This window comes from Rossellomorea vietnamensis (assembly GCF_025398035.1).
GTDB classification, from domain to species: domain Bacteria; phylum Bacillota; class Bacilli; order Bacillales; family Bacillaceae_B; genus Rossellomorea; species Rossellomorea vietnamensis_B.
This window is the reverse complement of sequence record NZ_CP104558.1, coordinates 114,899-172,066: the sequence shown is the minus strand read 5'-3', so window position 1 is coordinate 172,066 and position 57,168 is coordinate 114,899. Positions and strand designations below refer to the sequence as shown.

The 57,168-nt window shown below is 43.4% G+C and carries 68 protein-coding genes and 1 riboswitch (1 of these 69 running past the window's edge); of the genes, 7 read left to right on the top strand and 61 right to left on the bottom strand.

What is annotated here, in order from left to right:
- Both dapB and N5C46_RS00925 read right to left on the bottom strand, forming a co-directional pair.
- Positions 1-294: the 5' end (the start) of a 4-hydroxy-tetrahydrodipicolinate reductase gene (dapB, locus tag N5C46_RS00930; RefSeq protein ID WP_261750535.1), read on the bottom strand. It extends 477 nt beyond the left edge of the window; the window shows 294 of its 771 coding nt (coding positions 1-294); its start codon is at positions 292-294; the stop codon falls past the left edge of the window.
- The gene (locus N5C46_RS00925) at positions 281-694 is read right to left on the bottom strand and encodes a nucleotide pyrophosphohydrolase (RefSeq protein ID WP_261750534.1); all 414 of its coding nucleotides are present in this window, start codon (positions 692-694) and stop codon (positions 281-283) included. The genes dapB and N5C46_RS00925 overlap by 14 nt, the downstream gene beginning before the upstream one ends.
- Before the next feature lie 100 nt (positions 695-794).
- On the opposite strand from N5C46_RS00925, the gene N5C46_RS00920 reads away from it, so the two are divergent.
- Positions 795-1,664, top strand: coding sequence for a YitT family protein (locus N5C46_RS00920; protein ID WP_261750533.1), 870 nt, complete (start codon positions 795-797; stop codon positions 1,662-1,664).
- A gap of 57 nt (positions 1,665-1,721) precedes the next feature.
- On the opposite strand, the gene N5C46_RS00915 is transcribed toward N5C46_RS00920, so the two are convergent.
- From N5C46_RS00915 to N5C46_RS00760, 32 genes are all read right to left on the bottom strand, one after another.
- Positions 1,722-2,402, bottom strand: coding sequence for a zinc metallopeptidase (locus tag N5C46_RS00915; protein WP_034758397.1), 681 nt, complete (start codon positions 2,400-2,402; stop codon positions 1,722-1,724).
- Positions 2,403-2,462: 60 nt separating this feature from the next.
- The gene (gene ypjB, locus N5C46_RS00910; RefSeq protein WP_261750532.1) at positions 2,463-3,254 is read right to left on the bottom strand and encodes a sporulation protein YpjB; all 792 of its coding nucleotides are present in this window, start codon (positions 3,252-3,254) and stop codon (positions 2,463-2,465) included.
- 62 nt (positions 3,255-3,316) lie between these two features.
- Entirely contained in the window at positions 3,317-3,916 is a 600-nt protein-coding gene (locus N5C46_RS00905; protein WP_261750531.1) for a lipoprotein heptaprenylglyceryl N-acetyltransferase LhaT, read from the bottom strand.
- A 60-nt stretch (positions 3,917-3,976) separates the two neighbouring features.
- Complete coding sequence (locus N5C46_RS00900) at positions 3,977-4,747, bottom strand: menaquinol-cytochrome c reductase cytochrome b/c subunit (protein WP_034758391.1); 771 nt, start codon at positions 4,745-4,747, stop codon at positions 3,977-3,979.
- 44 nt (positions 4,748-4,791) lie between these two features.
- Positions 4,792-5,466 (bottom strand): menaquinol-cytochrome c reductase cytochrome b subunit, encoded by a 675-nt coding sequence (gene qcrB / locus N5C46_RS00895; protein WP_032087896.1) that lies wholly within the window; start codon positions 5,464-5,466, stop codon positions 4,792-4,794.
- 13 nt (positions 5,467-5,479) lie between these two features.
- Positions 5,480-5,989 carry a QcrA and Rieske domain-containing protein gene (locus N5C46_RS00890; RefSeq protein WP_034758386.1) on the bottom strand — a complete coding sequence of 170 codons (510 nt, stop codon included), beginning with the start codon at positions 5,987-5,989 and terminating at the stop codon, positions 5,480-5,482.
- Positions 5,990-6,129: 140 nt separating this feature from the next.
- Positions 6,130-6,594, bottom strand: coding sequence for a YpiF family protein (locus N5C46_RS00885; RefSeq protein ID WP_261750530.1), 465 nt, complete (start codon positions 6,592-6,594; stop codon positions 6,130-6,132).
- A gap of 274 nt (positions 6,595-6,868) precedes the next feature.
- Positions 6,869-7,408, bottom strand: a complete 540-nt coding sequence (locus N5C46_RS00880; protein ID WP_098440025.1) for a ReoY family proteolytic degradation factor — start codon at positions 7,406-7,408, stop codon at positions 6,869-6,871.
- A gap of 132 nt (positions 7,409-7,540) precedes the next feature.
- Positions 7,541-8,800 (bottom strand): tetratricopeptide repeat protein, encoded by a 1,260-nt coding sequence (locus tag N5C46_RS00875; protein ID WP_261750529.1) that lies wholly within the window; start codon positions 8,798-8,800, stop codon positions 7,541-7,543.
- 35 nt (positions 8,801-8,835) lie between these two features.
- Positions 8,836-9,735, bottom strand: coding sequence for a hypothetical protein (locus N5C46_RS00870; protein ID WP_261750528.1), 900 nt, complete (start codon positions 9,733-9,735; stop codon positions 8,836-8,838).
- 123 nt (positions 9,736-9,858) lie between these two features.
- The gene (gene aroA / locus N5C46_RS00865) at positions 9,859-11,151 is read right to left on the bottom strand and encodes a 3-phosphoshikimate 1-carboxyvinyltransferase (protein ID WP_261750527.1); all 1,293 of its coding nucleotides are present in this window, start codon (positions 11,149-11,151) and stop codon (positions 9,859-9,861) included.
- Between the two features lie 12 nt (positions 11,152-11,163).
- Complete coding sequence (locus N5C46_RS00860) at positions 11,164-12,267, bottom strand: prephenate dehydrogenase (protein WP_261750526.1); 1,104 nt, start codon at positions 12,265-12,267, stop codon at positions 11,164-11,166.
- Between the two features lie 64 nt (positions 12,268-12,331).
- On the bottom strand, positions 12,332-13,432 hold the full coding sequence (gene hisC, locus N5C46_RS00855; RefSeq protein ID WP_261750525.1) for a histidinol-phosphate transaminase: 1,101 nt from the start codon (positions 13,430-13,432) through the stop codon (positions 12,332-12,334).
- 40 nt (positions 13,433-13,472) lie between these two features.
- On the bottom strand, positions 13,473-13,835 hold the full coding sequence (gene aroH / locus N5C46_RS00850; protein WP_261750524.1) for a chorismate mutase: 363 nt from the start codon (positions 13,833-13,835) through the stop codon (positions 13,473-13,475).
- 46 nt (positions 13,836-13,881) lie between these two features.
- A complete protein-coding gene (aroB, locus tag N5C46_RS00845; protein ID WP_261750523.1) occupies positions 13,882-14,964 on the bottom strand; it encodes a 3-dehydroquinate synthase in 1,083 nt (360 codons plus the stop codon).
- Positions 14,965-14,968: 4 nt separating this feature from the next.
- A complete protein-coding gene (aroC, locus tag N5C46_RS00840) occupies positions 14,969-16,141 on the bottom strand; it encodes a chorismate synthase (RefSeq protein ID WP_261750522.1) in 1,173 nt (390 codons plus the stop codon).
- 214 nt (positions 16,142-16,355) lie between these two features.
- Entirely contained in the window at positions 16,356-17,129 is a 774-nt protein-coding gene (locus N5C46_RS00835; protein WP_261750521.1) for a CheR family methyltransferase, read from the bottom strand.
- A 141-nt stretch (positions 17,130-17,270) separates the two neighbouring features.
- The gene (gene ndk, locus N5C46_RS00830; protein WP_034758349.1) at positions 17,271-17,717 is read right to left on the bottom strand and encodes a nucleoside-diphosphate kinase; all 447 of its coding nucleotides are present in this window, start codon (positions 17,715-17,717) and stop codon (positions 17,271-17,273) included.
- 101 nt (positions 17,718-17,818) lie between these two features.
- The gene (hepT, locus tag N5C46_RS00825; protein WP_261750520.1) at positions 17,819-18,781 is read right to left on the bottom strand and encodes a heptaprenyl diphosphate synthase component II; all 963 of its coding nucleotides are present in this window, start codon (positions 18,779-18,781) and stop codon (positions 17,819-17,821) included.
- 27 nt (positions 18,782-18,808) lie between these two features.
- The gene (locus tag N5C46_RS00820) at positions 18,809-19,510 is read right to left on the bottom strand and encodes a demethylmenaquinone methyltransferase (protein WP_261750519.1); all 702 of its coding nucleotides are present in this window, start codon (positions 19,508-19,510) and stop codon (positions 18,809-18,811) included.
- A gap of 6 nt (positions 19,511-19,516) precedes the next feature.
- Positions 19,517-20,350: a heptaprenyl diphosphate synthase component 1 gene (locus N5C46_RS00815; RefSeq protein WP_261750518.1), complete on the bottom strand. Its 834-nt coding sequence runs from the start codon at positions 20,348-20,350 to the stop codon at positions 19,517-19,519.
- Between the two features lie 199 nt (positions 20,351-20,549).
- Positions 20,550-20,771: a trp RNA-binding attenuation protein MtrB gene (gene mtrB, locus N5C46_RS00810; protein ID WP_034758340.1), complete on the bottom strand. Its 222-nt coding sequence runs from the start codon at positions 20,769-20,771 to the stop codon at positions 20,550-20,552.
- 12 nt (positions 20,772-20,783) lie between these two features.
- The gene (folE, locus tag N5C46_RS00805; RefSeq protein WP_034758338.1) at positions 20,784-21,350 is read right to left on the bottom strand and encodes a GTP cyclohydrolase I FolE; all 567 of its coding nucleotides are present in this window, start codon (positions 21,348-21,350) and stop codon (positions 20,784-20,786) included.
- Positions 21,351-21,578: 228 nt separating this feature from the next.
- Positions 21,579-21,851, bottom strand: coding sequence for an HU family DNA-binding protein (locus N5C46_RS00800; RefSeq protein WP_034758336.1), 273 nt, complete (start codon positions 21,849-21,851; stop codon positions 21,579-21,581).
- Positions 21,852-22,448: 597 nt separating this feature from the next.
- A complete protein-coding gene (gene spoIVA / locus N5C46_RS00795) occupies positions 22,449-23,927 on the bottom strand; it encodes a stage IV sporulation protein A (protein ID WP_034758333.1) in 1,479 nt (492 codons plus the stop codon).
- Between the two features lie 253 nt (positions 23,928-24,180).
- On the bottom strand, positions 24,181-24,891 hold the full coding sequence (locus tag N5C46_RS00790; protein ID WP_261750517.1) for a YphF family lipoprotein: 711 nt from the start codon (positions 24,889-24,891) through the stop codon (positions 24,181-24,183).
- Positions 24,892-24,919: 28 nt separating this feature from the next.
- Positions 24,920-25,108, bottom strand: coding sequence for a DUF2768 domain-containing protein (locus N5C46_RS00785; protein ID WP_079533131.1), 189 nt, complete (start codon positions 25,106-25,108; stop codon positions 24,920-24,922).
- Positions 25,109-25,449: 341 nt separating this feature from the next.
- Positions 25,450-26,496 carry an NAD(P)H-dependent glycerol-3-phosphate dehydrogenase gene (locus N5C46_RS00780; RefSeq protein ID WP_261750516.1) on the bottom strand — a complete coding sequence of 349 codons (1,047 nt, stop codon included), beginning with the start codon at positions 26,494-26,496 and terminating at the stop codon, positions 25,450-25,452.
- 16 nt (positions 26,497-26,512) lie between these two features.
- The gene (der, locus tag N5C46_RS00775) at positions 26,513-27,823 is read right to left on the bottom strand and encodes a ribosome biogenesis GTPase Der (RefSeq protein WP_261750515.1); all 1,311 of its coding nucleotides are present in this window, start codon (positions 27,821-27,823) and stop codon (positions 26,513-26,515) included.
- A 172-nt stretch (positions 27,824-27,995) separates the two neighbouring features.
- Positions 27,996-28,187, bottom strand: a complete 192-nt coding sequence (locus tag N5C46_RS00770) for a capping complex subunit for YIEGIA (protein WP_034758320.1) — start codon at positions 28,185-28,187, stop codon at positions 27,996-27,998.
- Positions 28,184-29,080, bottom strand: a complete 897-nt coding sequence (locus N5C46_RS00765; RefSeq protein WP_261750514.1) for a YIEGIA family protein — start codon at positions 29,078-29,080, stop codon at positions 28,184-28,186. The genes N5C46_RS00770 and N5C46_RS00765 overlap by 4 nt, the downstream gene beginning before the upstream one ends.
- A complete protein-coding gene (locus N5C46_RS00760) occupies positions 29,077-29,631 on the bottom strand; it encodes a YphA family membrane protein (RefSeq protein WP_420720446.1) in 555 nt (184 codons plus the stop codon). The genes N5C46_RS00765 and N5C46_RS00760 overlap by 4 nt, the downstream gene beginning before the upstream one ends.
- Before the next feature lie 167 nt (positions 29,632-29,798).
- Here N5C46_RS00760 and N5C46_RS00755 point away from each other — a divergent pair, with 167 nt between their 5' ends.
- Positions 29,799-29,921, top strand: a complete 123-nt coding sequence (locus N5C46_RS00755) for a YpzI family protein (RefSeq protein WP_261750512.1) — start codon at positions 29,799-29,801, stop codon at positions 29,919-29,921.
- Positions 29,922-30,203: 282 nt separating this feature from the next.
- Here N5C46_RS00755 and fni read toward each other — a convergent pair whose 3' ends face one another.
- From fni to sleB, 8 genes are all read right to left on the bottom strand, one after another.
- Positions 30,204-31,256 carry a type 2 isopentenyl-diphosphate Delta-isomerase gene (fni, locus tag N5C46_RS00750; RefSeq protein WP_261750511.1) on the bottom strand — a complete coding sequence of 351 codons (1,053 nt, stop codon included), beginning with the start codon at positions 31,254-31,256 and terminating at the stop codon, positions 30,204-30,206.
- 12 nt (positions 31,257-31,268) lie between these two features.
- Positions 31,269-32,402, bottom strand: a complete 1,134-nt coding sequence (gene rpsA / locus N5C46_RS00745) for a 30S ribosomal protein S1 (RefSeq protein WP_261752244.1) — start codon at positions 32,400-32,402, stop codon at positions 31,269-31,271.
- A gap of 119 nt (positions 32,403-32,521) precedes the next feature.
- Complete coding sequence (locus N5C46_RS00740; RefSeq protein ID WP_261750510.1) at positions 32,522-33,103, bottom strand: lysophospholipid acyltransferase family protein; 582 nt, start codon at positions 33,101-33,103, stop codon at positions 32,522-32,524.
- Between the two features lies 1 nt (position 33,104).
- Positions 33,105-33,773 (bottom strand): (d)CMP kinase, encoded by a 669-nt coding sequence (gene cmk, locus N5C46_RS00735; RefSeq protein ID WP_406686834.1) that lies wholly within the window; start codon positions 33,771-33,773, stop codon positions 33,105-33,107.
- Between the two features lie 125 nt (positions 33,774-33,898).
- Positions 33,899-34,075 (bottom strand): YpfB family protein, encoded by a 177-nt coding sequence (locus tag N5C46_RS00730; RefSeq protein ID WP_159362177.1) that lies wholly within the window; start codon positions 34,073-34,075, stop codon positions 33,899-33,901.
- A 52-nt stretch (positions 34,076-34,127) separates the two neighbouring features.
- Positions 34,128-34,775 (bottom strand): flagellar brake protein, encoded by a 648-nt coding sequence (locus tag N5C46_RS00725; RefSeq protein ID WP_261750508.1) that lies wholly within the window; start codon positions 34,773-34,775, stop codon positions 34,128-34,130.
- Between the two features lie 147 nt (positions 34,776-34,922).
- The gene (gene ypeB / locus N5C46_RS00720) at positions 34,923-36,269 is read right to left on the bottom strand and encodes a germination protein YpeB (protein ID WP_261750507.1); all 1,347 of its coding nucleotides are present in this window, start codon (positions 36,267-36,269) and stop codon (positions 34,923-34,925) included.
- Between the two features lie 14 nt (positions 36,270-36,283).
- Positions 36,284-37,084, bottom strand: coding sequence for a spore cortex-lytic enzyme (gene sleB, locus N5C46_RS00715; protein WP_371928763.1), 801 nt, complete (start codon positions 37,082-37,084; stop codon positions 36,284-36,286).
- Between the two features lie 258 nt (positions 37,085-37,342).
- Between sleB and N5C46_RS00710 the strand changes: the two genes are divergently transcribed.
- Positions 37,343-37,687, top strand: coding sequence for a hypothetical protein (locus N5C46_RS00710; protein ID WP_034758298.1), 345 nt, complete (start codon positions 37,343-37,345; stop codon positions 37,685-37,687).
- A 56-nt stretch (positions 37,688-37,743) separates the two neighbouring features.
- Here the strand turns inward: N5C46_RS00710 and prsW are convergent, their stop codons facing one another.
- On the bottom strand, positions 37,744-38,427 hold the full coding sequence (gene prsW, locus N5C46_RS00705; RefSeq protein WP_261750506.1) for a glutamic-type intramembrane protease PrsW: 684 nt from the start codon (positions 38,425-38,427) through the stop codon (positions 37,744-37,746).
- Between the two features lie 86 nt (positions 38,428-38,513).
- Between prsW and N5C46_RS00700 the strand changes: the two genes are divergently transcribed.
- Entirely contained in the window at positions 38,514-39,491 is a 978-nt protein-coding gene (locus N5C46_RS00700; RefSeq protein WP_406686831.1) for an asparaginase, read from the top strand.
- 61 nt (positions 39,492-39,552) lie between these two features.
- Here the strand turns inward: N5C46_RS00700 and N5C46_RS00695 are convergent, their stop codons facing one another.
- The 7 genes from N5C46_RS00695 to N5C46_RS00665 form a co-directional block, all read right to left on the bottom strand.
- Positions 39,553-40,518, bottom strand: a complete 966-nt coding sequence (locus N5C46_RS00695; RefSeq protein WP_261750504.1) for a YpdA family putative bacillithiol disulfide reductase — start codon at positions 40,516-40,518, stop codon at positions 39,553-39,555.
- Positions 40,519-40,739: 221 nt separating this feature from the next.
- Positions 40,740-42,017: a Glu/Leu/Phe/Val family dehydrogenase gene (locus N5C46_RS00690; protein WP_034758292.1), complete on the bottom strand. Its 1,278-nt coding sequence runs from the start codon at positions 42,015-42,017 to the stop codon at positions 40,740-40,742.
- A gap of 260 nt (positions 42,018-42,277) precedes the next feature.
- Entirely contained in the window at positions 42,278-42,862 is a 585-nt protein-coding gene (locus tag N5C46_RS00685) for an adaptor protein MecA (RefSeq protein ID WP_261750503.1), read from the bottom strand.
- Between the two features lie 68 nt (positions 42,863-42,930).
- Entirely contained in the window at positions 42,931-43,842 is a 912-nt protein-coding gene (locus N5C46_RS00680; protein WP_261750502.1) for a MerR family transcriptional regulator, read from the bottom strand.
- A 97-nt stretch (positions 43,843-43,939) separates the two neighbouring features.
- Complete coding sequence (locus tag N5C46_RS00675) at positions 43,940-44,704, bottom strand: metallophosphoesterase (RefSeq protein ID WP_261750501.1); 765 nt, start codon at positions 44,702-44,704, stop codon at positions 43,940-43,942.
- Positions 44,697-45,080: a hypothetical protein gene (locus tag N5C46_RS00670; protein ID WP_261750500.1), complete on the bottom strand. Its 384-nt coding sequence runs from the start codon at positions 45,078-45,080 to the stop codon at positions 44,697-44,699. Before N5C46_RS00670 ends, N5C46_RS00675 begins: the two co-directional genes overlap by 8 nt.
- 59 nt (positions 45,081-45,139) lie before the next feature.
- A complete protein-coding gene (locus N5C46_RS00665; protein ID WP_261750499.1) occupies positions 45,140-45,775 on the bottom strand; it encodes a CBS domain-containing protein in 636 nt (211 codons plus the stop codon).
- A gap of 151 nt (positions 45,776-45,926) precedes the next feature.
- Here N5C46_RS00665 and N5C46_RS00660 point away from each other — a divergent pair, with 151 nt between their 5' ends.
- Both N5C46_RS00660 and N5C46_RS00655 read left to right on the top strand, forming a co-directional pair.
- Complete coding sequence (locus N5C46_RS00660) at positions 45,927-46,148, top strand: spore coat associated protein CotJA (RefSeq protein WP_224519606.1); 222 nt, start codon at positions 45,927-45,929, stop codon at positions 46,146-46,148.
- Between the two features lie 6 nt (positions 46,149-46,154).
- Positions 46,155-46,415: a spore coat protein CotJB gene (locus tag N5C46_RS00655; RefSeq protein ID WP_261750498.1), complete on the top strand. Its 261-nt coding sequence runs from the start codon at positions 46,155-46,157 to the stop codon at positions 46,413-46,415.
- A gap of 56 nt (positions 46,416-46,471) precedes the next feature.
- On the opposite strand, the gene N5C46_RS00650 is transcribed toward N5C46_RS00655, so the two are convergent.
- The 7 genes from N5C46_RS00650 to N5C46_RS00620 form a co-directional block, all read right to left on the bottom strand.
- Positions 46,472-46,927 carry a YpbF family protein gene (locus tag N5C46_RS00650; protein WP_261750497.1) on the bottom strand — a complete coding sequence of 152 codons (456 nt, stop codon included), beginning with the start codon at positions 46,925-46,927 and terminating at the stop codon, positions 46,472-46,474.
- Positions 46,928-47,028: 101 nt separating this feature from the next.
- Positions 47,029-48,174, bottom strand: coding sequence for a glycosyltransferase family 4 protein (locus N5C46_RS00645; protein WP_261750496.1), 1,146 nt, complete (start codon positions 48,172-48,174; stop codon positions 47,029-47,031).
- A 52-nt stretch (positions 48,175-48,226) separates the two neighbouring features.
- Positions 48,227-48,748, bottom strand: a complete 522-nt coding sequence (locus N5C46_RS00640; RefSeq protein ID WP_261750495.1) for a phosphatase PAP2 family protein — start codon at positions 48,746-48,748, stop codon at positions 48,227-48,229.
- Positions 48,749-48,904: 156 nt separating this feature from the next.
- Positions 48,905-49,609, bottom strand: a complete 705-nt coding sequence (locus tag N5C46_RS00635) for a LysM peptidoglycan-binding domain-containing protein (RefSeq protein WP_261750494.1) — start codon at positions 49,607-49,609, stop codon at positions 48,905-48,907.
- Positions 49,602-50,201, bottom strand: a complete 600-nt coding sequence (locus N5C46_RS00630; RefSeq protein WP_261750493.1) for a CPBP family intramembrane glutamic endopeptidase — start codon at positions 50,199-50,201, stop codon at positions 49,602-49,604. Before N5C46_RS00630 ends, N5C46_RS00635 begins: the two co-directional genes overlap by 8 nt.
- 9 nt (positions 50,202-50,210) lie before the next feature.
- The gene (locus tag N5C46_RS00625) at positions 50,211-51,683 is read right to left on the bottom strand and encodes a RecQ family ATP-dependent DNA helicase (protein ID WP_261750492.1); all 1,473 of its coding nucleotides are present in this window, start codon (positions 51,681-51,683) and stop codon (positions 50,211-50,213) included.
- A complete protein-coding gene (locus tag N5C46_RS00620; protein WP_261750491.1) occupies positions 51,661-52,725 on the bottom strand; it encodes a YpbB family protein in 1,065 nt (354 codons plus the stop codon). The genes N5C46_RS00625 and N5C46_RS00620 overlap by 23 nt, the downstream gene beginning before the upstream one ends.
- A 223-nt stretch (positions 52,726-52,948) precedes the next feature.
- On the opposite strand from N5C46_RS00620, the gene N5C46_RS00615 reads away from it, so the two are divergent.
- Positions 52,949-53,197, top strand: a complete 249-nt coding sequence (locus N5C46_RS00615) for a ferredoxin (RefSeq protein WP_034758261.1) — start codon at positions 52,949-52,951, stop codon at positions 53,195-53,197.
- 104 nt (positions 53,198-53,301) lie between these two features.
- Here the strand turns inward: N5C46_RS00615 and N5C46_RS00610 are convergent, their stop codons facing one another.
- The 4 genes from N5C46_RS00610 to sigX all read right to left on the bottom strand — a co-directional run bounded on the left by N5C46_RS00610 (position 53,302) and on the right by sigX (position 57,138).
- Positions 53,302-53,871, bottom strand: coding sequence for an ECF transporter S component (locus N5C46_RS00610; RefSeq protein ID WP_034758259.1), 570 nt, complete (start codon positions 53,869-53,871; stop codon positions 53,302-53,304).
- A gap of 157 nt (positions 53,872-54,028) precedes the next feature.
- Positions 54,029-54,163, bottom strand: a riboswitch (FMN riboswitch).
- Between the two features lie 113 nt (positions 54,164-54,276).
- Positions 54,277-55,176 carry a peptidoglycan DD-metalloendopeptidase family protein gene (locus N5C46_RS00605; protein WP_261750490.1) on the bottom strand — a complete coding sequence of 300 codons (900 nt, stop codon included), beginning with the start codon at positions 55,174-55,176 and terminating at the stop codon, positions 54,277-54,279.
- Between the two features lie 218 nt (positions 55,177-55,394).
- On the bottom strand, positions 55,395-56,612 hold the full coding sequence (locus N5C46_RS00600; RefSeq protein WP_261750489.1) for a hypothetical protein: 1,218 nt from the start codon (positions 56,610-56,612) through the stop codon (positions 55,395-55,397).
- The gene (gene sigX, locus N5C46_RS00595; RefSeq protein WP_261750488.1) at positions 56,584-57,138 is read right to left on the bottom strand and encodes an RNA polymerase sigma factor SigX; all 555 of its coding nucleotides are present in this window, start codon (positions 57,136-57,138) and stop codon (positions 56,584-56,586) included. The genes N5C46_RS00600 and sigX overlap by 29 nt, the downstream gene beginning before the upstream one ends.
- Positions 57,139-57,168 lie beyond the last annotated feature (30 nt).

The window sequence follows — 57,168 nt, the reverse complement described above, 5'->3', positions numbered from 1 at the left end:
CAGTTCATCCCGAGAAAAACCCGTTGTCCCGACAACCGGTCTGACCCCATACTCAAGGGCCGTTTTCGTATGATGATACCCGACTTCAGGCGTCGTCAAGTCAATCAACACATGTGGCGCTTCATCTTGAAAGCATTCCTCTATATCTGTATACACCGGTACATCCAGTTCGGCTTCCTTTTTATGATCGATTACGCTGATAAGAGTAAAATGCTCGGTGTCCTTCACCAATTGAACCGCTTCCTTGCCCATTCTTCCTCTTGGTCCTGCAATCGTGATGTTAATTTGCTCCATCTTCATCCCCACTTTCGATTCTGGTCCAACGATCTTTATCTCTAGTATTAAACTTATGCATCACCGTATTATGGGCTTCTTCAAGGCTGATATCCAGGGAGTTGGCCAAACAGATGACGACAAACAACAGATCCCCCAGCTCTTCTTCAATCGTGTTTTCTTTTTCTGTATGTTTCTTTGGTTTTTCGCCATGGTAATGATTCACTTCTCTCGCTAATTCACCAAGCTCCTCGGTCAAACGTGCTACCATCGCCAATGGACTGAAATAACCCTCTTTGAATTGACTTATGTATTGGTCCACTTCTTTTTGCAATTGATTCATTGTTTTATTTTTATCCATAAGAAGCCTCACTCCTTCATTATCTCCTATCATGTTAGCTAAATCCTCCCCGTTTGACAAATATTACGTTTGATTTCGCAAGTCTTCGTTGCCAGTTTGTTTTTCTTCTTATATAATGTCTCTGTCAACGGGATAATACTATAAAAGGAGGGAAACACAGATGATGGGATTGCGCATTAAAAATATTTTGTTCATCTTATTAGGATCGGCTATATTTGCATTTGGACTTGTACATTTTAATATCCAAAATAAACTGGCTGAAGGTGGATTCACGGGAATAACGCTCATTCTTTATTTCTTATTTGATATTGATCCGTCGTACTCCAACCTAGCCTTAAATATACCCCTATTCTTTCTGGGATGGAAGCTCCTCGGGAAGAAAGCTTTCTATTATACTGTGATAGGGACTGTCGCTCTATCCGTATTTCTATGGATTTTCCAACGGTATCAAATGACCATTAACCTGGAAGGGGATCTTTTTCTCGCAGCCTTATTTGCAGGTGTTTTCATTGGAATTGGACTGGGGATCATCTTCAGATACGGAGGTACGACAGGCGGGGTGGATATCATCGCACGGCTTGCCCATAAGTACATAGGCTGGAGCATGGGAAAGACGATGTTCATGTTTGATGCCGTCGTCATCGGCATCTCTCTCATTACGTATTTGGAATACCGGGAAGCGATGTACACGCTGGTGGCTGTATTCGTTGCTGCAAGGGTCATCGATTTCATGCAGGAAGGTGCTTATTCTGCCAGGGGCGCCATGATCATTTCAGAAAGCCATGAAGAAATCGCCAATGTCATCAATGAGAAAATGGACCGGGGAGTGACCGTATTAAGAGGCCACGGCTCATTTACAAAACAAGAACGGGAAGTGCTTTACTGTGTAGTCGGGAAAAATGAAATCGTGAGACTGAAAAACATCATCACAAGCGTCGATCCTCACGCCTTTGTATCCGTTACTGTGGTCCATGACGTTCTCGGCGAAGGATTCACACTTGATGCAGATAAAAACCCTATACTGGACTAGAGGGAAACAAAAAGCAGCCGGACTCAAATCATGAGTCCGGCTGCTTTTATCATATTTTTAATCGTCACCATTCATCCCGGTGAAAATAAGTACCAGTCTTAACAGTTCAATGATTGCGACTGCTGCAGCGGCTACATATGTCATTGCTGCTGCGTTCAGCACTTTTCTGGCATGACGCTCTTCTTCATTGCGGATCAGCCCAAGGGAGACGATTTGATTCATCGCCCTGGAGGAAGCATTGAACTCAACAGGAAGTGTGATCAATTGGAACACAACCCCTGCCGCCATTAAAATGATCCCGAGCAGGAACATACCCGATAATTGAGTAAAAATACCGATCATCAAGAAAATCCAGGACATATTTGAACCGATATTCGCGACCGGTACGAGAGCATGGCGGAAACGGAGAAACGCATAGCTTTCAGCGTCCTGTATGGCGTGGCCTACTTCATGGGCAGCCACTGCGGCCCCGGCTACGGAGTGCCCGTGGTAGTTATCAGGTGATAACGCGACCGTCTTGGTCATAGGGTTGTAGTGATCACTCAGGAATCCCCTGCCTTCCACTACCTTCACATTGTGCAAACCATTTTCGTCCAGAATCCTTCTTGCCATTTCCCTTCCGGTCATACCCGAAGTGGTGGCCACTCTTGAATATTTCTTAAACGTACTCTTTACACGCATCTGTGCCCCAATTGGAATAAGAGCAATCAGTAAAAAGTAAATCAAAAATCCTGCCATTTTCGCAAAAACCTCCAGATGTATAGATTACCTAAATTTTATAGCGCCATCATCTCACTGTCAATTTTTTTGCCGTTCGGACTTTTTCATTTCACCCTGTCCCTTATATTTTCTCCAACCTACATAAGATAATGTAGAAACAATGATACTTCCCGTGGATATAATGACCCACCAAAGAGAAGGATCTGCTTCATCCTCTGTCATGTTCTCGAATAGTTTTTGGAGATCCGTTTCCAAAGCGGTAAGCTCGCTCATCGTTTGCTCCCCTTCCAGCACGTCCTGTCGATAATGATCCAAGTAGGTGATCCGCGCATCCAGGGATTGAGCCCGTTCAACTGGAACATCTAATTTAATACTCGGCTGTATGATATTATATTTTGATAAAAATACATTCAATGTCGTTTGGTATTCATCAACGTTTCCACTTTCCGCCGCAACCTTGACACCATTAAAGGCCTCCATGATCGGGTCCTCCATTTCAACCCATAAAGGCTGATGCTGACTGTTTAATGCATCCATCACCAGGCGGAACTTCGTAACGGCATTCACCTTTTGCTCAAGGGCCAGGGAGGTTTGGTTGATACTTTCCAATGCAAGATTATGTGAAATGGTAAGGATTCTAAGCTCATCCATCGAGAAGGACTGCTGGGCACTCAAAGAGGCAAATTCCTCGGAGAAATAAACCAATAGATGCTTGGCTTCTTCATATCGGCCGGCCTTTGTCATCTGTAAAGCCTGATCCGATAGATCATCAAGCTCGTTGATTGGAGACGGAGATTCTACAGCGATTAATGGGTGAGGTACTAAAATGAGAAATAAGAAAAGCGTGATAAAAAATTGGATTAATTTCATACTTGTCCCCCCTAAAACTACTAATAAAGTGTATGAAGGGGTGGACAAGAGTAGACCATAAATCAGTCAAACTTATAGTCGAGGGAGAGACGATTTGTTTTCTGAGTGAAATAATAGGCAATGGCGATGGAGATGATGCTTAGCCAGAAAGTGAAATATCCAATATCCTGAATATACATATAGAGTCTTGAGTATACAGGAAACTGCATGAAAACATAATCGATGATGTCATTATGAATGGTCCAGACGGCCCCTGCGACAATATGCCACAACTTCACCCGGTAAAACGACGAATATAGGATACCCTGCACGGCCATTGCACCGTGTGAAGCCATCAGCATATATCCTTCCCAAGGCAAATCACCTGATACCATGAGGGTCAACAGATTCATGACCACTGCCCAAACCCCGTATTTAAACAGGGTGATGATGGCCAGCACTTCGAAAATCGGCCAATTCCGATTCAGTATAAATGCGATCAATACGAAACAAAAAAACAGACTGGCTGTCGGACTATCCGGGACAAATAGTAAAAACTGTGGAGGAGTATTTCGGAGTTGTGGAATATACCATATGTATCCATAAATGGTACCGAAAACATTCACTATCAGCAGAAACCATAAAAATGTTTTATTTCTTAAGATCGTCATGAGCCAAAGCATGTTTGCACCTCACTTTCAAGTAGAAAAAAGGCCGACATAAGCCGGCCTTTTTTATTAAAACTATTCTTCTAAACCAGCAATGAACTCGGAAAGCTTCTTCAGCTCTTCATCTGTCCCTTTAAATAAACCAGCAGGCATGCCCGGCGGTTTACCGTTTTTAGCAATTTTTGCAATTTCTTCAGGTGCAAGACCCGTTCCGATTAGGGAAGGACCAGCCCCACCTTGCAAATTCTCACCATGACAGTTGATACAGCCATTCTTCTGATCAGAAAAAATCTTATATCCTTCAGATTCTTTATCGATATCCACTTCGGCACGGATCTTCCCTTGTTCCTTAGCCGCTTCCCAGTCATGGGTCGCAACGGATTCCCAAGTCAGGAAGTACGTAGCTGCAAGTGCCAATAACATGAATCCTACTGCAAAAGGACGTTTTGTCGGACGGCGTTCAGGTCCTTTATCAATGAATGGTGCAAGTAAAAGTGCCCCAAACGCGATTCCAGGAATGACGAACGCTCCGATAACATTATAAGGTCCTGATGCATATGTGTACTTAAGTAATTGGTATAAGAATAAGAAATACCAGTCAGGTAATGGAATATATCCAGTATCTGTCGGATCGGCTATACGTTCTAACGGTGATGGATGAGCAACCGTTAAACAAAGATAACCGATAAGGAAAACAGCTCCCACCAGCCACTCCTTCAATAAGAAGTTCGGCCAGAAAGCTTCTGTTTTACCAGGGAACTCCGAATAGTCTTTCGGTATATTCGGCTTTCTGTCTGCAGGAACCCGGGAGTCCCCTACAAACTTCATCCCTTTTCCTCGATGCATAGTGTCCCCCTCCTTTTATTAGGTTAATCATTTACAATTGTTTCTTATAGTGGTCCGGAAATACCTTGCTTACGGATCATCAGGAAGTGAGCTCCCATCAAACCAAGTAGAGCAGCAGGCAGGAAGAATACGTGAATAGCGAAGAATCGAGTCAGAGTCTGTGCCCCGACGATATGAGCATCTCCCGCTAATAACATTTTCACCTGGTCTCCGATAAATGGAGTGGCCCCTGCGATTTCAAGACCTACTTTCGTCGCGAATAGCGCTTTCATATCCCACGGCAGTAAATAGCCTGTGAAACCAAGCCCCAGCATAACGAAGAAAATAAGAACCCCAACAACCCAGTTTAATTCACGAGGTTTTTTGTATGCACCTTGGAAGAAGACGCGTAGTGTATGTAAGAACATCATTACGATAACCAAACTGGCTCCCCAGTGATGCATTCCGCGGACAATTTGTCCAAATGCAACTTCATTTTGAAGATAATACACAGATTCCCAAGCGTTTTTAATATCTGGAACATAGTACATCGTTAAGAACATTCCGGATAAAATCTGGATGACGGTTACGAAGAATGTCAATCCTCCGAAGCAGTAAACGAACGCAGAAAAGTGATGCGCCGGGTTTACATGTTCAGGAACTTCGTGATCCGCGATATCGCGCCACAAAGGCGTAATGTCTAAACGCTCGTCAACCCAATCATAGATCTTGTTCAGCACAGATTACGCCCCCTTACTTAACAAATTTATTTGGTTCTGGTTGTCCAAGATAAAGAATTCCATCTTTTACTTTTGTCGGATATGAATCCAACGGTGCTGTCGGTGGTGTACCTGGTACATTCTCACCGTTCTTGTGATACATTCCACCATGACATGGGCAATAGAACATTTCTTTATGATCCGGATTCCCATTCCAGTTAACTGTACAACCGAGGTGCTTACAAACCGGTGAAAGAGCAATGATTTTGTCTTCTTTGTTCTTATATACCCAAGCGGTTTGTGTAACTTCTGATGTGTACCACGCATCTTTTTGCTCATATGAGAAATCGACACGTACTGGTTCATTCGATAATTCTGAAACCTTTTGCTTAGTCGCTCTAAAATCTCCCGCAGCTTCCGTTTTCAACACTGGATCCACTGCAAAGCGAACCATCGGCATTAGCATTCCCGCCGCCATGAAACCGCCTACACCCGTAAGTGTATAGTTAAGGAATTGACGTCTAGATACACGATGTTTGCTCATCCTTTTCCCCCCTCTATCGTAAGGTAAGTCCGTCGGACATATTTCGCACAAATATAAAACTAGGACATAACTATGATATATTAAACTCTATACAAGGTCAATAACTCTCGTATCTAAAAGATGGAAACAATGTGAAGTTTTTATGAATTTTTTTGCCATTTTTGTACAATCACATTTAACAGCTGCTTGACCTGATCTTCCATGATCGAATGCTTATATTGGTCGTCCAGGTTTTCAAGCGGGATGGACGGTACCCAGATCAAGCCTTCACCAAGTTTATCCTCGACCTTCTTCCACCGGCTGTCTGAAGTCAGGAAGAAGACGTGCTTCACACCACTCCCGATTAATTCTCCTGCCCATTGGGATAATTCGGATACCTCTTGCTCTTCCGATGATGTCATTCTATACGTAAATGAAGGGGCCATCATCATTCTTCCTTTGAACTGCCTTTCCAGGTGAAGAGCGAGTAGATTGATAAACTCTGATTGTGCTGCCGAGACTCTTATATCCTTCCCGAAATCAACAGGGACAACGGGGATGACCGCCGTATCTACATATGCTTTTTCGGCTTCAAACACTTCAATATCTTTTACGTTCCAATTCATGTGTAACCCTCACTTTTTCTTTCATTTTCCACTTCCCATCTTATCACTTTATCTCGTCTCATATAAAGCGATTTCACTTTTTTTATACAAGTGCTTTACATACAAAACGTGATTCCCGGTGAAATACTCCCCGGGATAGGTATACTCCTTGGGGATCGTCCTCACAGGGCACGAAAAGGGCCTCGTTAATAGTATGTACCATTCTTAATCTTACTATCTAAAAAGACAATAAAAAAATCGAATGAAGAGATGATGTTTCTCTTCATTCGACTTATCAGGTCAGGCTATTCAATTCTCTCGTCAATTTACTGAAAGCCTTTTTGTCACCGGTATCCAATGCTTGATCGATGGCCTTTAACAAGCGGTCCTTCCTGAAAGTCTGCAGGCTGTCCTCCAGAAACTGTTCAGCTACCATTCTGTCTTTTTCATTGATGAGTAAGTACTTCGGCATAAACGGATTTTCTTCAAGTACGGCTGCAAATTGATAACTCGAATTTGCCTTACTGAAGTTCAGCTGAATATAAATGTCCTCATCTTTGTTCAATCGGATATCATGAAATGACTTTTCTGCGTCCGTTGTCATGATATTCTCCTTGTAGAACCGAAATGGAACATCTTCCACACAATGAGTGGACATCACCAAGCCTCTCGGACAATACTGGGATTCTTCGACAAAGTGAACCTTTTTCATTAATTGGTCATGACTCATCAGATAATTTAAGATCCACACACATTCTCTTCGTTTTAGTTGATATCGGTTCAAAAACCAGCGGATAAATTCTTTCTTCTCGTTGACAGAAACAGGGGTGGTCATGGTTTTCCCTCCTCTGCAGAATCCTTTTTAAAAGGTCCGTTTTTCTTTCATCATAAAGTGCAAGTCACATTCATAAGCTCTTTGCCAAATTCATCTTCAGACACCCTGGTCCCTTTAACCCACCGTCATAGATCAGTCTTGTAATCTTTCAATCAGGTCCTGCCATTCGTCATTTGAAGGATCCATTTCAATCAGGTGTTTATATACTCCTACTGCTTCACCCCTGAGTCCTTCTTCTACTAGAAATTGTCCGAACTCTAGTAAAAACTCTTGATGATTCTTAAAGTAAGTATATGCAATACGGTATTGTTTTAATGCATGATTATATTGTTCAAGCCCTTCATAAGCCTTCGCCAGATCCCAGTTGATCTGAGGCTCTTCTTCTCCTTCAACCGTCAGCATCTGGGCGATCTCCAGCACATCTTCATACCGTTCCTGTGTAAAGAACAGTTTATTGATGATAAGGGCAGCTTCCACATATCCGGGATCAAGGGCAAGAGCTTCCCGAAGAAACGCTTCTGCTTCTTCTTCAAGTCCCATCTTCAATGAAATTTTGCCGCCGAATACATTCAGTTCTTTATTGTATTCATCCTGCTTCACACCCGCCTGAACGGCCTCCAGGCTCTCTTGAAGCTTTTCTTCGTGCTCATACGACTTCGCCAGTAGTAAATAGACAGAATGATATTCAGGATCCAGTTCTTTGACGGAAACGAATTTTTCAATCGCCTTTTCGTAATAGCCAGCCTGATAGGCAGTAAAGGCATAGCCGAACAGCGTATTGATTTCCAGATGTTCTTGAAGAGCTTTTTCGTAATGGGTCAAAGCTTCTTCGAATGCTCCTCCTACACTATAGGCCTCGGCCAATCTCTGGTGGACATTGGTTCCGCCAAGCTCGGTCGTCCCCTTTTCTATGAGGATCTGATAATGCCTGATCGCTTCCAGGAATCTGCCCGTTTCAGAATACAATTCCCCAAGTCCGAAATCGATGACGGGTTCATGGGGTAATAACTTCTTAGCTTGAAGAAGCTTCTGTTCGCTTACTTCAAACAAACCCTGCATTTGATAAAGGTCTGCCAAAAGAAGAAGTGATCTGGGATAGGTGGGGTCGCCCTCATCCAATTCCGCAAGCGTTTCGATGGCTTCCTCTTCTTTATCCATCTCCACCAGCACTTCAGCCAGTTCAATGAGAAGCTCACCCTCACCCGGATAATATTGAAGGAGATTCCCGTAAAGCTCTTTCGCTTCCTCCAGAAACCCCAAATGATGTAATTCTTCGGCAAGACTGAATTTTTCTTCATGACTTCCAAATTTCAGCACTTGATTATACTGTTTCTTTGCTTCTTCTAAATTCCCTTCTTCCAGGGAAGATAACATTTGTTCTTTGTATGACATGGTCAATCCCTTTCTATAAAAAAGCTTGTATTCAATTAAGTAAAATATCCCGGGGTTTGTATGATCAGTTCTTCACCAGCTCCAGGATAAAAATGCCCTCTATTATTCACATAGTGATATTTCCCTTTGTTCATAGTACATTTTAGCACATGATGGTCATATTGAAATGATAATGGCTCAGTACCAGACTCACCTTCAGGCTTCATATAGAGGTTATAACATATTTCTCCACCCACCAAAAAATTTCCTCTAAGGGGATATATTCCAATTTTCTTCAGTACGCTTAAGTTCAGTGGCTCTTTCTCGGGGATTTCAACGGGAATATGGGGAATACCCTCGTTTTCCATCGAATTCTGCCATATTTTAAGATGCTTCATTTTGGTTTTATTGTCTATGTTTGTCGTAAAAAAAGGGACAAAAGTAATAGGGTAATCATACAATAATCCTTTGACCCATCCCCACGGAATGTCTCTGAATCTATTTGCTTCATCCAGTTCGATCCAGATGACGGGCACCTTATGCCGCTTACATGCACGTATGATGTTCGGGGTAATCAGATTCGCAGATGTTTTCAACCCTATCGTATAATCAAGGGGACTGTTGAGCAGGGATGTTTTCCGTTCATTCAATTGTGTAAGGAATTCATACTCATACTGTATTGAAAAAGCCGTTAATACTGTCGTGCACCCTCTATTAATAAATTCGTCCAGGTAATAATTCTTTACGGAGATGAAGTCGCTCCCTTGGGGTACCATTAAGTCACACATGACATGTCCGGGAGTCATCAAAAAATTTGACACATCCATTTTCATGTACTTGTAGTACTGAAAGCTGTTCCTGATGGCTGAAATTCTTCCGTCTTTCACCAATAGTGAAGTGTGCGTTAGCTTGGTGTCCTTTACCCAATTGGCATTGTCAATAATGTAGGTGCTCACCAATCATCACCTTCCTTTATAGACAAGCTATGAAGGTAAGGATGAATTCATGCCACCCACTCATTAAAAAGAGAGGCGGATTCAGCCCAAAGACCAACCACCTCTCACATATTCGATTCCGTTTTATTTCATCAACAGTTGGTTGATATGTTCAAAGAAAGTCGGATACGAGATCTTCACGGCCTCTGCATCTTCTAAATATACATCAGAGTCTGTCAACAGGGAAGCCACAGCCAGTGTCATGCCGATCCGGTGATCGCCCCAGGAATGGACTTCTCCACCGTGTAATGGGGTTTTCCCCTCGATGATCATCCCGTCGTCCGTACCCTGTATGTTTGCACCAAGCTTTCCAAGCTCCTTCACAACGGCATCGATCCGATTGGTTTCCTTCACTTTCAATTCCTCGGCATCCTTGATGACGGTCTTCCCCTCCGCCTGTGAAGCTAAAAGAGCAATGATGGGAATTTCGTCGATCAAAGAAGGAATCAGGTCCCCTCCGATTTCAATGCCGGTTAGGTTGGACGTTTGCACAAGAATATCACCGACGGGTTCTCCTTCGTTTGATTTCTCCATGACCTCAATGGATGCACCCATTTTCTTCATCACTTCCACAATGCCGGTTCTCGTTTCATTCAGCCCGACATTCTTCAACAGGACTCTGCTATCTGGAACGATGGCTGCGGCCACCATGAAAAAGGCTGCTGAGGAAATATCTCCAGGTACATAGATCTCCGTTCCTTTCAATACCTGTCCTCCCTTTACTTTAATGGTGTCTCCGTGCTTCTCAATCGTTCCCCCAAACTCGACGATCATTTTTTCTGTATGGTTCCTTGTCTGCTCTCTTTCGACTATTTCAGTCATTCCTTCAGCCTGCAGTCCGGCCAGTATGAGGGCGGATTTCACCTGGGCACTCGCCACAGGTAAAGAATAATGGATCCCTTTCAGGTTTCCACCCCTGATGGATATAGGCGTGAAGTTGCCTCCTGAACGGCCATCTATCACTGTCCCGAATTGCTTTAAAGGCTCTGTCACCCTCTTCATAGGCCTTCTCGCAATCGAGGGATCACCTATCAGGACTGAATGAAAAGGTCTTCCAGAGAGAATTCCCATAATGAGACGGGTCGTGGTCCCTGAATTTCCCACATCAAGAATGTCAGAGGGTTCTTTCAAGTGGTCCCACCCTTTACCGTACACGGTCACTTCGTCTTTAGAGACCTCGATCTCAACTCCTAATTTACGGAAGCAGGAAATCGTGCTTAAACAATCCTCCCCCATAAGAAAGTTATGTATAACCGTTTTGCCTTCAGCAACCGATCCAAACATAATCGAACGGTGGGATATCGATTTGTCTCCAGGTACGTGAAGCTCTCCATTTAAACCAATGTTTGGATTTGACAGTCTTTTCTTCGGTTCCATCCCTATCACCCTTTATCCTAAGAATAGTTCATAATTTGTTTGTTCTCTCAAGCAGTGCAAAGCTCTTTCCCTATCTTCCAGCGTTTGAAAGCTGATTGCTAATACTCCGTATATATCTTCTCTCGTTTCCATTATTCTGATATTCGTCAAACTGATCTTCTCCTGTGCAAGATACCCTGTGACTTCCGAGATCACACCCGGATAATCCGGTACGTCTACAAATAAATCATAGAATGAAGGTATGGCCCCTTTTTCCAGGATGGGGAGATCATCCCTGAATACTTTCGCATCATTAAAGTAATCGTATATTTTCTGTGAATCATTCATTTCGATGAGCGATACGACCTCATCCATCTCTACTTTCCACTCCTTTAAGAGGGAAAGCAGGACCCCCCTGTTCTGGATGGTGATGTCTTTCCACATCGTTGGGTTGGATGAGGCTATACGGGTGATATCACGAAAGCCCCCTGCAGCAAGCCTTCTCAAATAAGGGTGTTCGGTCGAAGAACCCTTCGCCTGATGAACCAATGAAGCCGCTACTATATGGGGAAAGTGGCTGATCATACCCGTTAACTCATCATGTTCCCTTGGTTCTACTATTAAAAATTTTGCGTGCGTTCCCCTCAGCCAGTCTTGAAGCTTACCGACGTTTTCTTCTGCCACACCGGATCCCGGCGTAAGCATGTAAAAGGCATTTTCAAAAAGGATCTCTTTCGCAGCTGCTACGCCGCTCTTATGAGAGCCTGCCATCGGATGGCCCCCGATAAATTGAATCCCATTTTTAGTCAGCACTTCCGAAGACCTCATAATCTGTTCCTTTGTACTGCCAGTATCGGTGATCAGAACACTTTCTTTCAAGGAAAGGGATTCAAATTGTGCAATGATCTTTTCTGTTTGAAAAACAGGTGTAGAGATAATAATGAGATCCGCCTGTTCGGCGGCTGTCTGTAAAGAAAGGGACATCTCATCGATTACCCCCAGTGATTTCGCCAGTCTTAATTCTTTATGATTCACATCATGACCAATGACCTTGGCATGTGGATGCTCTTTTTTAATGCAGAGGGAAAGGGACCCTCCGATCAGCCCCATCCCAATGATCAAAACTGTTCCATTCATCGTTTCCCCTCCATCTTTCTATTTAAAAAAAGCCGGAAAGGACCAACGCCCCTCCGACCGCTCATCATGCTTGTTTCTGAAGTAGCAGAAATTCCGTCATTTTCTCGATGACCTCTTCATTTTGATCATGGGATCCGACTGTTATCCTGACTGAATGAGGGTATCCGAGCGCTTCTCCGGACCGGACGATATAGCCCTTGCTCATCAGGTATTGAAATACCTCGTCCCCACTTACGCCGAAGTCGATCAAGATGAAGTTCGCCTGTGATGGGACATAGGAGAGTCCGTGTTCCTCACAGAAGCGATAATACTGCTCCAGTCCTTTTCGGTTCTCTCTCCTGCATTCATCGATGAAGGCCTGGTCTTCGATTGCTGCTGAAGCCGCTCCTTGAGCCAGTGTATTATTATTAAAAGGTTCACGGATCGGCTCCAATTTCCCGATTATGTCCTTATTCCCGATTCCGAATCCCACTCTGAACCCTGCAAGGCCATATGCTTTTGAAAAGGTGCGTGTAATCAATAATTGAGGATATGACTTCAACAATTCCAGAGAATCATAATAATCATCCGCCACGACATATTCATAATACGCTTCATCCAAAACGACCAGGACATGTGCAGGTACTGCATCCAGGAAGGAAATGAGTTCCCCGTTCCGGATATACTCCCCTGTTGGGTTATTTGGCGAGCATAACCAGACGACCGAAGTGGTGTCATCAATTTCTTCCAGCATTTTGGCCAGTTGATGCTTTCCTTCCGCATCCAGGGGAACTTCACGGACCTCTGATCCCTCAACGATGGCATTATGCTTATATTGAGGGAACGTTGGGGTTGCCATAACCGTGCTTTTACCTCCATCCAATAAAGCCCTTGAGATGATCTCAATCACTTCATCAGAGCCATTTCCAAACAATAACTGTCCAGGTTCCACAGATAAGTGTTCTGCCACCTTAAAACGTAACTCCTTCGCATAACCGTCAGGATAGAGCGCATGTGAAAGGGCATTGTTTTTCAGATAGTTTTCAACGTTCCTGGAGCATCCAAAGGGATTTTCATTCGATGCAAGCTTCACTACTTTCTCAAGATTGAATAACTCTTTTACATCATCCATCGTTTTTCCAGGCTGGTATGCTTTAAGATTTTGAATCTGGGATTTCCACTTCATGTTTAAACTTCCTTTCAGTCGTTTTCATAATGGCCGCTTATTACTTCTTCAAGTCAGGACGAAGGCTGACTGCATTTTTCATATAAATATGTTTGATGTCACTCTGATGTGTTGAGGTATTATAGTGAATCATCACCCTGATACAGCGGGACAGTCCATGGGGTACGTCCAATTCCTGCATGCACATAACCGGGACATATTTCCACTCTTCGAATCCCCTTAATGCTTTGGCTGGAAACACGCTCGTAATATCATGTGTGGCAGAAATAAATACGGATGCGACATTTTCCGCCGAAATATTATTATGTAAAATCATTTCCTTTAAGAGACTTTCAGTTGAAAGGAGAATTTCCTTTTCATCATCACGATCTGCTGTAGTGGCACCTCGAATTCCCCTGATCATTCTTCCACTCTCCCTTTTTATTGATATTCTCTACTTGCGACAGGATCTATAACTGTCGAATGTATGCATCCGCCTGTTTTAAATCCTCCTCCGTAACGTCTGCCATCACGGGTTCACCGACCTCCTTCAACAACACAAAAACCGGATTGCCGTTCTGGGATTTCTTATCACGCTTCATCCCCTCGTATAATGTGTCAAAACCGATGTTGGAAGGAACCTTCAGATTGTACCCGAGAGATTTGATCCATCCTATGAACCCATCCATGTCAAATGACAGGTTGCAGTAGCGTTCACTGAGAAATAAAGCATAGACCATCCCGATCATGACCGACTCCCCGTGAGTCCGATTCCCATAGCCGCTTGCACTTTCAACTGCGTGCCCGTAAGTGTGTCCGAAATTTAAGAAAGCCCGGATATTTGACTCCCGTTCATCCTTTGATACAATGTCTCCCTTAACCTGTATTCCCCTGATCAGGCAATCTGTTAAAAAGCTTTCATCCATGTTTTCAGGCGATTGGAAAGAGTGCATGAGATCCTGCAGGAACTCACGGTCAGACAAGAAGGCATGTTTGATCACTTCAGCGAATCCCGATCGTATTTCCGTTATAGGGAGGCTCGAAAAGTAATTCAAATCAAAGAATACGCCTTCCGGCTGATAAAACTGTCCGACCATATTTTTCCCCAGGGGGTGATTGATCGCGACTTTCCCTCCCACTGCACTGTCATGTGCAAGGATCGTGGTCGGAACGCTGATGAAAGGGACCCCCCTCATATAGGTGGATGCGATAAAGCCCGCAAGATCACCTATGGCACCGCCACCGAAAGCAATCACGATGGATTTGCGATCTACTCTATGCTTGAGCCCATGTGTTATCGCTTCTTCATACGTGGCAAAGCTTTTCGCTTTTTCCCCTTTGGGCGCTTGATAAATGGTTACATCGAAGGAATGACCGAGTTCATTCGAGAAAGCTTGCCCATGGAGCTTATATACGGCTTCATCGGCAATAAGCCATAGCTTTGAAACATCAGGGAAGGACTTCTTAATAAAAGAAACAATCTCATTCGTCATCTCCACTCCAATATTCACGCCATATGTCTTGGAAGCAGTTTGAATGGTTACCTGTTTCATTTCATTAATACTCCTTTGAATCCTGGCGTTGTCTATTGATATCCTGACGAAGTTTCTCAAATTGATCACTATTGAATTGTTCGACGATGCCAGCGGCAAGTTCCCATGCCACTACGGCTTCCGCTACTACGCTCGCAGCTGGAACCGCACAACTGTCCGACCTCTCGATGCTTGCTTTAAAGGGTTCCTTCGTTTCGATGTCCACACTCTGGAGAGGCTTGTAGAGAGTCGGGATCGGCTTCATGACACCTTTGACACGGATTGGCATACCCGTTGTCATACCTCCTTCAAATCCTCCTAAACGATTCGTTTTCCTGTAGTACCCAAGCTCTTCGCTCCATGCAATTTCATCATGCACTTCACTTCCAGGCTTTCTTGCCATTTCAAAGCCCAAGCCGAATTCTACCCCTTTAAATGCATTGATACTCATGACAGCCATGGCAATTTTCGCATCAAGCTTACGGTCATAATGAACATAACTGCCCACTCCTGCAGGCATCCCCTCAACGATGACTTCCACGACCCCGCCTATGGAATCCCCATTCTGCTTTGCTTCATCTATCAGGTTCATCATTTTCCCGGCAGCCTCTTCATCCAGGCAGCGGACAGGAGATTCTTCCGTGATCTCTCTCAGTTCATTTATTGAATCATAATGAAGCTTTTCGGCTTTAATGCCTCCGATTTCAAGGACATGTCCGACGACTTCTATATCCAATAGCTTCAACAGCTTCTTAGCAACGGCTCCTGCAGCCACCCTTACAGTCGTCTCCCTGGCAGACGAACGTTCCAGGACATTCCTTAAATCTCTATGTCCATATTTCATTCCGCCGACGAGATCCGCGTGACCTGGTCTCGGTCTCGAGATCTTCCTCTTCACTTCTTCTTCCCCACCCTCAAGAAGGGGTTCGATTCCCATCACCTTCGTCCAGTGAGTCCAGTCTTTATTCTCCACAACCAATCCTAAAGGAGAGCCTAGGGTATATCCGTGCCTTACCCCGCCGACAATCGAAGCACGGTCCTTTTCTATTTGCATTCTTCGTCCGCGCCCATAGCCTTTCTGCCTTCTTGCCAGGTTTTCATTTATATCTTCAGCTTCAAGCGGCATTCCAGCCGGCAGCCCTTCAATGATGGTCGTTAACTGTGGTCCATGTGATTCTCCAGATGTTAAGTATCTCATTTACTTTCCCCCTTCAACTCGTTAAAGAATTATGTACCAATATAACATAGAATTTATATTCTTTCCTAGTCCTTACGTTTAAAAACTTTTCTAATATTCTATTTTCCTGAAAAATATAAAACGATGTGAACCCTTCACATTTTGAGAGTCCACTTCTTCATCAGCCTAAGGGATGAAGAAGGGATTCTACTATGCGGATTGACATCGCCGTTGTTTATATTTTTTTGTAGAAGAAGGTGTCTTCTGTTTCGAAGCCGTATTGTGAGGGGTTGAATATTTGTTCTGTGCTTCCTACGAAGAGCACGCCGCCTGGCTTTAGTGAATGATTGAATTTATGGTAAAGGAGGTTTTTGGCTTCTTCGGTGAAATAGATCATGACATTTCTGCACACGATTAAATCATATTTCCCTTCGAATGGGTCTGAAAGCAGGTTTTGCTGCTTAAAGTTCACCGTTCGCTTCACTTCATCCTTCAGTTTAAATAAAGGTCCCTCCTGGGTGAAATGGACTTTTTTCATTTCTTCCGGGAGTTCGGATAGTGACCTTTCCGGATAGACCCCGTTCATGGCCCGTTGAAGGGCATTTTTGTCTATGTCTGTGGCTGTGATGGAACCGTTTGAGAGGGCCATATACTTCGACAGCATCATGGAAAGGGTGTAAGGCTCTTCCCCGGTTGAGCATGCTGCACTCCATACTCTCAGCGAGGGATTCTCACTTAACAGTCTCGGAAGGATCTTCGTCTCCAGTATTTCCCAACGCTTGTAGTTACGAAAGAATTCTGACACGTTGATGGTCATACGATCCAGAAACCCTTCCATTTCTTCTCGATCCCGATTCAACGCACCAAAGAATTCCTGAAAACTTCCATACCCTTTCTTTTCATAAAGAGCAGTCAGTCTCCTCTTCATCTGTGCTTCTTTATATAGGGAAAGATCAATACCTGTTTTTCGTTTAACCCCTTGAATAAATTCACTATAATCATTTGACATTCAGATCCACACTCTCTTTGCTGCGAGATAAAGGTATAAAGCTATATTATCTATATCGAACATTTCAGGGGAAAGTTAAACCTTTGTCCATAGAAAAAAGCAAGCCGCAAATTGCGACCTGCTTCTAAATAGCAAAGGCTATTAGTATACCCACTCGTTCATTAACTTAGAATATTCAACCAATTCTTCTTCTTTGAAAAATAGACCGATTTCTCTTACAGCGCTTTCAGCAGAGTCGGAACCGTGGATGATGTTCTTGCCTACAGTCAGACCGAAATCCCCGCGGATCGTACCAAGAGCGGCATCCTTAGGATTTGTCGCCCCCATCATGCCACGTGCAGTCGTGATGACGTTTTCACCCTGCCAAACCATTGCAAATACAGGTCCGGAAGTAATAAAATCAACAAGTTCCCCAAAGAATGGTCGTTCTTTGTGCTCACCATAATGCTCTTCTGCAAGCTCGTTTGAAATGCTCATAAGCTTGGCACCTACTAATTGAAAGCCCTTTTTTTCAAAACGTGATACGATATCACCGATTAACCCTCTTTGTACGCCGTCCGGCTTAACCATTAAAAATGTCTTTTCCATCTTCCCCACTCCTAATATGTATGTATGGAATTCCTAAGGACATCCCACGAAAATAGTAACACTGATTGGGGGTTTTGGCAACGTTTCCATTTTAAATTTTCTTAATATTTTCTCTTGCCGATATAGTTTGCGATATTTTTAAGGCTTTTCTTTACCCGGTTATATGGGAGGTGCTCAAGGTCCTTCAGGGCTCTATCCAGATACCTCCTGCTGAGTTCATGGGACCGGTCGATGGCATCGGTAGCCAGGATGGAAGATATGACCTCTTTCATTTCGTCGGGGGTGGTATATTCCGTCACTCTTTCAATCTTGGATTTCAAATCCGGGTTTTCCATGGCATACAGGATCGGAAGGGTGATATTTCCTTGCCACAAGTCACTTCCCGCGGGTTTCCCGAGTTCTTCCTCGCTTGCTGTAAGGTCCAGAATATCATCCGTGATTTGAAAACTCATTCCGACATTGTAACCGAATCGGTAAAGACGCCTGTGAATCTCTTCAGGCGCACCGGAAGAAATAGCACCTAGCTGGCAGCTTACGGCAATAAGCAGGGCGGTTTTCCTTTTGATCCGTAAAAGATAATTCCGCAGGTTCTGATCAAATCGATATTTATCTTCGATTTGAGCGATTTCACCCTTACATAATTCCACCAGTGTGTGTGATAAAATCTGATGTGCTTCAGGAACTTTTATAGATGTCATATATTCAAGGGCCCGTGCAAATATGTAATCCCCTGTATACATCGCGATACGATTATCCCATTGGGCTTTAATCGTCGGTTTTCCTCTTCTCAACTCTGCATCGTCGATCACATCGTCGTGTACGAGGGAAGCCATGTGCATCAGCTCTAATGCTACCGCTACATTTTTCACAATATTAATATCGTATTGTCCGAATTTGGCAGACAGCAAAACAAACACCGGCCGGATCCTCTTCCCGCCTGCTTGAAGAAGGTGAAGGGAGGCCTCTTGTAAAAGCAGGGATTCTGACTCGATCGCCACTTCCAATTCCTTTTCAATTTCATCTATATCCGCCTTAAGAAACGAATACATCCTGTTTAGCTTCATAGTTTTTCCACCTAATTTACGAATTTCTTACTTTCTGCCGGAATGCATGGCAGCAACCCCGCCACTATATGGCTTCACGTGTATGTCTTTAAAGCCTGCTTCTTCAAACATCTGTGCAAGCTCCTTCATGCCCGGAAAATCCCTTGCAGATTCCTGAAGCCAGGAATATTCATTAAAGCTCTTGGCGAATATCTTCCCGAACAGGGGCATCACAAAACGGAAATATGCGTAATACATCTGCTTGAATCCAAACATGGTAGGTTGGGAGGTTTCAAGGCAGACGGCCATCCCTCCAGGTTTCACTACCCGGTTCATTTCCTTCAGGACGTGGAGATAGTCAGGGACATTTCGCAAACCAAAGCCAATGGTCACATAATCAAACGTGTTATCGTCGAAAGGGAGCTCCATGGCGTTCCCATGAATCAGTTCAATATTGTTCAGGTGGGACTCTTTGACTTTCTCTTTACCGATTGAAAGCATATTTTGACTGAAATCAAGACCCACCACGCTGCCGGACTCACGGACTTCTTCACCCATGGCCAATGTCCAGTCCGCAGTACCGCAGCAAACGTCAAGTGCCTTGGAGCCAGGCTTCACATTCATATGCTTCATGGTATCTTTTCTCCACTTTATATGCTGTTGGAAACTGATTACGGAGTTCATCTTATCATAATTGGAATAAATCTTTTCAAATACTCCGTGAACTTTTTGTTCTTTCGACTGCTGCATGTTGTTTTACCCTTCTTCCGCGTATAGTTTGGTCATTGGTTCAGGCTCCATGTAAGGTAACAGCTCTATAATAAGCTTCTTAAAATAGGGCGTGTCCGGCTCGCTGGTCTCAAGCTGCCCCTGGACCTTTCTCTTTGTCACTGCTATGAGTTCATCTATTTGAGACAGCAGATGTCCCGTTTCTTCCTTTGTTAAATGGAAGTCCGGTGAAGCCTGATCTGTCCGGTTGGATAAAGTGGTCAAAGCCCGTATGAAGCTCGTATACTGCGAATGCCCGAGACTGATTTTCTCCTGAACGAGCTTCTTGTAAAGCAGGGCTTCTTCTACGATCTCAATCCACTGATTGTCTTCAAAGGAACGATAGAAGTTGGACACAATCGCCGATTCCCTGGTCTTTAACTTCTTCATGAGTTCAGCGATGCTTTTATGTTCGTCCTTGTATATGGAAATTTTACTTTCATTTATTTCTTTGATCGCTTTTGCTAAATGTGAGATAAGTTCAACATCATCTGTTTCTGCGAGGATCTTGTAATAGAGGCTGCTGAAGTACACTCCAGCGAGTACTGTCAGCTGCCTTTCCTTCAAGGAATCACGTTCAGAGATTGTAACCTTTTCATGTGTATCAAGGGCTATCTGCAATAACATGGCAGTCGAAATCCACTGTACAACTTCTTTACTCATCGTCCGTCCTTCACTTACGAAAGGCAGGAGCAGAAAATAGATCCGGTCCCGGTCAATATACGGTTGATCAATATATTCCTTTAGATAAGAGTGATGCAACTGCTCTTCTATGTATTGATGAATGATATTCGCTTGATGGTTACAATCAATGAATTTCATACCCTGTAATCCCCATTTCTACTATGTATCGGTCTAAAAATTTCAGCATTAAATATTATACCATAAAATCCTCCACAATAGGGAGCATGAGTCTCATACCCCTTAAGGAGATTATAACAAAGGGGACGACCACGAAGCTGAAAACTTCTTAGTCCGTCCCTCCTTTATTCTCTCTATCAGCCGAAAGCAGAATAGAAGATTATTTCTTATTATCACTCTCAACCTCGCCGTAACTGGTGACGATCGTCGCTTTCCCTCTTACTTTGATGGCAGAAGTGTGATCCGTAAATTGGGCGATCATCACTTCCCCTTTATCCAGCTTCTCTGAATGATGAAATCTTGTGTCCGTCCCTCTTGTCAGGCCGATCACGTTCACGCCGTCTTCAATTGCTTTGATGACAATATAATCATTTGAATTCATTTGTCGTCACTCCTAATTCTTTATAAAAGAAAGCACTTCACTGCGTGCCTGAGCGTCCTCTTTGAACGTCCCCCTGACAGCTGTCGTCACTGTGCTGGATCCCGGCTTCTTCACGCCTCTCATCGTCATGCACATATGCTCCGCTTCAACGACTACCATGGCACCGTGAGGAAGGAGGGTTTCCATGATCGTATCCGCCACTGTGGATGTGATTCTTTCTTGAAGCTGAGGGCGCTTGGCAACGGATTCAACTGCCCTTGCAAGTTTACTTAATCCTGCCACCTTACCATCCCTTGGAATATACGCAACATGTGCTTTTCCGAAGAAAGGGACAAGGTGATGCTCGCACATTGAATAGAATGGAATATCCTTTACCAGGACAAGTTCTTCATGTTCTTCACTGAATATGGTTTCAAAATATTCTTTCGGATCATGATCAAGTCCCGAAAAAACTTCTGCATACATTTTCGCCACGCGTTTTGGCGTATCTAATAAACCTTCTCTATTAGGATTCTCTCCAATAGCTTCTAATATTAATCGAACTGCCTCTTCTATTTGGCCATGATTGACTTGTGCCATAATGTTGTCCTCCTAAAATAACTTAAAGAAATAGTAACATTGTTAATATTAGCACAAGCCCATAATGTCATCAAAGACTAGTGCTTTAGAAGTTTTATCATAATATAAAACACACGATAAAAGAAGAAAACTTCATACATAATTTCCGGGAGGACGCTTCATACTAGTAGAGAAAAACAAAAAGGCCGCATAATTATGCGACCTTCCCGTTACGCTCAAAGTATGTAATTATTTTACAGCTTCTTTAAGCGCTTTACCTGGTTTGAAAGCAGGTACTTTGCTAGCTGAGATTTCGATCTCTTCACCTGTTTGTGGGTTGCGACCTTTACGGGCTGCACGCTCACGTACTTCGAAGTTACCGAATCCGATTAATTGTACTTTATCACCGTTTGCAAGTGAATTTTGAATTGTATCGAAAACAGCGTCAACCGCTTTAGTAGCGTCCTTCTTAGATAGCTCAGCAGCTTCTGCAACAGCATTGATAAGTTCTGTCTTGTTCATGCCATTCACCTCCTCCCAAGGAAATGTCTCAGTCATGATTCATTTACTTTAATATCATTAGTAAACAACTTTAGCGAATTCTATACATGATGTGTAGAAAAAACGCTTGAAAACGTTGCTGAATCAATATTCAACAACAATTCTGTTAAAAGATTATCACAATAGATAAACCTTAGCAAGAACAAATCAAGAAATAATGGGAATCTTTTCTTATTTGCAACAGAAATGTAATAGAATCACCATCCATCCCTTTATTCTCGCACTCTAATCAACCTATCACTTCTTTCGGATGACTGCAACTGATACCCTCATCTATCAGGTACTCTAACTTACTTCCCAACCTCGGAATCCCTTAAACATCCATATCCGTTTCCCGTCAGGTTTGCATACCTTCCATGATGGCATCCATCCAGGGAATAAACCTTCCACAAATCCATACACACCAAGGTTTCACAGGGTATGACGCAATGACAAAAACCTTCCTTCAGACGACTGGAAATTTATAATTATACATTGTGAAAAATCCAGAGTCCGAGGAATATTTCTTAAAGAAAAAGCAAACAAAAAAAATGACCCTCCTAAGAAGGTCAAAGACATTTATAATATAATGGCGATCAATCCACCCGATCCTTCGTTGATGATTCTTTCCAATGTATCCTTTAGTTTATATCTTGCATTTTCAGGCATCAGGGAGAGTTTGGCCTGAATACCTTCTCTTACGATGGAACTCAAGCTTCTTCCGAAAATATCGGAGTTCCAGATGGAGAGCGGATCATCTTCGAAATCCTGCATCAGGTAGCGCACCAATTCTTCGCTCTGTTTCTCTGTCCCGATGATCGGTTCAAACTTGGATTGAACATCCACTTTGATCATGTGTATGGATGGAGCCACCGCTTTCAAGCTGACACCGAATCTTGCCCCTTGCCTGATGATTTCAGGTTCATCCAGGCTCATATCGTTCAATGAAGGGGCAGCAATGCCGTATCCAGTCTGCTTCACCATTCTCAGCGCGTCTGAAATCTGGTCATATTCGGCTTTCGCATGGGCGAAATCCTGCATTAATTCAAGCAAGTGATCTTTCCCCCGAATTTCCACCCCGACAATTTCCTTCAACACTTCATCGTACAGTTCATCCGGGGCGTACAGGTCGATTTCAGCAATCCCCTGACCCATATCGATACCGGCAAGCCCCGCACGTTCGATATGATCGAATTCACTGAAGTAGTGGACAACCCGATCGACATCCCGGAGTCGCTTAATATCCTTGACTGTTTCTTTCACGGCTTCCTGGTAATTCTGTCTTAACCAATGCTCTTCCTTCAGTACCATTACCCAGCTTGGAAGATTGACATTCACCTCAAGAACCGGGAATTCAAACAGCGCTTCTCTCAGGACATTCAATACATCCGAGTCCCTCATACTTTCTACACTCATGGCGAGGACCGGTATGTCATATTTATCCTGAAGTTTCACTCTAAGGTCTTCTGTTTCAGGAGCATGAGGTCTCGCTGAGTTGATGACCATGATAAATGGTTTACCCACTTCTTTCAGTTCCTCTATGACCCTTTCTTCTGCCTCAATGTAATCCCCTCTGCCAATTTCCCCGATGGAGCCGTCTGTCGTGACAACCACTCCGATCGTGGAATGTTCCTGGATGACTTTCCGCGTGCCGATTTCGGCGGCTTCATGGAATGGAATAGGCTCTTCATACCATGGTGTATTGATCATCCTGGGTCCATTTTCATCCTCATATCCCTTGGCACCAGGGACCGTATATCCTACACAATCTACCAATCTAATATTCACTTCGAGGCCTTCATCGACGTGAACAGAGATGGCTTGATTCGGAACAAATTTTGGTTCGGTCGTCATGATCGTCCTGCCTGCCGCACTCTGAGGCAGCTCATCCTGCGCCCTTGCACGCTCTGATTCGCTTGCGATGTTAGGAAGGACGACAAGTTCCATGAACTTCTTGATGAATGTTGATTTTCCTGTTCTAACTGCTCCTACCACACCTAAATAGATATCTCCGCCTGTTCTTTCGGCAATGTCTTTAAATAGATCGACTCTTTCCAAGAGATTCCCTCCCATCTTATATTCCAGGGATGTTTCATCCGTGTATTCTGTGTCTCACATTCTATAGTTATGATGTTGTCCCAATGACTTATGACTATTAATATGCTTTTTTTCCCCCCTTATGATGAAAAGTGAAAAATTTATTATGTCTTAGCATTTATGATCATTTGTTTTGATGAAATAACCCTATAAAGGATGACATAAAAATAATAACCCTTCCCTTACAATATATTTTGCAAGAAAAGGGTTATGCCTATTTTGTCATAAAGACAGGTTCGTTATTTTCATCAACCGTATACGGTAAAGAATATGCAGGAACAAAGTATGTATCTTTCACTAGTAAATTCCGAATATCTTCACCATTTTTATATTTTTTATCACCCGATTTGAGTTCTTCAAATAAATCCATTGAATAATCAACATAAATGTCGCCGTCCCCATTGATGACAAGGGGAAGATTTTTATTGGAATAAGGGCTATTCACGTAGACTTCCTCGTCATAGCCAAGTTCCTTATAATTCAGGGTATAGACATTGTTTGCCACTTCTTTTTTAAACGGAGGATAGTCCTGTGCCTGGATCCTGATTTTCAATTCCCTTATCTGTTCAGCCATACGAAGATCGAATATCTTGACTTCCGGCTTTTCTTCTACATTCACCAGAACATATTGAAAGATTCCGCCATTTTCAAAGGCATTCCCCGGAATCTCGGGTAAGTATCTGGGTGATAATTTCCTGAAATCAATCGGATATTTCTGATAGATGGGAGTATCCTGATCCCGGGTCTTGATTGGAAGCAGTCCGCTATTATCTTTCTGATAGGTTTCCACTGCCTCTTGTACAGCCTTCACCTGGGTTTCATAAGGAATCTGATTCTGACTTAATTCTTCATCCGGATACAGACAGCCGGAAAGTATGCTCATTGTAAGTATGAGGAGTAATGCTGTTATACTAAAGCGCTTCAATCTAAAACGTCCTTTCAATCGGGCGGTCCTAATTGGTAGGTCCGCTTAATACTATATAAATCATCATGAGCCCACCAGCGATCATCAATATGTATGCCATGAAAGCTGTGATAAAACGCAGGAATTTCTGCTTAATCTTATATCGGCTGAAATAAATCGTTAATATGGCAAAAAACATGAATCCCATTGAGGCAAACGAAATCCACATCTTCATCATCGAATCCAAAGTACATCCCTCCTGTTATCGAATGTATTATATCATAAGATTTTTACTAAAGAATAGAAAAGAATGGTTGTTCAAGAATCTGTTACAATCCTAAAGGTGGGGCTTATGGATGAAAAATCAAAAAAAAGCTTCTCAAGTATGTCAGCATCATAGACGTCAACATACTAAGAGAAGCTCTAAATAAGGGAGACCTACCCATCCATAGGCAAAGCTGTATATATTCATGACAGTGTATGCAGAAAGATCAGTGTACGCATCCTCGAATGCCTATAAATCGAGGAATAATTGTGCATTATGCAAAAATAATCATTCATACAGTCCTATTCTCCGGATCAGGTTAAGCGTTCACCCAGAATATTCACAAGGTCTTCCATTTCATTCGTTTTTACGCGGCCCATCAAATGATCAACGGCTTCTTTCGCTTCCACTTTATTAAAGAGGACATCGTACAGTGCATCCGTAATCGGCATATTCACTTCATACTTCTCAGCAAGCTGATGGGCCGCTTTCGTCGTGCGCACCCCTTCTACGACCATGCCCATGTTGGCCAGGACCTCATCCAGATTATGACCCTTTCCGAGCATATTCCCGGCTCTCCAGTTTCTCGAGTGTACACTTGTACACGTCACGATGAGATCACCGATTCCCGTTAATCCTGAAAACGTCAGGGGATTCGCACCCATCTTCGTTCCCAGACGGGCAATCTCAGCAAGCCCGCGTGTAATCAGAGCCGCTTTGGCGTTATCCCCGTATCCCAGGCCGTCTGTAATTCCGGCAGCAAGGGCGATGATATTCTTTAGAGCCCCGCCAATTTCTACACCCAGGAGATCCGGATTTGTGTATACACGGAAATTCATGTTCATGAACAGGTCCTGAACCTCTTCAGCAGCCTTCATATCCTTAGATGAAACGGTCACAGTCGTTGGATGCCTTAAGCTCACTTCTTCAGCGTGGCTAGGTCCTGACAGTACCACGACTGTATGTAAATTCTCAGGTGCCATTTCATCTTCGATCAATTCTGAAATTCTGAGGAGGGAATCAGGTTCTATTCCCTTACTTACATGGACCACGGTCAATGGTGCACGTTGTACCTCTTGAATCTGCCCGAGTACTCCGCGGATCGCTTTCGTCGGAACAGCCAGAATGATGGTATCAACACCATCCAATGACTCCCCGAGGTCGTGATAGCCAATAATGGATTGGGGTAGCTCGATGTCTTTCAAATACTTTTGATTCGTATGCCTGGAGTTGATTTCATCGATTTGTTCTTTTTTGTGGCCCCACAGCCTGACTTCCAAACCATTATCAGCCAGTACCATCGCCAGGGCCGTGCCCCAGCTTCCTGCTCCGACTACCGTTACATTTTTTGAACTTTTCATTTTTACACCCACCTTATTATTTTCTAGCACGCGCAATAATACGAATAGGGGTTCCTTCAAATCCAAATGCATCACGGATTCTATTTTCCAAGAATCGTTCGTAAGAGAAGTGCATTAATTCAGGGTCATTGACGAATACAACGAAAGTAGGAGGCTTTACAGCCACTTGTGTCGCATAGTAAATCCGTAATCTCTTTCCATTATCCGTCGGTGTCGGATTCATGGCAACTGCATCCATGACCACTTCGTTCAGCACACTGGATTGTACACGCATGGCGTGATTTTCACTTGCCGTATTAATGATAGGCAGCAAAGTGTGAATGCGCTTCTTTGTTTTCGCAGAAAGGAAGACGATAGGAGCATAGTCAAGGAATTGAAAATGTTCCCTGATATTCTTTTCCCATTTATTCATGGTTTTCTCATCTTTTTCCACGGCATCCCATTTATTCACGACAATGACGACAGCACGCCCGGCATCATGTGCATACCCTGCGATTTTCTTGTCCTGCTCGATGATTCCTTCCTCTCCGTCTATGACTGATAGGACGACATCTGAGCGCTCAATGGCTCTGAGAGCTCTTAACACACTATATTTTTCAGTGGTTTCATACACTTTCCCTTTTTTCCTCATACCCGCTGTGTCAATGATGACGTAGTCCTGTCCATCATACGTATAGGAGGAGTCAATGGCATCCCGCGTCGTGCCTGCTACGTTACTGACGATGACACGGTCTTCCCCTAATAAAGCGTTGACTAAAGAAGATTTTCCTACATTCGGACGACCGATCAAAGAAAATTTGATGACATCTTCCGCATAGTCCTCGTCCTCTTCCTGTTTGAAGTTCTTGACAACTTCGTCGAGCAGATCTCCCAGACCAAGTCCATGGGAACCTGAAATAGGATACGGTTCGCCAAATCCTAAAGAGTAGAAATCATAAACCATTTCCCTCATTTCTGGATTATCGATTTTGTTTATCCCTAATACGACCGGTTTCTTTGATCTGTAAAGAATTTTGGCAACGATTTCATCAGCGGCTGTGACACCCTCGCGGCCATTCGTCAAGAATACAATGACATCGGCTTCATCAATGGCAATTTCAGCCTGCTGCCTGATTTGATCCAGGAATGGTTCATTTCCCAGTTCAATCCCGCCTGTATCAATGATATTAAATTCATGCGTCAGCCATTCTGCAGAACTATATATACGGTCCCTTGTTACACCAGGTACATCTTCAACGATGGATATTCTTTCCCCAACAATTCTATTAAAGATCGTGGACTTCCCGACGTTCGGACGCCCTACGATTGCTACTACTGGTTTAGTCACGTTCATCACCCTTTCTGTAAGAAGTTGTTTCGTTCTTACATTTCCTCTTTTTAAGCCTGTTCAATCATTTTCATTAACTGGCACAAGAAGGACCGGCCCTTAAGGTAATGTTTCCTTATGGGACAGTCCCCCCTAACTTTACTATTTTATCAGTAAAAGCATAAACTGGCAATCAATGTTTTACAATGATGAAGAGTCCCTCGTCTAATTCATGGGCAATCCCGTCGAGGATGGCTTCCAGGTTTGCGCAGATCTTTTGTAATTCATCATCCGTTTTACAATAGAACACACTTGTTCCACTCGGTACTTTTTCAGGTGTGGTCGTGACGGTTGCGAGGATGAATTTCTGTATGGTCGTACTCATTTTAACTTACTCCCCTCCTGATTCGCTTTCGACTCAGACGGCATTCTTATGGCATTTTCCAGGGTTGGTACCTGCCCAAGGATGGCTATGGCCTTCTCCACGTCCTTTCGCTGCGGAAGGACAAACACCCCGACTCTCCCATCATCTAAATCCCTCTTGGCGAGCGGTGTCAAAGCAGGAGTTCCCGAATCCTTAAAGATCCCGAGGGAAGTGGACATATCATGGAGAATGGCCTGACGCTGACCCAGATTGGCGAGTGTCGACCTTGCATCAAATGATTTGGGTGAAAGGATGAACCCCATCCCATATCGAAGGATCTCTTCCTGCCTTACTTTAAGGCCTATATTCATGATGTAGATATTATCAACATATAATCCCGCTCCATCAAAATGCGGCTTCACATATTCAATGTCAACGATATCCTTCAGCCGCCCGCCGGCCATTAATTTATGAGCAAGCACCATGCAGATTGCACTGATCCCTAAAGCGGCGTATATATTGAATACGATGTAGGCAATCGTAGCAAGAAGAGAGGTGAAAATCACCAGGTAATTTCGACTTTCAAATGCAATGGCAATCCCCTCGATGTACGTAGCCCCTCTGGGGACAAGCTCATATGCATCCAGCTCTGTCAACGTGTTTCTCTCCATATTTCTCACATCACGGAACTGAGAAGCCGCAACCGTCAAGAACGTTATCGCCGTGAAATTCTCCTCCAGTAAAGCAGGGATTGCAATGGTACCGAGACCCGCCGCAATGAACCCCAGGGCTATATGTATAATCTTTCCATGAAGATACGTCGGATATTGGCGATAGTCGGTGCGAAGCATATAGATCCTTGTCAGGGTCCCAACCACCACGCCAAAGATCACCGGATACACATACACATTCATAGATTCTTCATTTCCCCCTTATTTGTTTGTGTCTTGATGTGAACAGCCTGATTTATTTCCACCACTATTTTCAAGGCTGATAAAAGCCCGATGGTTAGTGCAAGCACGTCCAAGTAAGCAGGTCCTCCGATCGAATAGTAAAATCCAACCTTGTTTAATGGAATGCTCAGAAAAATGTCGCCGGTCACACTGCTTAAAGCGACTGCAATGAGGCGGAGCCTGTGTTGGGTGGTGTGGCTGTAGAAAAGAACACCTACAAGTACCAACGATAAAGAAAGGATGATATCCCGATCTATAAACATAAGTACCGGGTCATAAATGGAAATCAGAGCGATTCCAGCGTAGAGCATCCCCATGGAGAGAACTGCTACAAGCATATATAACTTCTCTCTCAAGCTTAAATTTCGTATAGTAACAATACAAATGAGTGCAAGTACAATAACAGGGAATGATACTTCTACAGGACCCACCATCATTCCATATGGAAATACACATATGAGCAATAAACAAATAAACGAATAACGAAAACGTTCCGAATGCTTCTTTCTCATTATAAATGTCGTATATACCCATATTCCCCACAGTAACCACAAATACAATATGCCATCCATCAGCACACTCTCCCTCCTATTATCTACATTATGGAAAATCTTTATGTATCTCATTCATGTATGAATCAACTTTCCAAAGAAAAAATAAAGATAGGAGGTGTATTCAAGTGGGTAAAGATCGACAAGAGAAAAAGCTGAAACAAAGCAAGCGAGTGGAATCAGACCGTGACCAGGGCTTACATTACAATGGAGCGACAAGCGTCGAAGGACCGGAAAAAGCTAAACGCTAAAAGTGTGAACGGACAGGTCGGACGCGAGAAGTCTAAAAACTCTCGGTGTTTCATCGAAAGCGGTGGGTAATAATCCGGCCCGAATTTGTCAAAAATCCAGCCGTTTTAAGTGAAAATCCAGCGGAAATCCAACGGAATCCGGCCGTTTTGATCGAAAATCCAGCCGTTTCACGTTGAAATCCAGCCGTTTAACAAAAATATCCAAAAATCGAATCCGAATCAACAAACTCAACCCATGCAACAAAAAAAGAACGAATTCTCACTCATGAGAATTCGTTCTTTTTACATACACCTATTACTGTACCCCCGGGGATTCAATCCTCTCGTTTCAAGCCAATGATATATGTGACCTGATAGCACCATGGGTACCTTATGAAGATCGTCAATCCGTCTACATCCGAGAGCACACATTAAAAATTGAATATCCGTATGAATTTGATTCACTTCTTCAATGGTATCGTTCAAACCCGTTTCAAGGAGCTGTTTAAGGATGACGCCGGCCATCCCAACAGCTGATGCCCCTAAACCAAGGGACTTAACGATGTCCAGGCTGTTCTGGATGCCACCGGAAGCCAGGATTGGCTTATCTGAGACAGCGTAGCTCTCTGCTATCGATACTGCAGTGGGGATCCCCCATTCATCAAAGAAATCCAACATACGCTTTCTCCGCTGGTTCTCGATTTTCGAGAAGTTCGTTCCGCCGAATCCGCCTATATCGATGGCTGAAATCGTTGAGTCGGACAAGGATTCTGCAGCCTCTTTACTGATACCAAACCCGGTCTCTTTCACAATCACAGGTACGGAAAGATTCTCGGCAATATTCTGTATCCTCTCCAGGGCCCCTTGGAAGTCACGGTCCCCTTCTGGCATCGTCAATTCCTGAATCACATTCAAATGAATCTGCAGGGCGTCGGCTCGAATCATCTCAACGGCATCTCTTGCCTGTTGAACAGTGGCCTCACTTCCCAAATTCCCGAAAATCATCCCATCCGGGTTATGCTTCCGGACGACTTCATACGTTTTTCGTTCAGCAGGGTCTTTAAGAGCTGACATTTGCGATCCTACCGCAATCGCCAGCCCCGTTTCCCTGGAAAGAATCGATAATTCCTGATTGATTTTTGTAGTGGATTCTCCACCTCCACCCGTCATAGCATTTATGAAAATTGGCGAACTCCATGTAAGTTCGCCAATCTCAGACTGCAGATGAACCTCATCCACTGCTATATTCGGTAAGCTTTGGTGGACAAAAGCCACTTCATCGAAACCGGTCTTCCGCTGTTGACCGGTAGACAAAGCATAATTAATGTGGTCTTGCTTTCTTTGAGCTCTCGTCACAATTCATCACCATTACTTAAGATCTTTTAATTTATCTCCAATCATTTCTCCTAATTGGAAGCCGGTGCTTTCTTCAGGCATTTCGTAATCCGTTACTTCTTCCTCTTTCTCCTCAAGCGCCTTGATGCTTAGAGATAAGCGTTGTTCATTTTCGTTCACGTCAAGCACCTTCACTTTTACATCCTGGTTCTCCTGAAGCACTTCGTGTGGAGTACCGATATGTTTATGTGAAATTTGAGAGATATGAACAAGTCCTTCCACTCCAGGGAACACTTCTACAAATGCCCCGTAAGATACAAGGCGTTTTACGACCCCATCCAACACGCTTCCTTTAGGAGCCTTGTCTGAAATGTCACTCCATGGCCCAGGGAGGGTTTCTTTGATGGATAAAGAAATACGCTCGTTGTCACGGTCGACACTCAGGACCTTCACCTGTACTTTTTGTCCCTCAGTCACGACATCCGAAGGCTTCTCTACATGTTCATGGGATAGTTGGGAAATATGGACAAGTCCGTCCACCCCACCAATATCCACGAATGCACCGAAATCCGTAATCCGCTGGACTGTCCCTTCAAGGACGGCACCCGATTCGATGTCTGTCAGCAGCTGTTTCTTCTGTTGCTGCTTCTCTGCTTCGACCACTGCACGGTGGGACAGGATCAAACGATTCTTCTCCTGATCAAGCTCAACGATCTTGAACGATAAGGTTTTATCTTTATAATCGGAGAAATCCTCGACATAATAATCTTCCACCAATGATGCCGGGACGAATCCCCTTACTCCAAGATCAACGACAAGACCGCCCTTCACGACGTCTTTCACTTCAGCTTCGAAGACGTCTCCATTTTCAAAGCGGACCTTCATTTCTTCCCATGCTTTTTCAGCATCCACTTTACGTTTGGATAGAACCAGAAGTTCTTCTTCCACTTTAGTCACGATTAACTCAAGTACATCCCCTTCACTGACTACATCAGAAGCTTTTTCGATATGAAGGCTTGAGAGTTCACTAATTGGAATGATGCCATCCACTTTACTATCTTGAACGTCGACTAAGACTTGTTTTTCTTCAACCTTAGTGACTGTCCCCTTAACTTTTTCACCAATTTCAAGATTCTTCACTTCAATTCCATTCATGTCTTCCATTATGTACTCCTCCTTAATCCATGACTGCAAAGATTTTGATTATTGTGAGACTTCGCAATTTAAAATATTCTTTCTACTAACTTCTAATAAATACTACTTTTTGTCAAGCGGGAAACCTTATATTATTGATTCGCATGTATCAGGTCTTCAATATGCTTCATGATGATTTCCGTCGTTTTCTCCGCATTTAATCTTTCTTCACGGATACTATCCATCGGGATCGGCGGTCCGAATACAACCTTCAATTTCCTGAATGGCTTGTATGGGCCGATGATGGCACAGGGTACGACATAAGCTTCGGATCTTAGTGCAAAGAAGCCCGCTCCTGCCAATCCCTTGCCGATTTGCCCTGTCTTACTTCTAGTACCCTCTGGGAACAGTCCTAAAACATCTCCCTGCTTCAGGACTTTTAATCCTTTACGGAGTGCTTCCCGGTCGCTCATCCCTCTTTTCACGGGGAATGCGCGTAAATCAGGAAGCAATTTCCCCAATACGGGAACATTGAAGAGTTCTTCTTTCGCCATGAAGGACACTGGCCTTGGAGCTGAGATCCCTACAACGGGGGGATCCAGATTATCAATGTGGTTGGCGCATAGTAAAACACCCCCATCTTTCGGGAAATGCTCCAGCCCCTTCACCTCTATCCGGTACAAAGGGGAAAGGATCGACTTAACGAGACCTCTGGCAAAGGTATATAGGTTCACTTTAACCTTTCCTTTCTACTAAAAGCATGATTTGGTCCACCACTTCTGAAATGGAAAGGGAAGTGGTGTCTATTTCCGTTGCATCCTCGGCTTTTTTCAAAGGGGCAACTTCTCTTTCAGAATCGATCTTGTCACGGCGGGCGATTTCTCCTTTTAATTGCTCCAGATCACTCGGATATCCCTTCGAGAGATTCTCCTCGTGTCTCCTTTGGGCGCGTTCGTCCACACTCGCGAGTAAGAAAACTTTGATTTCCGCATCAGGTATGACGTGGGTGCCGATATCCCTTCCATCCATCACTACAGCGCCTTCTTTTGCAAGCAGCTGCTGTCTCTTCACCATTTCTTCCCTCACACCTGAATGAACGGCCACATGGGACACTGAATTGGTCACGGAAGCCTGACGGATTTCATCTGTTACATCGTTTCCGTCCAGGTATACAAGCTGTCCCACTTCAGAAGGTTCAAGTTCGATCGTCGTTTCAGACAATAATTGATTCAATGCATTCTCATCATGCAAGTCTACGTTGCTGCTCAAAGCTTTATACGTTAAAGAGCGGTACATCGCCCCGGTATCAATATAAAGATAAGATAATTTTCCTGCTACAATTTTTGCAACGGTACTTTTACCTGCCGCTGCAGGACCATCGATTGCAATTCTTAATTTTTTCAATTCATCCACCTACTTAAGTTCCTAATAATTTTCTTACCCATTTTAACATAAATCTCACTTTTCGTTTATAGATTCTTACGTTGAGAGTATTTTTCAAAAAAAAGAGCAGGGATTCATCTCCTGCTCTAACGTGATAGGGTTTCTACAATTTCACTGTACTCCATTTTCTCCACTCCTTCGTAGAATACGAGCTTATGAAGCTCGGGAAGGACATTCAGTTGATGAAAGACAAACTGGACCGCTATTAATAGTATGACATGTATGATGGCTAATTTAATTAAAATTCTTTCTACCCTTTTCACTGTGATCACCCTTTTTCCTTACTAAGAAAAAGTATGTGTACATTTTGGTTTTTTATTCAAGTAAGCCTTTTTTTCTTAAGTCAAGCTGTCTTTCGAAACAATATCTTAAAATATGCTGCCTCTGATTTTCAGTTAAATGAACAAATTCGATGCTTGCAATTTGTTTGTGTTCCTTTTCCCAGACCCGGATCACTTTTCCTTCGATTTCTGCATACCGGCACTCCCCTGTCTGCATCGGGAGGACGATGATGGTGGACAGCCCGTCGCCACTTTTCAAATCCATTCCCTTCCTGACCACTACAGCACATCCTCCTGCACTGAGATCTTCCGTGATCGTCGGATAAAACTGACCATTCTTCTTTAATGAAATGTCGGTACTCGCTTCTACACGAACGAATTGCCTTCTTTGGACTTTCATTAACCCTTCGTCCCCTGGATAGTGCAGGTGGATCATCGGTATCTTGGATAGTTTACGGCCCATCACTTCCGTTTCAAACATCAGGACGGTCTGTTCATTGAAGGTGAAGCTTGCTTTCAACTGTGTTCCATCGATTAAAAAAACGGCTTTCTCCGTTTGGGTATGGATGGGATAATCGATAAAAATCCCCTCCTCGGAAAGTTCGACCACCCTGCATCTATATCGATCAAATGTTTCATTATGTATAGGCTCCAATTGCAATGTGGTACCTGTTTTTATCATAGTCCGAAATTCCCACTTTCCCATATTATGTATCTATATTATGTCACGAGATCCCTCTCCTTTCCATACCTTTTTTAACCCCATTCTGAATTTTCGAATAAGAAGAGAGGGACGGACCTCCATGATGGAGGTCCGTCCCTCTAAGTGTTAAACGACTTCTTCATAGATGGGCTCTGCTTTTTTGAGCCTTTCTACTTTCTCTTCTTCTCCTGTGTTAGCATTGACGAATATTCTATAGGTATCTTTACCCAGCATGCCCATGAATTCATAGCATAGCACTTCTTCGTTGAGATCGTTCACAATCACCGCCTGGCGTTCTTCCATTATCTTCAGGTTGGGGTTCGTCGTTTCTTTCGCCTCTGCCTTAGTAATGGAAGCCTTAGGGATTTCCCTTTCATGATTATTTTTTAAGTATTCTTCAGCAGCAAACCCGACAATCTGTCCATTATCCAGTGCTACTTTTATTTTGACTGAATCAGGATAAACCCTCACTCCGTCCAGGACCGTTACGTATGTGAAAATACCGATGTTATCATATTGTGCACTCTCAAACAGCTCGAGCTTCTGGAAGTTATTTTCCTTCAGGAAAGCCGTCGCTTTTTCAGCTGCTTTGTTCAAGCTGATCTTTGGTTCATTGATTTTACGGTTATTGATATACCAGATCGGATACCCGCCTTTTTGGGTGATATCCATACTTGCTTCGGTGTTACCATTTCCGATCGATACACTATAGAATTTGTAATCGGCACCCTTCCCGCTTTTTGAAACTTTTGCATCTTTCGATTTAGGGATGCCGGAATACCTCCTCAATATCTTGACTGCTTCCTCTTTGGAAATTTCTTTCCCTTTTAACTTTTTAAAGTTCTGATCTTTTTTCTCCGTGTTGACGAAGGTGGTCGTGCCAAAGTTCGCTTCATCATATCCGGATACATTTTTCTCGACAGTCTTGAATCCATCGATAATGGTATTGTCTGCCTGTTCATCTCCTGATGCCAAAGCCATTTCCACATCCATCCATCGCAAATTGTTTTCCATGACAAGATGCTGGACTTGACGTAACTGATTTTGTATATCGGCACTTTGTTTATATAGGTTTTCCAATGACTTATATTCTTTATCCGTCAATGGATTTTTATCTAAATCCCTGACAGCTACACGATAACTGAAGTCACCGATATTACTCAGGAATTCTTCCGTCTTATTAAATGGCAGCAGCGTTAAAGGAAGCTGACCTACGTCACTGTGAGCCTGTGACGTCAATCTCCACACATCGGCAAGTGCCGGTGATAGTGACTTCCGTGAATTCATGGCAAGAGTGGAACCGATTTGATCATGAAGCAGGTCCACCTGGTAAGTCAATTCATGAAATGCTCTTTGATAATTATTTTCCGCATTGATCAGTATCGCATTTTTCTCCTGGTGTTCCTGGTATCCCCAGAAAGCGGTACCTGCAACACCGAGGACGAGTACCGTAATTAAAATGATACGTAGCAATTCCCTTCACCTCTTTAACTACAGAATATGTGTTTTCCAATTTTCTTGATTTGGGGACGGGACCAAATCCACTTGCTTGTTGCCGTCGCTGGATTAAAGTAATACAGGGCACTTGATGACGGATCCCAACCGTTAATGGCATCCAACACCGCTTCTTTTGCTCTTTCATTAGGGGTTAACCAGATTTGGCCGTCAGCTACGGCTGTGAACGCACCTGGTTCAAAGATGACCCCTGCCACGGTATTGGGAAACGCTGAGCTGTCTATCCGATTGAGAATGACTGCTGCTACAGCTACTTGTCCCTCGTATGGTTCACCACGTGATTCTCCATATACTGCGTTTGCGATCAATTGAATGTCATTTTGAGAGAAACCATTCGGTGTATTCACCGCCGTCGGCTTAGAAGGGGCCGGCTTGTTTTGAGCAGGAGCCTTTGCACCTCCCCCACCTGTCGAACCTCCTTGTTTATCTAAATCTGTCCCGCCATAATGGCTGAAGTCATTGCCTTTTTCAATTTGATTCTTCACATATTCCTTATTGTACTTTGATGCTTTCACAAGTTTTTCTTTTGTTTTCGCACCGGCAAGGCCATCGATCGGAAGACCGAACTCATATTGAAAGTTTCGGAGTGCCCAATAGGTCCCCCATCCAAATACACCATCAATATCGCCGTTATAATATCCGATATATTGAAGTCTGGATTGAAGCTCGATTACATCCTCACCCGTTGCGCCATGCTGAATGACCTGATTCGTAAAAGCGTCTGCCTTCTCACCTTCAGAAGAAATCATAAGAAGAGAACACATTAGCACCATGACGACTGAAGTAGAAACCCATTTGAAACGACTATTCATAATGCCTTAACCTCCATATCTTCAATTAACATTAACTCTAGTTTTTGTAGAGGCTCCCATTTTATACAAGTGGAATCATTAAAATTTGAAAACGGGAAAAAGCGCCTTCACAAGTAAAGCACTTTGATAAGACACTGTAATGTCTCAGCAAAAAGGATGTAAACAAGTAAGGTTATAATGAGTGAGGGGTACTTCATTAATTCAAACAGGAGGGTCATGATGGAGGATTATTTAGCGAAATCGTTGGATGAATGGAAAGAGGATATTTCGGAGGTATTGGATCAAATCAATACAGATTATGAGGAAGTAAAAAAAGAACTGAAGGTCTATTCCTATAAATACGGAATTACAAAGCAGGTCATTCAATCTACGGTGAATGAGGAAATCATTGAAAATATCAGGGAAATGTATCATAAGCCATTTGAAGAAAAGTATAGTGAACTGAAAGAATACATACGCGACTTGGATGAAAAACGTAAAGTATTTCAGATGTTTGTAAACAAAATTGATGAAGTGAAGCGTAAAGAATCCCCAAAAACTGATCTGGCTGCTGCCTATAAATAAAATCGAACCCCCGCAATGAGCGGGGGTTCTTCTGACTCACTTATACATAATCGTCTTTAAATGACTTCTTTCTTCAATTCCCTTTTGTACTTCTTCTCTGTCAGCTGATGGGCGCTCTTCACTTTCTTTAATCCCAGCCACCATAAAAAAAACATAAACGGAACCATGTAGTAAACCCAGTTTTTCTCAGCAAGGAAAATATAATTGTAGGTTCCATGTAACAAGAGAGGCACCGAAACGGCCAGAAAAAGCCATTTATGCCTTTCTTCCCGGGATGAGAACTTGGCTTTCCCTAAATAATACCCCATGATGACACCGAAAAGGGCATGACTGGATACAGGGAGTACCGCCCTCCCAAATGCGTGCTCTACGCCATTGGCGATCAAATATAATATATTTTCCACTGTAGCGAACCCAAGGGAAACACTGGCTCCATACACGATCCCGTCATATGGTTCGTTGAAGTCCACGTGCTGGAAGATGGCAAACATTAAAATAAACCACTTAAAAAACTCTTCTAGGAACCCGGAGGAAATGAAGGCTGTAGACCAATTGGAATCAATGATCCCTTCCACTTCCAGGACATATTGTAAAAACATAATCGGAAAGGTAATAAGGGCCCCGTACATAAACGTTTTAAACACCAATGTAATGGGTTCGGCCTCGTATTGATCCCGTAAATAAAAGTAACTTAACAATGCTAATCCTGGTGCTATACCCGCTGATAAAATCACCAGCATAAAAAGTCCTCTTTTCTTTCGGTTTTCTTAATCGTATCATGTTAATGTAGGATTGGAAATAGGAATTTAAATGGTTGGAGGAATGAATGATGAAGAAAGATATTTTAGTCATACATACAGGCGGCACCATCTCGATGATGGAAGACGAACAGACCGGAGCCGTTACACCGGGAAAAGAAAACCCGCTCTCTGTGCAGACATCAATTGTTTCAAATCTGGCGAATCTGAGTGTAGTAGAAGCATTCCACCTGCCCTCCCCTCATATTACGCCTCTGCATATGCAGCAGCTGAAAGAAATCATCGAAGAAAAGTATCAGGAAAAGCCATTCCACGGGGTCGTCATCACCCACGGAACGGATACATTGGAAGAAACAGCTTATTTCCTGGACTTGACCCTCTCCCTCCCCATCTCGATCGTGGTGACGGGAGCGATGAGATCAAGCAATGAAATAGGGGCTGACGGTTTATATAATCTGATTTCATCTGTCCGTGTAGCAGCGGACGATAAATCCATGAACAAGGGGGTTCTGGTTGTCCTGAACGATGAGATCCATTCTGCGAAAAATGTGACCAAAACCCATACGAGCAATGTATCCACATTTCAAAGCCCACAGTATGGACCGATCGGGATCGTGACGAAAAGAGGGGTCCTCTTCCATCACCAGCCGACCTCTAATGAGCACTACGAGGTATGTGACATCTCCAAGAGGGTGACACTCATAAAAGCGTATGCAGGAATGGATTCAGGATTACTGCGGGCGATAAAGGAGCTTCAGTACGACGGGGTCGTCATCGAAGCATTGGGTCAGGGGAATCTCCCACCGGAAACCGTGATGGGCATCGAGGAACTGTTAGAAGCGAGTATTCCCGTCGTATTGGTTTCGAGATGCTTCAATGGGATCGTCCAGGACATTTACGGATATTCAGGTGGAGGAAAACAACTGAAGGAAAAAGGGGTCATCTTCTCTAACGGTCTAAATGGACAAAAGGCCAGAATCAAGCTTGTGGTCGCCCTTTCCCAAATACATGATATGAAAGAACTTGAAGCGATTTTCAAAAACTAGTAAACGACAAAAAGTAAAAAAGACGAAAGAAAGAGGCTCCTCTGCGAGCCTCTTTGTCATTCTATTTTTTCATTTCCGTGATGGATCTTGCAATCAATCCGCCATGCAAACGACCGTTTTCTATGAAGATTTCATTGGCATTGTTTCCTGCGGCAATGACTCCCGCAATATAGACGCCGGCTACATTTGTTTCCATCGTTTCGGGATTGTGGGCCGGACGTCCTGTTTCCTTATCGATTTCTATCCCCATTTTCGTCAGGAAGCTGTGATCGGGATGATAGCCGGTCATGGCAAACACAAAATCACTCTTGACTTCTTTCTTTTCTCCATTAACGTTGTAAAGAACAGTATCCCCTGTTATTTCGTCCACACATGCCTGAAACTCCATCGTGACTTCACCGTTTCTTACAAGTGCGTCAAAATTCGGCAGGATCCAGGGCTTGACACTTTTGGAGTATTCACTTCCCCGGTATAAAACGGTGACCCTTGCCCCCGCTTTATTCAATTCGAGTGCTGCATCAACGGCGGAGTTTTTGCCTCCGATGACCACCACATCCGTATCAAAAAAAGGATGGGCTTCTTTAAAATAGTGAAACACATTCTCTTGTTCCTCCCCCGGGATCTCCATATAATTCGGGTTATCGTAGTATCCGGTTGCGATGACGATCGACTTACTTTCATAATGGCCCTTAGAAGTCGTCACCGTAAAGCTGTCGTCGTGTTTCTCTACTTTATAAACAGTTTCAAATCGGTTGATCCTCAGCTTTTTACGCTTCGCCACTTCGCGATAATAGACCAATGCCTGATTCCTTCTCGGCTTATGCTCTTCAATGACAAAAGGTACATCGCCGATCTCAAGCTTCTCACTCGACGAAAAGAAGGTTTGATGGGTAGGGTAGTGGTAAATCGCATTGACGATATTTCCTTTTTCGATGATCAAAGGATTGATTCCTTTTTCTTTGAGACTAATGGCAGCAGACAACCCGCACGGTCCTCCGCCTACTATAATACATTCTTCCATTTTCAAATTCAGACACTCCTTCAATTCCTCTATCTGAATGATCAAGTTCATCCGTACACTTCAGATTATTAAAAAGTCTTTACTCAGTTATTATGGAATAAGATTGCGTCCAGGTCAAAAAGGAGCCCTCGGTCTCCCGGGATCCACACTTATAGGATGGGCTGCATTGATATGATCCCAATAGAAAAAAGGGTGGGGTTTCTTGCCCCCACCCTTTTAGTATATCGCTAAATCCACCCTCTGAACCTGCAGGCTTCCGCCATTTTCCTTACCCCGACCATATAGGCTGCGAGCCTCATATCCACTCTTCTAGTTTGTGACGTTTCATACACATTATTAAAAGAGTTGACAAGGATCTTTTCCAGTTTCTCTTCCACTTCTTCTTCTGTCCAGTAATACCCTTGATTATTCTGGACCCACTCGAAATACGAAACCGTTACGCCACCTGAGGATGCTAACACATCCGGTACCAATAGGATACCTCGTTCCGTCAAGATCTTCGTTGCATCCAGTGTCGTCGGGCCGTTGGCAGCTTCGACGACGATGCTTGCCCTGATATTGTGGGCATTCTTATCCGTGATTTGATTTTCGATGGCAGCAGGCACTAGAATATCACAATCCAGCTCCAGCAGTTCTTCATTTGTAATCGTATTATTGAACAATTTCGTGACCGTTCCAAAGCTGTCGCGTCTGTCCAGCAGATAGTCGATGTCCAAGCCGTCCTCATCGTGCAGGCCGCCGTAGGCATCGGATATGCCGATCACCTTCGCACCGGCATCATGCATGAATTTGGCAAGGAAGCTTCCGGCATTCCCGAACCCCTGAACGACCACCCGTGCCCCTTCAAGTTTGATCCCCTTTTTCTTCGCCGCTTCGTGGATACAAATTGTCACCCCTTTGGCAGTGGCCGTTTCACGGCCGTGGGACCCTCCCAGCACCAGTGGTTTCCCGGTAATGAATCCTGGAGAATTGTATTCATCAATGCGACTGTATTCATCCATCATCCACGCCATGATTTGAGAATTGGTGAATACATCCGGGGCCGGAATATCTTTAGAAGGTCCGACAATTTGGCTGATGGCACGCACATATCCACGGCTTAATCGCTCTAACTCCCTGAATGACATATCCCGGGGATCACAGATGATTCCGCCTTTACCTCCCCCATAGGGAAGATCGACAATTCCGCATTTCAAGCTCATCCAAATGGAAAGCGCTTTAACTTCCTTCTCCGAAACGTTCGGATGAAAGCGGATACCGCCCTTTGTCGGTCCGACCGCATCATTATGCTGGGCACGATAGCCCGTGAAAACCTTTACTTTTCCATCGTCCATCCGGACTGGTATTTTAACCGTTAACATACGAATGGGTTCTTTTAATAATTCATACACTTCTTCTGAATACCCTAATTTATCGAGTGCAAGATGAATAACCGTTTGTGTAGATTTCAGCACATCATGCTGTTCTGAACTTTGATGATTTTCTTTCCCCTTTTCGGCTACCATGTATGTAAACCTCCCAGTATCCTTCACTGTTTAGCAGATCCTCGTCCGCTTTCATGACATAGTATACACGTTTGATTTCCACTTGCAAAGAAGGAAAATTCAATATAGGATATTTTTTTGAAAACGCTATCATTTTAGAATAAGAATCTCTAAAAAGCACCCCCAGGAGACCCTGAGAGTGCAAAAGACGATTTTCTTATAAGATCAAACATAAAATATATATTCAAAGGGGGTAAAAATTCAATACCAGGATCAACGAGTCAAAAATAATGTAATATCTTTTTAATGGAATCCCTAAGTAACACAACTCGGCCATATTCCATCAGGATATGCTTTGTGATCGTCGAGTGTTGACCATATTCGGCGCCAATCGCTTCAAGGACGAAACTGTCGCCCTCAAGCAAATTCTCTATAAGTACGTAATACTTTTTTTCATAGTAAAAAATACTGAATTGAATGAGGGAATGGCTCAGCTTTCCCATCTCATTGATCCGTTTGAGAAGGTTGAGTAAGTCCTCGAAATCATTGAAATACACGAGAACATCGTGATCGTTCATGGATTTCATCATTTCGGTACCTTCTTCCCAGTCGGAAAAGTCATCCTCTGACTCCAACGTGAGGATCAGACAGATTTCCTGGTCATCAAATGATTCAATCTCCACTGTGATTTCCATTTGTGTTTCGATGCCGAATTTCCCTTGTACTTCATCTAACATGTCTTCGAACAGATCATGCCACATATAGGAATCTTTCCATTGGTCCTGTTCAAATAACCCTTTTTGTTCCAACTCTTCTACACTAATGGAAAATTTTATTTTATTGTCCGAAATTCTTTCGAGCTTCATCTTCGTACCCCCTAGAGTGTGACGATTTATCATCATACTATGTAAGGGGCAAAAAACAGTGCATGCTCTTATAATTTACTTTTGAGCCAATGTTCCCATTCGGATTTGGATTGTCCCACGATGTGTTCATCAAATTCTGCTTTTACGTCTTTGGGCAGATGATCGACGGCGAAACCGCCCATTCCGATTACGAGATCCTTCCGCTCGTTCTTTAAGGATGTAACGAGTGAAAGGAGGTTATCAACATTTTCAAACAGTGTGCACGAGAAGAATAAAAACTTTGGATCCACTTCATCCAATACGACCTCAATATCATTCTCTTTTATGCTCGATCCCAGGTAGATGACTTCAAACCCCTTCCTTCGTACGTAAAGGGTGAAGATCAACAATCCCAATTCATGCCATTCTCCAGGGCCGCAGACAGCCACTACCTTGGGTAATATCCCGTTATGAGGGAATGAATGCATGATGATACCGATACGGGACCTGAGGATGGAAGTGGCAAAATGCTCATGGGCCGTCGTGATTTCATCGTTTTCCCATAAATCACCGATCCTGACCAGGAGGCTGCCGAGAATGTCGATGACCACCTTGTCGATGGTATACACCGAAAACGACTGGTTGATCAATTCATGGGCCTTCGTTTCATCAAAACTCAATAAAGCCTTCAAGAGATCATCGGAAATCGTCTGGGTGCGATCCTTTTGTTCAGAGGATGTGATTTCATTCTCTTCCAGTTCCTGTTTGTCCAGTAACGCAACGGCCTGGCTGATGGTAAAGCCTTGATCGACCTTTTCAACCAGCCATTTCAATATATTTAAGTGTTGTTCGGTATACAAACGGTGCCCGGATTCATTCCGCACAGGAGCAATGATCTGGTATCTTCTCTCCCATGCCCTCAATGTTCCCGGTTGAATCCCTAAAATGGTAGACACAGCCTTAATATTGTATTTGCCTTCCAACTTCTTATCATTGCTCATAAATAGTCCCCCAAGTATTTCTCATCTCTCTAAAATTATAACCCGAGAAACATCATTGTGTAAAATTTGTATAGGTAATGAATAACATTTGTTCATTTTAACCCTTATCTATCATCACCAAGTGGGTTTCGGCCGGGGCACCCAGCCGCAAAGGAATAGCGGTGGTCCCGTAGCCATTGCTTACTAATAGGGTGGTCTCCGGGAGAGTTTCAAGTCTTCCTTTTTTATACATTCCCCAACCGAACAGACGAATCTGCCCCCCGTGTGTATGTCCGCTTAGCATGAAATCGATTCCGTCTTCTTTCTGAACTTGATTCACAAGTCTTGGATCATGACTGATTAAAAGATTGAATTCATCAGGGTGTACCCCTTCAAGTGAAGCCTCATAATTTGCCCGTTGGGTACTTGCGTCATCCACCCCTATCAAGTTCAAGACCCCGTTATGAATCTTTACCTTCACTGAAGAATTGACGATTTCAATGATTCCTTTTTTCTTGAATATCTGTTTTAACCTGCTCGTATTCACTTCATAATCATTGTTTCCCCATACGAAATAAACGTTCCCCAACGTCAGGAGTTTGTCAAGATTTCGTTCGACCCTGGAAAAAGGCACTCCTTTTTCCAACAGGTCCCCGCCGATGATGACAAGATCCGTTTTCCCTTGCACGTCTTCGATGATTTCATTTGAAATTTCCCGTTTATGTATATCAGAAATAAAAAAAAGGGATACGGGATTCATCTGTCGGGGATAGTGCGGCAGCTTAACCTCTTCAATCTTTACGACGCTACGTCGGGCTTCATATACCATATAAAAGAGGAGGCTTGCTCCCCCTGCCAATAAAATCATACTAAATTCAAGCATTGTGGCCTCCTTGACGGCGAAAATCTATTGAAATGATACCATAAAAAATGGCTGAACAGGAAAAAATCATGGTTTGCCATATGCCATACCCGCTCAGTACGTAGATCACCGCTAAGTGAAATGGAATGAGGATCGATTCTTTATGTAGTTTTCCATTCCATAATTGAAGGACAGAATAGAATTCAGCCCTCAGCACATTCACCTGGACCATGATCCCGATCATAAAAGCAATGGACGCAGCGAAGAACTGTACTGGATTGAGAACCATCTCCACAATGAATTCCGGATTTGCAAATCGTTCGGGTACTGGAAACCATGTAATGAATAGATACCCCAAAAGAAACGTCATTATCAGTTTCATGAAATGATTGATCAAAAAAATCCCTCCCATAAATCTTATGAGGGGGATTTTGTTTCATACAGGGATTTATTCAATTATTCGTCTTCATGGATATCGAGAATCCGGAATCCTGATTTCTCTAACTTATGAAGGAATTTATCCATATTGTCCTTCTTTTCCACCTTCAGGACAATTCGGCGTAATAATTTATCCGATTCATCGAATGTTACAAGGGATATCACTGATTCTGAATATTGTTGGATGATGTCACCGAGCCTCGCGATCCGCCCTTCCGTTTCTACAGAAGAGAAAGCGATGCGGACTCCTTTCTGGTCCATGCCGAATGCACTCCTGAATTGATCCAGGACGTCAAAGCGTGTAACAAGTCCCAGGAACTTATTATTTTCGGCCACCACCGGGAGGATCGGCGAATCCTTTAATTCGATCAATGCATTTTCAAATACATCCTTTTCGGTTATATATTTGTCCGAATCCGTGATGATATCACTGACCTTTTTCTCTTTGAGAAAGGATTCCTTGTCCATTCCGGAAAGGAAGAAGCTTTGATAGATATTGTAACGGGTCGCTACGCCTTTATATTCTTCATTCGAAAGGACAGGTACCCCGTCGATTTTATGGTGTTCGAGCACCGTCAGCGTCTTTTCAACTGAATCGTTCACATCCACCACATAGCATTTGTGTTTCGGTATCATGGCATTTTTAACAAACATTTGACCACCTCATCATTAATTTCCTACACCTTAAGTATTCAACATTTCCCTTGTATTTCCCTTCATTCTTATGAATTTATATAAATTAACATGTTCCCATTCAGCCAATCATATGTTGTTACGAAGGAATTCATTTAAAGGAGGAATTGGTATGCATGAATTCTATAAAGCATATTATCCGTATATAAGTCCCTATGACCCGTGTAAGCCGATTACACGGAAGGTATATTCGACTCCCCCAAACCTGTATCTTGGGTTTCAGCCACCAAATTTAGAACAATATACCCCTAAAGAAGCATTGCAGAAAGGGACATTGTGGAAAGTATTTTATGATCCGTATTATAGTCCCTACGAAAAAGCGAAGGGAGAGTGATCCAATATGAAACAGCTTCCCGCCCATTATTATGAAGTGTTGGAAGAACTGCAGGCGGTCGATTTCGTCATTGTCGATCCCACTCTGTACCTTGATACCCACCCGGAAGATCATGAGGCCATCTCACAGTACAATATGTATGTCAAAACCCGAAAACAAATCAAAAAGAAATTTGAAAAGGAATTCGGTCCACTGACCCATTTTGGGTACAGCTACTCCAATTACCCGTGGGATTGGAAGGAAGCACCCTGGCCATGGCAAGTGTAAGAGATGTGGATGTCTGTCACATCCACTCCCAGTGCTTCCCTTTAAGCACTGGGTTTTCACTTACTTCCATGGAACAGATTGATATCCCATTCTTTCTTCATTTTATCATATACATGATGCCTCTTTTTCCACGCTTCTTCTTTCCATAAATCTTTACTGCGATCGATGATCTCGCATCTTAATGCATGAAATTCTTTTTCTTTCTTTTCCTTCTTTTCATATAGAATTTTGGCAGCTCCGAATAGCACAACCAGAAAAAGGGCCATGAATAAATGCATGGAATCTGATACAAAGCTGGAGAACATCGCAGCGAATGAGTAAGAATAAGGGTCTAACACGAACTTCGTCAAATAATATAGAAAAAAGAAGGATGCAAACATTGCCCCCCATAATGTATATAGGTGAAGGGCCTTCGCCCGATCAAATTTTTGTTTCTTCTCAATCAGGTTATAGAGCATTTGCTCCGTTGCCTGATCTGTCCACTCCCCAAATTCCTTTCCTCCCCGGTCCATCCTTATCCACTCCTCCCCTCCCTAAAGCATATGAGCATGTCCAGGGAGATAGAATCAGCACATGAAAAAGGATCCCCTGAGAGGATCCTTTTTGAATATTTTCAACCGTACCGCTGTGTTTGGCCATGGAAGGAGCTCACTTCCCTGAATTCAGTTATGAGTCCTTCAAAGATGGCATCCCAGGATTGTCTTTCAGCCATTTGGAGTGCTTTTCGTTTCATGTAGGTCAATCTGCTTTCATCCAGCGATTCGATGATATGGTGGATGAAGGATTGATATTGATGAGCTTCTGCAACCCTGCCCGTATGATCATGCTCAACGATATTCGTCACGCCTCCCCTGTCTGCGACTACGGCAGGCAACCCTGATGCCAGTGCCTCCAGTACGACATTCCCAAATGTTTCAGAAGCTGAAGGGAAGACAAACAAATCGGAGGAGGCATACGTTTCTGCAAGTTCTTCCCCTGTCAGATAGCCTGTAAAGATGACATTTTCACCCCGGGTCTTATCCATGAGCTCTTTCTTTAGCGGTCCATCGCCGACGATGAGCCATTGGACTCGATCCTTCACTTCCCCGGGAAGGTGTTTGATCGTTTTTTCAAGTGTATCCAAGTCTTTCTCTGGTGCCAGCCTCCCTACATAAAGAAGGATATATTTCTTACCTATCTTGAATTTTTCCCTAAGGGAGGAGTTTCGCTTCTTGGGTGAAAAGGTCGCACAATCGACCCCTCTCCCCCATATGGACAAGTCGGTAAAGCCCTGATTCATAAGATGCATCCTCGTTTCTTCAGAAGGGACGAGGATGCGGTCAGCCTGTGAATAAAACCACTTCATATATTTCCATAATAATGGGGCTGCCCACATCATTTTGTAATAATTCAAGTAGACATCAAAATGAGTATGATAAGAGGCCACAAGGGGGAGGTCCAATTTCTTAGCTCCACGGATTCCATAAAGCCCCATCGTCAGAGGCGTGGTAACATGAATCAGTGTAGGAGAGAAATCCATTAGCTGCTTTCGGATTGTCTTTGGATTTGCTATGGCCGTCCGGCATTCAGGATACAGAAAGAATGGAAAACTCGTGAACGAGTGCACATTAGGATAATTCTCCCCTTTATCCTGAAGATCAGGTGTGAACACTTTGTATTCAATCCTTCTCTTATCATAATGATCCGTCAGCTTTTTTAACGTCCTTGCCACTCCGTTTACCTGGGGATAAAACGTATCAGTAAAAAGCGCCACTCTCATTACCCTTCCCCCTTTTTGGTTTATATGCAATGTTAGCTTTCAGTTAGCTTCTTTATATAAACAAGATGGCCATTGTCGTGACAAATGCCAGAAACGCACCTGCCAATACATCTGAAGGATAATGGACACCCAGGACGACTCTTGAATACCCAACCAGCCAGCTCAACGGGAACAGAACGAGCATCGAGATCGGGTAGTGAATCATAAAAGGGATGGTGATGGAGAAAATAGCCGTTGAATGGCCCGAAGGAAATGAATGATCCTTGAATTGATAGCCATGGATGATCGCCCCCGGTAATGTCATATAGGGACGGATTCTTTTAACCCCTTTTTTCAGCAACATCATCAGGATATGGCTGATGATCAACGAGACCGCAGCCGCAATGACCGTGTCCATAAGCCAACCATAATACCGACCAAGGATGAATAAGATGAAGATGGATCCCACACTGAACTTCGCCCCGCCCAAGTGAGTTACATATCCAAAGAATGAACGATAAAGCTCCTTACTGCCATTGATCCTATAAAACAACTTATCATCTGCATGACGAAAGCGCGTCAGCATATTGTCCATTCAATCAACCCCTTCTCTGTACTGATATGTCAGTTTCATTATATTTTCCGTATGTAATGCTTCTACTAATTCCATGTAAATTCTACTGGCGATTGTTGCAAATAAATGTAAATCACCAACAAAAAAACACCCGCCCCCTTTTCTGGGGAGGATGTTCTATTGATCTAACGGAATTTCCAACACTTGGCCTGATTGGATATCTGTATCCTGAATCTTATTCCATTCTTTGATCCGGTCAACGCCTGATGGGGAATGGTAGTAATTCATGGCGATCCGGTACAAGGTTTCCTGAGGTTTAACCGTATGATAAACAACCTTGACCTTTGGCTCTTCTTTCTCTATTTCTTGTGATTCTTCTTTTGGTTCATCCTTTATCTGTTCCTGCGGCTTTTCTTCCACTGTTTCTTTAGGTGGTGGCGCCGAAGCTTGTTGATTCTTCTCACCGGTAGTGGTAGCGGACTCGTTCGAAGATGCATTTTGCTTGTCCGTTTCAGGAGGATCTTCTTCCTCTTTAGGGGCGACGGCAGCCTCATCCTCACTACCTTCTTGTTCCTCCTCAGATTGGTCATAACGGACTTCAACCACGTCATCTATATCTTCAGACATGACGACGAGTGGACCATTTCTGTGATCGAGATAAGAATAAATGCCGAAAACGGTCAAAGGCAATAAAATAAAAAATAAGAGCAGCATACTGATCAATGGGTACTTCATTTTCCATTTTTTCTTTTTATGTTTCTCTCTATGCAGCTCACTTCTCGGGGGAAGCGGCTCCCTTTTTTTGACGGGTGGTTCCTCAGGGACTCGTTCAATTTTTATCTTCCGTTTCGCTGCCTGATCTCGATATGGGTCTTTACTCATGTGACATCCCTTCTTTACTTCTTTGTCTTCCATTCTTACGCATATGTAACCCCAGTAAAAAATCGATGACAAAGTGCATGATGATCGTAACCAATAAATTATCTGTGAATTCATAAATGAAACCGATCCAAAAGCTGAGCAATACGATATTAATGATTAAAAACCAGTGAGCCCAGTACCTGAAATGAATGAGAGCGAAAATAATGCTTGAAATGATCAGTCCAAAGTGAAATTGAAGGACACCCCTGAATAAAACCTCTTCACTTACACTGATAAACATCGCTAAAAGGGCGATTTCCCCCATGCTTCTATTTGTGAATATCTGTGCATTGACCCCGCCATCGTCGTAATATTTAGCAGGCAGCACCTTCATCAGGAGCATATCGATCAGGACGATCAGGAGACCGCTCGTCATCCCGACCGTAAAGATGGCAGGGGAAAACCTGATCTGATCCCAGAATTCAGACGTTGTGTCAAATAAAAATAAACCTAACACACAGGCGATCGTTAATAGTAAAACTTGAGTAAAATACAAATGGAACGTTAATTGCTTCTTGGAAAGCTGTTGAATGATTTCCCCTTGTTTCTTCATTGATACCACTTATCCTAATAGTAAATTTTCTAACCTTTTCTCCCAGTTTGCAGTGCCGGTTTCTTGTATATTTAACGAGAATGGCTCAGTCTTGAAATCATCGAGTGAATCACCGCATCGATCACAACAATATGGGTTATCGACATTCTTTTTTTCATTGAAATAATGGAGGAGCTTCTCCCGTCTGCACGTAACGGCCTGTAGCCAGTTGATCATGGAGTACAGGTTGTCCTTCTTGTATTGTAAACGATTGTTCCGGATTTGTTTCACTTTTTCTAGTAATCTATCTTGATCAATCGGCATGTCCCGGGTCAACTCCTCTGTATAATACAACAGGAATCGATACTGCACCTCTGTAAGCTGAAGCTGTTCGATTAACTCCTTTGACTGTCCCTTTCTGCCCTCTTCGATAAACCTCTGAATTTGATCATCTTGGGGCAGCTCACTTTCAATGAACTGAAGGGGCAAGGAAAGATCCTGTTCTGAGTATAGCACGACAGATACACTACTTTCTCCATCGCGGCCCGCCCTTCCAATTTCCTGTAAAAACGCTTCGATGCTGGAGGGGAAATGAAAGTGAATGACGAAACGGATATTTTCTTTATTCACTCCCATTCCAAACGCCGAGGTTGCACAGATCATTCTAAGCTTCCCGGAAAGGAATTGCTGCTGAATCAAGATCCGGTCCTCCTGCTCCATCCCACCATGGTAGTGTGCCACTCCTGACACACCGTTCTCTGACAGCCAGAGAGCAATATCTTCAGCCATACGTTTACTTGAGAAATACACTACTCCCGGACCGTCCCACGCTCTCACACATTCTAACAACGTGTTCAGCTTTTCATTTGGTCCGGACACCCTCTTAACAAATAATCCAATATTCCCACGATCGACTGAATAGACCATTTCAACAGCATGATCCATTTGAAGCACCTTCTTGATGTCTTCCCTGACTTCCTCCGTCGCCGTTGCCGTCAATGCCAGGGTGGTCGGATTGTGGAGCAGCTTCTTCAGTTCCCCGAGCTTTAGATAATCCGGCCTGAAATCAGGCCCCCACTGAGATATACAATGCGCTTCATCGATTACATACAGGGAAATATCCAAAGATTGCAGGGAGGATATGACCCCTCGATTCATTAACATTTCAGGGGAAATGAAGATGAACTTATACAGATGTAATCGTTCCAAAGCCTCTCTTCTTTCCATATAGGGCAAAAAAGAATTCAGTGCGATGACCCGCTTTTCTCCCATCACTTTCATCTGCTCCACTTGATCCTGCATTAAAGAAAGCAGGGGAGAAATGATCAACACGTGCCCATCCATCAGATAACCGGGCAGCTGATAACACAGTGACTTCCCTGTCCCAGTCGGGAGCATAGCAATCGTGTCCCGTTGATTCAGAACGGAATGGATGATTTCTTCCTGCCCTTCCCTAAAGGAGGAGTAGCCGAATCTTTCTTTAAGTTCTTGTTGCAGATTCACGTGTTTCACCTGCCTTTGCGATAGCCACCCGGATTTGAAAATAGCTCAAATGAGGGAGTTTTTCTTTAATGTGCTTAAGTCTTTTCGTCTGTGCTTCCTCCATCACCTTCAGTACGTTTACGTATTCTTCCCTGGTAATGAAGGGATCAATGTCCAAACCTTCCTCTGTTAAAATCAACTCGATGACATGGTCCTCAATGGTATTGAGTTTCAATTTACGGATCCGGGCGATTTCTTCTAGGGAATGCCCCCTCTTATACAAGTCGTAGGTCTTGCTGGTCGATATGGTCAGGTTCTGTCGGTGATCACTTTTCAAGCCCATGGAATATAATAACGGAAAGCCTTTAGGATCCCTTTCTATTTCGGTCAACATACCGTGAAGCAGATTCAGGAATCGGAAGCGGCACTCTTCAAGATCCATGTCCAATTTCTCTGCCACCTGAAATTCCGTCCAGCCATAGTCCTTATATCCGGTTAATCGATACACCAATAAAGAGGGATCACTTCCCTGGATGTTCAGAAGGGTGGTCAGCTCTTTGAACAAGAGGGACGAGAGAGTGTCACTGTTAGGATTCGCCCTGATACAATTCTTGACCCATTCCTGTATATGTCTGTTTCGCTGAACCGGGTAATAGAGGAATTCCTGACGTTTGGCATTGGAAAGGACTTGAACCAGAAGGCTTAGCCTCATCCAGAATAGACGGGCTTTATCACCATGAATGAGACCGTTCATTTCTGAAGGGAAAGCCCCATCAAGAAAATACTGTTTCACAGCTTTAGAACCCTCGGATGCCATGCTGGCATTATCATTTTCACCAACGGTTATCCATCCGGCCTCTTCCAATTCCCTTACCTTTTGATTGAAATACGGCCGCTTCAACTTAGGTAAAGAAAGGAAAAACGGTTGCAGATGAAAGATATGTGCATCCTGAATCGATTGGGAAGATTTCTTCCCTTTTAAAATATGAAATACCGAGTAAATGGAGCGCTCTCCATTAATTTGCAAAAAACAATATAGGATCACATAATTAAGATAGGTCAATGCTCTCCTCCTTAATATGTAGGTTATTGTCAAATATTGTACCATGAAATTGGCTTTTCACCATGTTTTGTTTTTCATATATAGGATAAAAATAAAAAGAAAGCACCTAACTATTGAAAAGTCATCCAATCCTCTATAAAATAAACATTAAGTGATTTTTCACAAATTGACATTGTGTATAATGATGAATTATATAGAATTATTTATTCGGGAGGTTTTTTCTTTGCCAAAATATACGATCGTTGACAAGGATACATGCATTGCATGTGGAGCATGCGGGGCTGCCGCTCCAGATATTTACGATTATGATGATGAAGGTATTGCATTTGTAACATTAGATGATAACCAGGGGACGGTTGAAGTTCCTGACGTATTGGAAGATGATATGATCGATGCATTCGAAGGTTGCCCGACAGATTCCATTAAAGTATCTGACGAACCATTCGACGGAGATGCACTGAAATTTGAATAGTAAGGATGAGGCTAAGAAGATCGATCTTCTTAGCTTTTTTTATGGATATGGAATGCAATAGAAAAACCCCTCAATATGGCTGAGGGGTTCATTTTATAACATCATTATGCCGCTTTGTTTAAGGCCACCTGTCTTGATAGCCAGCCTTGAAGGCGGACAAACAGTAAAGTAAATACGGATGTCACCAAAATCCCTTTCAGGATGTTGAATGGAACGATTCCGGTAATGATGATTTCAGCAGGAAGCTCAAAGTTCATGAAGTATTTATAAGCAGGCAGGAACACAAAGTAATTCAGGATCCCCATGCTGATACTCATGACGACGGTTCCTGTGATCAGTCCGATCAACAGACCTTTTTTCGATTGAAAACGTGAATAGATGTAATACGTCGGAAGAATCAAAAGGACTCCCGCAATAAAATTGGCTGCATGACCAATCGGAACACCTGTGTCGCTTCCGGTCATGACGTAATCAATCACGTTCTTAAACAGTTCGACCAATATTCCTGCAAGCGGTCCCAGTGTGACCGTCGCAATCAATGCAGGTACATCACTGAAATCAACCATAAGGAACTTTGGAAATGGTGGAATTGGGAAGTTGAATAACATTAGTACATACGATATGGCACTTAGCATACCAATTGTGACAAACATTCTCGTATTCATTTTTTTCATAACTCTCTCTCCTTTAGGAGATTCATCTCAAATCGAAGACGGTTCAAGCTAAAGGTAGCATTAAAAAACTCCCGGATAAACAAACATATCCCGGAGAATGAAAGGCATACCCTAATAAACGTTTAGCTTCCCATTTTCTAAACGTTGTGGCCATCACCTTCATCTTCTCCCATCCAGACTATACTGTCGGCTTTGGAATCGCACCAAATCCTGCCCCAAAAGGCTCGCGGGCTTAGAAACACGAGGTTTCATCACCGCCGGTAGGGAATTTCACCCTGCCCCGAAGACGAATCTTTATTTTTTTATACATTCTCATTATACATAAAGTTAAGTGCTATGTGAAGAAAAACAGTTCGAATTCGAACTAATTATGTGTTTTCCCTATCCGTGCTGTGCGTGACATCATCAATTCACCTTCAGCACCTGCTGTGGATATATTGCCGATGCCGGGTTCAAGTCATTCCTCGACACCAGTTCATCCATATCGATCCCCTGCGCCTTAGAGATCGAATACAATGTGTCCCCTTGCTTCACTACGTATTGCCCTTCAGGGGAGGATCCTGATCCTGGAATCATCAATCTCTGATTGACGTTTAACCCGGAGCTCTTCAATGCATTCTTCTGCATGATTTCTTCCACTGACAAACCATATTGTCTGGAAATCCCCCAAAGAGTCTCACCTTTATGGACGATGTGCACCCCCTCCGCTACATGTTCATCAGGAAGCGATTCCGGAGTCCCAGAGACACCCACTGCCTGGAATGGATCCTTCTCTTTGGCAAATACCAGCTGTCCGACTTCCCCCTGACCGAACACACGATAGGGATCGACTGCATTTTCTTTATCAATCGTCCACTCCCCTCTGTGGACTTCAAAATGGAGATGAGCCCCCGTTGATCTTCCCGTGTTCCCCAATCGTCCAAGTTGTTGACCTTGTGCCACTTCCTGATTTTCATCCACAAGCCTGCTTTGAAGATGGGCATAGACGGTTTCATATCCATTTTCATGCCTGATGAATACAACATGACCGTAGGTATCTGAAAGATAAGATTTGATCACTTTTCCTTTAGCGACAGAATATACAGGCGACCCGATATCCCCTCCGATATCCATGCCTTTGTGAGAACCTGACCTTGTACCATATGAATCTGTTATCATACCTTCTACGGGAAATGTCCAGGACGATGTGTCACCTGACACCTTATCCCCCTCTGCGTTAGCTGCATTTACGGTTAAGAACATCATGAATACACTTACCGTTAAAAGAAAAAAGATGAATAGCCTTCTTGCATAATCGAAAATCATGCTTGTCCTCCTTAGGTCTTATTGACAGACGTGCCTTGACTTCTATATGTATTACACCATTCTTACCGTTTCCCCCTCATTACATGCATAGGCATGCTTTTTGAGATATTTTTCCTTTGTGTAGTTTGTCTGTGAATGCGGTAAATATTCGTTTTTATAGCGTAAAAATAAAAAAACCAGATTCGGATCAAATCCGCTTCTGGTCTTTTCCATGAGATTTAATTCACAACGCTCTTTTTATTCGGACTGATCGGTGTCTCGAGGGGCTCTGTGAAGTCAAAGCCGTTCCAGCTTTCCTGTTTGATGTTTTCAAACCGGGCACTTTCAAAGCCAGAGCTCCTGCTTGTCAGCAATATTCCTTCGATCAGCTCCTGTGCGGTTTGTTCGCCTAAAGAGGTTAAATCCAGTTCGTTTAAAAAACTGATTGTGACCACCTCATTTGCTTCTGTCACGTTAAAGTTGATGTCTTTCGGGACGACACTTTGAAAAAGGCCCGTCTCTGCACTTTTCATTGCCTGGATCGACTCCTTGATCCCCCCTCTGTTTACATTATCAGGTACAAGGAAGCGGTCCTTCCCATTGGGTGAGTATAGATAGTATGCACTGTGCGTCTTTTCGTTCAGATCAACACTTGAGAACTCTCCCGTCGAACTGAATTGAGGGACCGAACCGTCCTGATTTTTCAGTACAACTTTATCTAACCCTTTGTGCTGGAATGAATATTGAAGAGAGTGATAAAAAGCGTATTCGACTGCACTGCTGCCACTGTAAGAATGATCGGGATCGAGGGTGAAGATGACCTTATTCTTGTCAAGGGACACATCTCCCTTTAAAGGCAGATAGTCTTCAAGTCCCCAGTCGGTTTCCGGCAGTTCCTCACCAATTTGCTCATGTCTTGTCAACCAGTCTTCCTGTCTCTGTTCTTCCACAATCGTTACAGGTATGGGCACTGCTTCAGGTGAAACAAGTCCAAAGGAATAGAATTCCTTTCCCTTTAGATCTTCTTCATAAAGAGAAAGCCTTTTGGGTGATTCTTTTAGATCCTCCGACATCGTCAGATTGCTGTTTTCATTTGGATCAGCCTCCGTCGCAGCGACTATCTCTTCTTTACTGGATCGGGGAGGGAGTTCGCTTTCTTTCTGAAGAGAAGCGATGTCCCCTTTATTTTCTGAGCTGCCTGGTTCCGCACCCGATTCGGATTTCTCCATACTGGTATCCGTTAGTTGATTCAGAACGGTGGGAGCGAGTAAGAACATGATGAATATGGCGGCAAGTGCAGCGACTGCCGGTATGAATCGTTTAAATGAGCTTTGACTTTTCTTTTTTCTCCTTTCCATTCGTGCATGGATATAGTGAGAAGTTCGATCATCTTTGATTTGAGGAAGTTTTTTGATGAGGTCCTCGATATCACGATCTTTCCATTCTGACTGGTTCAATGTCTCTTTCCTCCTTTGGGAGCCGTTGATTCATTTCAATCCTCAACCATTTAATGGCCCTATGCTGGGTCGTTTTTACTTTGCTTTCTGACCAGCCAAGCACCTCAGAGGTTTCAGAGATTGAAAGTTCCTGTAAGTAACGCATGATGATGACCATTCGAAAGTCCGTTGTGCAGTGTTTCAAGCATTCATACAACACCTGGATTTCTTCATTGGCAACGGCGATCTCTTCGGGAAGTGCCCCGTCGTCTGTTACTTCATTGCGACTCCAATCGAATTTATCCAGAATACGGTTCTTCCAGTTTTTCTGTCTTCTGAAATGGTCGATGGCAACATTTTTCGCAATGGAAAAAAGCCATGTCTTTTCGGAGCTTTTCCCTTCGAAATTCTCATGGGATTTAAGCACCCGGATATAGACTTCCTGAGCCAGGTCTTCTGCCTGCTGTTTATTTTGTACCATGTATATGAGAAATTGAAATACATCCTGATGATAAGCAGAGTATAATTTTTCAACAACGGAGTTCACTTTATTTCCTCCCCGTCAAATGATTAGTCG

Bases quoted from the DNA above. Each gene is read 5' to 3' on its own strand.
- N5C46_RS00725 (WP_261750508.1), bottom strand. From the start codon at position 34,775: ATGATAAAAACAGGTACCACATTGCAATTGGAGCCTATACATAATGAA.
- aroC (WP_261750522.1), bottom strand. From the start codon at position 16,141: ATGAGATACTTAACATCTGGAGAATCACATGGACCACAGTTAACGACC.
- N5C46_RS00635 (WP_261750494.1), bottom strand. From the start codon at position 49,609: ATGAGTAAAGACCCATATCGAGATCAGGCAGCGAAACGGAAGATAAAA.
- N5C46_RS00770 (WP_034758320.1), bottom strand. From the start codon at position 28,187: ATGAGTACGACCATACAGAAATTCATCCTCGCAACCGTCACGACCACA.
- N5C46_RS00885 (WP_261750530.1), bottom strand. From the start codon at position 6,594: ATGAATTGGAACGTAAAAGATATTGAAGTGTTTGAAGCCGAAAAAGCA.
- N5C46_RS00815 (WP_261750518.1), bottom strand. From the start codon at position 20,350: ATGAAATTCATTGATTGTAACCATCAAGCGAATATCATTCATCAATAC.
- N5C46_RS00800 (WP_034758336.1), bottom strand. From the start codon at position 21,851: ATGAACAAGACAGAACTTATCAATGCTGTTGCAGAAGCTGCTGAGCTA.
- sleB (WP_371928763.1), bottom strand. From the start codon at position 37,084: ATGGTGCTAATGTGTTCTCTTCTTATGATTTCTTCTGAAGGTGAGAAG.
- hisC (WP_261750525.1), bottom strand. From the start codon at position 13,432: ATGAAGTGGAAATCCCAGATTCAAAATCTTAAAGCATACCAGCCTGGA.
- N5C46_RS00785 (WP_079533131.1), bottom strand. From the start codon at position 25,108: ATGATGAAGATGTGGATTTCGTTTGCCTCAATGGGATTCATGTTTTTT.
- N5C46_RS00780 (WP_261750516.1), bottom strand. From the start codon at position 26,496: ATGAAAAGTTCAAAAAATGTAACGGTAGTCGGAGCAGGAAGCTGGGGC.
- N5C46_RS00710 (WP_034758298.1), top strand. From the start codon at position 37,343: ATGGAGGATTATTTAGCGAAATCGTTGGATGAATGGAAAGAGGATATT.
- N5C46_RS00680 (WP_261750502.1), bottom strand. From the start codon at position 43,842: ATGAGCAATGATAAGAAGTTGGAAGGCAAATACAATATTAAGGCTGTG.
- N5C46_RS00890 (WP_034758386.1), bottom strand. From the start codon at position 5,989: ATGAGCAAACATCGTGTATCTAGACGTCAATTCCTTAACTATACACTT.
- N5C46_RS00920 (WP_261750533.1), top strand. From the start codon at position 795: ATGATGGGATTGCGCATTAAAAATATTTTGTTCATCTTATTAGGATCG.
- hepT (WP_261750520.1), bottom strand. From the start codon at position 18,781: ATGAAGCTAAACAGGATGTATTCGTTTCTTAAGGCGGATATAGATGAA.
- N5C46_RS00880 (WP_098440025.1), bottom strand. From the start codon at position 7,408: ATGACCACCCCTGTTTCTGTCAACGAGAAGAAAGAATTTATCCGCTGG.
- N5C46_RS00650 (WP_261750497.1), bottom strand. From the start codon at position 46,927: ATGGACCGGGGAGGAAAGGAATTTGGGGAGTGGACAGATCAGGCAACG.
- N5C46_RS00645 (WP_261750496.1), bottom strand. From the start codon at position 48,174: ATGAGAGTGGCGCTTTTTACTGATACGTTTTATCCCCAGGTAAACGGA.
- mtrB (WP_034758340.1), bottom strand. From the start codon at position 20,771: ATGAATTCAAATGATTATATTGTCATCAAAGCAATTGAAGACGGCGTG.
- N5C46_RS00655 (WP_261750498.1), top strand. From the start codon at position 46,155: ATGAAACAGCTTCCCGCCCATTATTATGAAGTGTTGGAAGAACTGCAG.
- N5C46_RS00835 (WP_261750521.1), bottom strand. From the start codon at position 17,129: ATGTCAAATGATTATAGTGAATTTATTCAAGGGGTTAAACGAAAAACA.
- N5C46_RS00700 (WP_406686831.1), top strand. From the start codon at position 38,514: ATGATGAAGAAAGATATTTTAGTCATACATACAGGCGGCACCATCTCG.
- N5C46_RS00905 (WP_261750531.1), bottom strand. From the start codon at position 3,916: ATGCTTTGGCTCATGACGATCTTAAGAAATAAAACATTTTTATGGTTT.
- prsW (WP_261750506.1), bottom strand. From the start codon at position 38,427: ATGCTGGTGATTTTATCAGCGGGTATAGCACCAGGATTAGCATTGTTA.
- N5C46_RS00630 (WP_261750493.1), bottom strand. From the start codon at position 50,201: ATGAAGAAACAAGGGGAAATCATTCAACAGCTTTCCAAGAAGCAATTA.
- N5C46_RS00760 (WP_420720446.1), bottom strand. From the start codon at position 29,631: ATGAGAAAGAAGCATTCGGAACGTTTTCGTTATTCGTTTATTTGTTTA.
- N5C46_RS00675 (WP_261750501.1), bottom strand. From the start codon at position 44,704: ATGCTTGAATTTAGTATGATTTTATTGGCAGGGGGAGCAAGCCTCCTC.
- N5C46_RS00610 (WP_034758259.1), bottom strand. From the start codon at position 53,871: ATGAAAAAAATGAATACGAGAATGTTTGTCACAATTGGTATGCTAAGT.
- N5C46_RS00665 (WP_261750499.1), bottom strand. From the start codon at position 45,775: ATGTTTGTTAAAAATGCCATGATACCGAAACACAAATGCTATGTGGTG.
- N5C46_RS00915 (WP_034758397.1), bottom strand. From the start codon at position 2,402: ATGGCAGGATTTTTGATTTACTTTTTACTGATTGCTCTTATTCCAATT.
- N5C46_RS00860 (WP_261750526.1), bottom strand. From the start codon at position 12,267: ATGAATGGAACAGTTTTGATCATTGGGATGGGGCTGATCGGAGGGTCC.
- N5C46_RS00765 (WP_261750514.1), bottom strand. From the start codon at position 29,080: ATGAATGTGTATGTGTATCCGGTGATCTTTGGCGTGGTGGTTGGGACC.
- ypjB (WP_261750532.1), bottom strand. From the start codon at position 3,254: ATGAAATTAATCCAATTTTTTATCACGCTTTTCTTATTTCTCATTTTA.
- N5C46_RS00685 (WP_261750503.1), bottom strand. From the start codon at position 42,862: ATGAAGCTCGAAAGAATTTCGGACAATAAAATAAAATTTTCCATTAGT.
- ndk (WP_034758349.1), bottom strand. From the start codon at position 17,717: ATGGAAAAGACATTTTTAATGGTTAAGCCGGACGGCGTACAAAGAGGG.
- aroB (WP_261750523.1), bottom strand. From the start codon at position 14,964: ATGAAACAGGTAACCATTCAAACTGCTTCCAAGACATATGGCGTGAAT.
- N5C46_RS00660 (WP_224519606.1), top strand. From the start codon at position 45,927: ATGCATGAATTCTATAAAGCATATTATCCGTATATAAGTCCCTATGAC.
- N5C46_RS00640 (WP_261750495.1), bottom strand. From the start codon at position 48,748: ATGGACAATATGCTGACGCGCTTTCGTCATGCAGATGATAAGTTGTTT.
- N5C46_RS00875 (WP_261750529.1), bottom strand. From the start codon at position 8,800: ATGTCATACAAAGAACAAATGTTATCTTCCCTGGAAGAAGGGAATTTA.
- N5C46_RS00605 (WP_261750490.1), bottom strand. From the start codon at position 55,176: ATGATTTTCGATTATGCAAGAAGGCTATTCATCTTTTTTCTTTTAACG.
- N5C46_RS00690 (WP_034758292.1), bottom strand. From the start codon at position 42,017: ATGGTAGCCGAAAAGGGGAAAGAAAATCATCAAAGTTCAGAACAGCAT.
- N5C46_RS00900 (WP_034758391.1), bottom strand. From the start codon at position 4,747: ATGCATCGAGGAAAAGGGATGAAGTTTGTAGGGGACTCCCGGGTTCCT.
- N5C46_RS00820 (WP_261750519.1), bottom strand. From the start codon at position 19,510: ATGCAGCAGTCGAAAGAACAAAAAGTTCACGGAGTATTTGAAAAGATT.
- aroH (WP_261750524.1), bottom strand. From the start codon at position 13,835: ATGATCAGGGGAATTCGAGGTGCCACTACAGCAGATCGTGATGATGAA.
- aroA (WP_261750527.1), bottom strand. From the start codon at position 11,151: ATGGAACCGAAGAAAAGACTGTCAAATCCAAACATTGGTTTAAATGGA.
- folE (WP_034758338.1), bottom strand. From the start codon at position 21,350: ATGGCACAAGTCAATCATGGCCAAATAGAAGAGGCAGTTCGATTAATA.